General features: G+C 72.8%; 54 protein-coding genes (2 of these 54 cut by a window edge). 23 read left to right on the top strand and 31 right to left on the bottom strand.

Annotation, left to right across the window (positions count from 1 at the left end; genetic code table 11):
* Positions 1 to 934 carry the 3' portion of a protease pro-enzyme activation domain-containing protein gene (locus DEI88_RS15400; protein ID WP_111071905.1) on the top strand. The gene continues 1433 nt to the left of window position 1, outside the view, so the window shows 934 of its 2367 coding nt (coding positions 1434–2367); its start codon lies off the left edge, out of view; its stop codon occupies positions 932 to 934.
* A gap of 18 nt (positions 935 to 952) precedes the next feature.
* Here DEI88_RS15400 and DEI88_RS15395 read toward each other — a convergent pair whose 3' ends face one another.
* Positions 953 to 2185 (bottom strand): ATP-binding protein, encoded by a 1233-nt coding sequence (locus DEI88_RS15395; protein WP_111071904.1) that lies wholly within the window; start codon positions 2183 to 2185, stop codon positions 953 to 955.
* A gap of 252 nt (positions 2186 to 2437) precedes the next feature.
* Here DEI88_RS15395 and DEI88_RS15390 point away from each other — a divergent pair, with 252 nt between their 5' ends.
* Entirely contained in the window at positions 2438 to 2653 is a 216-nt protein-coding gene (locus DEI88_RS15390; protein ID WP_111071903.1) for a hypothetical protein, read from the top strand.
* Between the two features lie 30 nt (positions 2654 to 2683).
* Positions 2684 to 3100, top strand: coding sequence for a hypothetical protein (locus DEI88_RS15385; RefSeq protein ID WP_111071902.1), 417 nt, complete (start codon positions 2684 to 2686; stop codon positions 3098 to 3100).
* A 173-nt stretch (positions 3101 to 3273) separates the two neighbouring features.
* On the opposite strand, the gene DEI88_RS15380 is transcribed toward DEI88_RS15385, so the two are convergent.
* From DEI88_RS15380 to DEI88_RS15360, 5 genes are all read right to left on the bottom strand, one after another.
* Positions 3274 to 4272, bottom strand: coding sequence for an ABC transporter permease (locus DEI88_RS15380; RefSeq protein WP_111012936.1), 999 nt, complete (start codon positions 4270 to 4272; stop codon positions 3274 to 3276).
* The gene (locus DEI88_RS15375) at positions 4269 to 5210 is read right to left on the bottom strand and encodes an ABC transporter permease (RefSeq protein ID WP_111071901.1); all 942 of its coding nucleotides are present in this window, start codon (positions 5208 to 5210) and stop codon (positions 4269 to 4271) included. The genes DEI88_RS15380 and DEI88_RS15375 overlap by 4 nt, the downstream gene beginning before the upstream one ends.
* The gene (locus DEI88_RS15370; protein WP_111071900.1) at positions 5207 to 6943 is read right to left on the bottom strand and encodes a dipeptide ABC transporter ATP-binding protein; all 1737 of its coding nucleotides are present in this window, start codon (positions 6941 to 6943) and stop codon (positions 5207 to 5209) included. Before DEI88_RS15370 ends, DEI88_RS15375 begins: the two co-directional genes overlap by 4 nt.
* Positions 6940 to 8604: an ABC transporter substrate-binding protein gene (locus tag DEI88_RS15365; RefSeq protein ID WP_111071899.1), complete on the bottom strand. Its 1665-nt coding sequence runs from the start codon at positions 8602 to 8604 to the stop codon at positions 6940 to 6942. The genes DEI88_RS15370 and DEI88_RS15365 overlap by 4 nt, the downstream gene beginning before the upstream one ends.
* A gap of 93 nt (positions 8605 to 8697) precedes the next feature.
* Positions 8698 to 10233, bottom strand: coding sequence for an Ig-like domain-containing protein (locus DEI88_RS15360; protein WP_111071898.1), 1536 nt, complete (start codon positions 10231 to 10233; stop codon positions 8698 to 8700).
* A 277-nt stretch (positions 10234 to 10510) separates the two neighbouring features.
* Between DEI88_RS15360 and DEI88_RS15355 the strand changes: the two genes are divergently transcribed.
* The 4 genes from DEI88_RS15355 (at position 10511) to DEI88_RS15340 (ending at position 15947) form a co-directional block, all read left to right on the top strand.
* Positions 10511 to 12214 (top strand): bifunctional 3'-5' exonuclease/DNA polymerase, encoded by a 1704-nt coding sequence (locus tag DEI88_RS15355; protein ID WP_258375014.1) that lies wholly within the window; start codon positions 10511 to 10513, stop codon positions 12212 to 12214.
* 204 nt (positions 12215 to 12418) lie between these two features.
* The gene (locus DEI88_RS15350; protein ID WP_146246059.1) at positions 12419 to 13399 is read left to right on the top strand and encodes an Ig-like domain-containing protein; all 981 of its coding nucleotides are present in this window, start codon (positions 12419 to 12421) and stop codon (positions 13397 to 13399) included.
* A 107-nt stretch (positions 13400 to 13506) separates the two neighbouring features.
* The gene (locus DEI88_RS15345; protein ID WP_111071895.1) at positions 13507 to 14271 is read left to right on the top strand and encodes a hypothetical protein; all 765 of its coding nucleotides are present in this window, start codon (positions 13507 to 13509) and stop codon (positions 14269 to 14271) included.
* Between the two features lie 11 nt (positions 14272 to 14282).
* Positions 14283 to 15947 carry a serine/threonine protein kinase gene (locus DEI88_RS15340; protein ID WP_111071894.1) on the top strand — a complete coding sequence of 555 codons (1665 nt, stop codon included), beginning with the start codon at positions 14283 to 14285 and terminating at the stop codon, positions 15945 to 15947.
* Between the two features lie 69 nt (positions 15948 to 16016).
* Here the strand turns inward: DEI88_RS15340 and DEI88_RS15335 are convergent, their stop codons facing one another.
* The gene (locus tag DEI88_RS15335; protein WP_111071893.1) at positions 16017 to 17609 is read right to left on the bottom strand and encodes a glycosyltransferase family protein; all 1593 of its coding nucleotides are present in this window, start codon (positions 17607 to 17609) and stop codon (positions 16017 to 16019) included.
* A 323-nt stretch (positions 17610 to 17932) separates the two neighbouring features.
* Here DEI88_RS15335 and DEI88_RS15330 point away from each other — a divergent pair, with 323 nt between their 5' ends.
* Positions 17933 to 18229: a winged helix DNA-binding protein gene (locus tag DEI88_RS15330; RefSeq protein ID WP_181441213.1), complete on the top strand. Its 297-nt coding sequence runs from the start codon at positions 17933 to 17935 to the stop codon at positions 18227 to 18229.
* 119 nt (positions 18230 to 18348) lie between these two features.
* Positions 18349 to 18837 carry a universal stress protein gene (locus DEI88_RS15325; protein ID WP_111010571.1) on the top strand — a complete coding sequence of 163 codons (489 nt, stop codon included), beginning with the start codon at positions 18349 to 18351 and terminating at the stop codon, positions 18835 to 18837.
* Positions 18838 to 18868: 31 nt separating this feature from the next.
* Here the strand turns inward: DEI88_RS15325 and DEI88_RS15320 are convergent, their stop codons facing one another.
* Entirely contained in the window at positions 18869 to 19612 is a 744-nt protein-coding gene (locus tag DEI88_RS15320) for an SDR family NAD(P)-dependent oxidoreductase (protein WP_258368620.1), read from the bottom strand.
* A 200-nt stretch (positions 19613 to 19812) separates the two neighbouring features.
* Between DEI88_RS15320 and DEI88_RS15315 the strand changes: the two genes are divergently transcribed.
* The gene (locus tag DEI88_RS15315; protein WP_111010573.1) at positions 19813 to 20052 is read left to right on the top strand and encodes a hypothetical protein; all 240 of its coding nucleotides are present in this window, start codon (positions 19813 to 19815) and stop codon (positions 20050 to 20052) included.
* Between the two features lie 98 nt (positions 20053 to 20150).
* Positions 20151 to 21335, top strand: coding sequence for a cobalamin-independent methionine synthase II family protein (locus tag DEI88_RS15310; protein ID WP_111071950.1), 1185 nt, complete (start codon positions 20151 to 20153; stop codon positions 21333 to 21335).
* A 59-nt stretch (positions 21336 to 21394) separates the two neighbouring features.
* On the opposite strand, the gene DEI88_RS15305 is transcribed toward DEI88_RS15310, so the two are convergent.
* Positions 21395 to 21574: a hypothetical protein gene (locus tag DEI88_RS15305; RefSeq protein WP_146242854.1), complete on the bottom strand. Its 180-nt coding sequence runs from the start codon at positions 21572 to 21574 to the stop codon at positions 21395 to 21397.
* Between the two features lie 113 nt (positions 21575 to 21687).
* Between DEI88_RS15305 and DEI88_RS15300 the strand changes: the two genes are divergently transcribed.
* Positions 21688 to 22551 (top strand): oxidoreductase, encoded by an 864-nt coding sequence (locus DEI88_RS15300; protein ID WP_111071890.1) that lies wholly within the window; start codon positions 21688 to 21690, stop codon positions 22549 to 22551.
* Between the two features lie 93 nt (positions 22552 to 22644).
* Here the strand turns inward: DEI88_RS15300 and DEI88_RS15295 are convergent, their stop codons facing one another.
* The 7 genes from DEI88_RS15295 to DEI88_RS15265 form a co-directional block, all read right to left on the bottom strand.
* A complete protein-coding gene (locus DEI88_RS15295) occupies positions 22645 to 23574 on the bottom strand; it encodes an aldo/keto reductase (protein WP_181441212.1) in 930 nt (309 codons plus the stop codon).
* Positions 23575 to 23638: 64 nt separating this feature from the next.
* Positions 23639 to 26161 carry an ATP-binding protein gene (locus tag DEI88_RS15290; protein ID WP_111071889.1) on the bottom strand — a complete coding sequence of 841 codons (2523 nt, stop codon included), beginning with the start codon at positions 26159 to 26161 and terminating at the stop codon, positions 23639 to 23641.
* Positions 26162 to 26172: 11 nt separating this feature from the next.
* Positions 26173 to 26781: a K(+)-transporting ATPase subunit C gene (gene kdpC / locus DEI88_RS15285; protein ID WP_111071888.1), complete on the bottom strand. Its 609-nt coding sequence runs from the start codon at positions 26779 to 26781 to the stop codon at positions 26173 to 26175.
* A gap of 25 nt (positions 26782 to 26806) precedes the next feature.
* On the bottom strand, positions 26807 to 28948 hold the full coding sequence (gene kdpB / locus DEI88_RS15280) for a potassium-transporting ATPase subunit KdpB (RefSeq protein WP_111071887.1): 2142 nt from the start codon (positions 28946 to 28948) through the stop codon (positions 26807 to 26809).
* Positions 28945 to 30630: a potassium-transporting ATPase subunit KdpA gene (gene kdpA, locus DEI88_RS15275; protein WP_111071886.1), complete on the bottom strand. Its 1686-nt coding sequence runs from the start codon at positions 30628 to 30630 to the stop codon at positions 28945 to 28947. The genes kdpB and kdpA overlap by 4 nt, the downstream gene beginning before the upstream one ends.
* Positions 30630 to 30719, bottom strand: a complete 90-nt coding sequence (locus tag DEI88_RS15270) for a potassium-transporting ATPase subunit F (protein ID WP_111071885.1) — start codon at positions 30717 to 30719, stop codon at positions 30630 to 30632. Before DEI88_RS15270 ends, kdpA begins: the two co-directional genes overlap by 1 nt.
* A gap of 254 nt (positions 30720 to 30973) precedes the next feature.
* Complete coding sequence (locus tag DEI88_RS15265; RefSeq protein WP_258375011.1) at positions 30974 to 31096, bottom strand: hypothetical protein; 123 nt, start codon at positions 31094 to 31096, stop codon at positions 30974 to 30976.
* 481 nt (positions 31097 to 31577) lie between these two features.
* Between DEI88_RS15265 and DEI88_RS15260 the strand changes: the two genes are divergently transcribed.
* Both DEI88_RS15260 and DEI88_RS15255 read left to right on the top strand, forming a co-directional pair.
* A complete protein-coding gene (locus DEI88_RS15260) occupies positions 31578 to 33050 on the top strand; it encodes a sensor histidine kinase (protein WP_111071884.1) in 1473 nt (490 codons plus the stop codon).
* Complete coding sequence (locus DEI88_RS15255) at positions 33047 to 33733, top strand: response regulator (RefSeq protein ID WP_111071883.1); 687 nt, start codon at positions 33047 to 33049, stop codon at positions 33731 to 33733. The genes DEI88_RS15260 and DEI88_RS15255 overlap by 4 nt, the downstream gene beginning before the upstream one ends.
* On the opposite strand, the gene DEI88_RS15250 is transcribed toward DEI88_RS15255, so the two are convergent.
* The gene (locus DEI88_RS15250) at positions 33709 to 34860 is read right to left on the bottom strand and encodes an acyltransferase (protein ID WP_181441211.1); all 1152 of its coding nucleotides are present in this window, start codon (positions 34858 to 34860) and stop codon (positions 33709 to 33711) included. The genes DEI88_RS15255 and DEI88_RS15250 overlap by 25 nt on opposite strands.
* A 168-nt stretch (positions 34861 to 35028) precedes the next feature.
* Positions 35029 to 35382: a hypothetical protein gene (locus DEI88_RS15245; protein WP_111012963.1), complete on the bottom strand. Its 354-nt coding sequence runs from the start codon at positions 35380 to 35382 to the stop codon at positions 35029 to 35031.
* A gap of 112 nt (positions 35383 to 35494) precedes the next feature.
* Between DEI88_RS15245 and DEI88_RS15240 the strand changes: the two genes are divergently transcribed.
* On the top strand, positions 35495 to 35974 hold the full coding sequence (locus DEI88_RS15240; protein ID WP_111071881.1) for a hypothetical protein: 480 nt from the start codon (positions 35495 to 35497) through the stop codon (positions 35972 to 35974).
* Positions 35971 to 36285 carry a transcriptional regulator gene (locus DEI88_RS15235; RefSeq protein WP_258375010.1) on the top strand — a complete coding sequence of 105 codons (315 nt, stop codon included), beginning with the start codon at positions 35971 to 35973 and terminating at the stop codon, positions 36283 to 36285. Before DEI88_RS15240 ends, DEI88_RS15235 begins: the two co-directional genes overlap by 4 nt.
* Here the strand turns inward: DEI88_RS15235 and DEI88_RS15230 are convergent.
* Entirely contained in the window at positions 36282 to 36896 is a 615-nt protein-coding gene (locus DEI88_RS15230) for a TetR/AcrR family transcriptional regulator (protein WP_111012966.1), read from the bottom strand. The genes DEI88_RS15235 and DEI88_RS15230 overlap by 4 nt on opposite strands.
* A 144-nt stretch (positions 36897 to 37040) precedes the next feature.
* Here DEI88_RS15230 and DEI88_RS15225 point away from each other — a divergent pair, with 144 nt between their 5' ends.
* From DEI88_RS15225 to DEI88_RS15215, 3 genes are all read left to right on the top strand, one after another.
* On the top strand, positions 37041 to 38114 hold the full coding sequence (locus DEI88_RS15225; RefSeq protein WP_181434776.1) for an alkene reductase: 1074 nt from the start codon (positions 37041 to 37043) through the stop codon (positions 38112 to 38114).
* A 95-nt stretch (positions 38115 to 38209) separates the two neighbouring features.
* The gene (locus DEI88_RS15220) at positions 38210 to 39037 is read left to right on the top strand and encodes an endonuclease/exonuclease/phosphatase family protein (protein ID WP_111071880.1); all 828 of its coding nucleotides are present in this window, start codon (positions 38210 to 38212) and stop codon (positions 39035 to 39037) included.
* A 94-nt stretch (positions 39038 to 39131) separates the two neighbouring features.
* On the top strand, positions 39132 to 39896 hold the full coding sequence (locus DEI88_RS15215; RefSeq protein ID WP_258375009.1) for an amidohydrolase family protein: 765 nt from the start codon (positions 39132 to 39134) through the stop codon (positions 39894 to 39896).
* Positions 39897 to 39908: 12 nt separating this feature from the next.
* Here the strand turns inward: DEI88_RS15215 and DEI88_RS15210 are convergent, their stop codons facing one another.
* The 9 genes from DEI88_RS15210 to DEI88_RS15170 form a co-directional block, all read right to left on the bottom strand.
* On the bottom strand, positions 39909 to 40676 hold the full coding sequence (locus tag DEI88_RS15210) for a hypothetical protein (RefSeq protein WP_111025856.1): 768 nt from the start codon (positions 40674 to 40676) through the stop codon (positions 39909 to 39911).
* Positions 40677 to 40798: 122 nt separating this feature from the next.
* On the bottom strand, positions 40799 to 41614 hold the full coding sequence (locus DEI88_RS15205) for a phosphatase PAP2 family protein (protein WP_111071877.1): 816 nt from the start codon (positions 41612 to 41614) through the stop codon (positions 40799 to 40801).
* Positions 41611 to 43974, bottom strand: coding sequence for a PEP-utilizing enzyme (locus tag DEI88_RS15200; RefSeq protein ID WP_111071876.1), 2364 nt, complete (start codon positions 43972 to 43974; stop codon positions 41611 to 41613). Before DEI88_RS15200 ends, DEI88_RS15205 begins: the two co-directional genes overlap by 4 nt.
* Before the next feature lie 95 nt (positions 43975 to 44069).
* Positions 44070 to 45179 carry an Rv3169 family protein gene (locus tag DEI88_RS15195; RefSeq protein ID WP_111012973.1) on the bottom strand — a complete coding sequence of 370 codons (1110 nt, stop codon included), beginning with the start codon at positions 45177 to 45179 and terminating at the stop codon, positions 44070 to 44072.
* Positions 45176 to 45481: a hypothetical protein gene (locus DEI88_RS15190; protein WP_220038143.1), complete on the bottom strand. Its 306-nt coding sequence runs from the start codon at positions 45479 to 45481 to the stop codon at positions 45176 to 45178. Before DEI88_RS15190 ends, DEI88_RS15195 begins: the two co-directional genes overlap by 4 nt.
* Before the next feature lie 9 nt (positions 45482 to 45490).
* On the bottom strand, positions 45491 to 46237 hold the full coding sequence (locus tag DEI88_RS15185; RefSeq protein WP_220038142.1) for a phosphotransferase family protein: 747 nt from the start codon (positions 46235 to 46237) through the stop codon (positions 45491 to 45493).
* Entirely contained in the window at positions 46234 to 47304 is a 1071-nt protein-coding gene (locus DEI88_RS15180) for a zinc-binding dehydrogenase (protein ID WP_111071875.1), read from the bottom strand. The genes DEI88_RS15185 and DEI88_RS15180 overlap by 4 nt, the downstream gene beginning before the upstream one ends.
* Positions 47301 to 48836 carry an aldehyde dehydrogenase family protein gene (locus tag DEI88_RS15175; protein ID WP_111071874.1) on the bottom strand — a complete coding sequence of 512 codons (1536 nt, stop codon included), beginning with the start codon at positions 48834 to 48836 and terminating at the stop codon, positions 47301 to 47303. The genes DEI88_RS15180 and DEI88_RS15175 overlap by 4 nt, the downstream gene beginning before the upstream one ends.
* On the bottom strand, positions 48833 to 50047 hold the full coding sequence (locus tag DEI88_RS15170) for a cytochrome P450 (RefSeq protein WP_220038141.1): 1215 nt from the start codon (positions 50045 to 50047) through the stop codon (positions 48833 to 48835). Before DEI88_RS15170 ends, DEI88_RS15175 begins: the two co-directional genes overlap by 4 nt.
* Positions 50048 to 50121: 74 nt before the next feature.
* Between DEI88_RS15170 and DEI88_RS15165 the strand changes: the two genes are divergently transcribed.
* The 3 genes from DEI88_RS15165 to DEI88_RS15155 all read left to right on the top strand — a co-directional run bounded on the left by DEI88_RS15165 (position 50122) and on the right by DEI88_RS15155 (position 53028).
* A complete protein-coding gene (locus DEI88_RS15165; protein WP_111071873.1) occupies positions 50122 to 51786 on the top strand; it encodes a PEP/pyruvate-binding domain-containing protein in 1665 nt (554 codons plus the stop codon).
* A 12-nt stretch (positions 51787 to 51798) separates the two neighbouring features.
* The gene (locus DEI88_RS15160) at positions 51799 to 52005 is read left to right on the top strand and encodes a hypothetical protein (RefSeq protein ID WP_111010600.1); all 207 of its coding nucleotides are present in this window, start codon (positions 51799 to 51801) and stop codon (positions 52003 to 52005) included.
* A gap of 123 nt (positions 52006 to 52128) precedes the next feature.
* Complete coding sequence (locus DEI88_RS15155) at positions 52129 to 53028, top strand: glucose 1-dehydrogenase (RefSeq protein ID WP_111071872.1); 900 nt, start codon at positions 52129 to 52131, stop codon at positions 53026 to 53028.
* A 139-nt stretch (positions 53029 to 53167) separates the two neighbouring features.
* Here DEI88_RS15155 and DEI88_RS15150 read toward each other — a convergent pair whose 3' ends face one another.
* Both DEI88_RS15150 and DEI88_RS15145 read right to left on the bottom strand, forming a co-directional pair.
* Entirely contained in the window at positions 53168 to 53494 is a 327-nt protein-coding gene (locus tag DEI88_RS15150; RefSeq protein ID WP_111071871.1) for a hypothetical protein, read from the bottom strand.
* 128 nt (positions 53495 to 53622) lie between these two features.
* Entirely contained in the window at positions 53623 to 54918 is a 1296-nt protein-coding gene (locus DEI88_RS15145) for an Ig-like domain-containing protein (protein ID WP_111071870.1), read from the bottom strand.
* A 238-nt stretch (positions 54919 to 55156) separates the two neighbouring features.
* Here DEI88_RS15145 and DEI88_RS15140 point away from each other — a divergent pair, with 238 nt between their 5' ends.
* Positions 55157 to 55834 carry a TetR/AcrR family transcriptional regulator gene (locus DEI88_RS15140; protein WP_111036253.1) on the top strand — a complete coding sequence of 226 codons (678 nt, stop codon included), beginning with the start codon at positions 55157 to 55159 and terminating at the stop codon, positions 55832 to 55834.
* A 53-nt stretch (positions 55835 to 55887) separates the two neighbouring features.
* Here the strand turns inward: DEI88_RS15140 and DEI88_RS15135 are convergent, their stop codons facing one another.
* On the bottom strand, positions 55888 to 55953 hold the end of the coding sequence (locus tag DEI88_RS15135; RefSeq protein WP_111071869.1) for a sigma-70 family RNA polymerase sigma factor. Its footprint extends 516 nt past the window's final position; 66 of the gene's 582 nt are visible here — the last part of the coding sequence; the start codon falls outside the window, past its right edge; it ends in the stop codon at positions 55888 to 55890.

Here is a 55953-nt window from a genome sequence, read left to right as displayed (position 1 = left end):
GGGCGGCTGGGTCCTCGGCGGTGGGACGAGCGCGGCGGCGCCGATCATGGCGGGGCAGCTCGCCGCCACGCTGTCGAGCCTCGGCTGCAGCACCGGCGTCGGCGACGTGCACGCGACGCTCTACGGGAACCGCGGGGACTTCCGCGACGTCACGAGCGGCAACAACCTGCTCTACAGCGCGACCACCGGCTACGACATGGCGACCGGTCTCGGTTCCCCGAACTGGGCGGCCCTGGCGACCGCGCTGCCCGGGACGAGCAGCTGCAGCACCTCGCTGGCCGCGCCCGCGACCCTCGCCGTCGGCCACTCGATCACGTCGCCGAACCAGCAGTACACGCTGACGATGCAGGCCGACGGCAACCTCGTGCTGTACGGCAACGGGCGTGCGCTCTGGTCGTCCGGGACGAACGGCCGTGGTGGGACCTCGCTCGCGGTGCAGGCCGACGGCAACGCGGTCATCTACACGGCCGCGCAGAAGGCGGTGTGGCAGTCCCGCACGAGCGGCAAGGGCAGCGGGGCTGTCCTGGCGGTCACGAACACGGGCGACCTCCGCCTGACCAGGGGGAGCACGGTGCTCTGGCACACGGGGTTGTCCGGCCGCGACACCCTCAAGGCGCCCGTGACGCTGACCGGCGGCCAGTTCATCCAGGACGGCTCGGGCACGCGGCAGTTCATCATGCAGGCCGACGGCAACCTCGTCATGTACATCGGCGGCCGAGCGCGCTGGGCGACGAACACGAGCAAGTACCACGGCGCGTACATGAGCCTGCAGGCGGACGGCAACCTGGTGGTCTACGACACCTCGGGCAAGGCGCGGTGGGCGTCGAACACCAGCCGGGCCGGGTCGGGCACGACGCTCGTCGTGCAGGGCAACGGCAACGTCGTGCTCAAGAAGGGCTCGACGGGCATCTGGTCGACGGGCACGAAGGGCTGAGTTGCCAGGAGGGCTGGGTCAGTCGACGCGCGGCCAGTCCGTCGTCAGGTACGCCTCGACGGCACGGTTGCGGAACGAGTAGGGCTTGCCCCGGTCGATGATCCCGCGGACCGTGTCCAGTCGCTGCGAGAACGGCCCCACCTTCGTCGCGGAGGTCATGCCCATCTGGGCGGCGATCTTCGTCAGCGTGCGGTCGGCCGGCGGCAGCGCCGCCATCGCCTCGACGAACTCGTGTTCACGAGCCGGCAGCCGGTTCAGGATGCGCTCGACGTGTGCCGAGGCCTCACCCTGAGCTCCGCGCCACCCGGCCACGACCTCCTCCTGGGAGATGGTCGAGGCGCTCCCTGCATTCCAGGCGCGTTGACCGGCGAGCTGGAACAGGAACGGCTCCCCGCAGCAGAGAGCCACGACGGCTCTCGCAGCCCCGGAACTCATCTGGATGGATTCGAGACCGCCGTTCCCGTCGGGGGTGGCCCAACCGTCGAACACGAATGGCTGCAGCGCCTGCAGGAGATCCGCCTCGTCGAGGGCGGCAAGCGTGATGGTGCGGAATCGCCGGGCGAAGGTGGCGCCCTTCCGAGCGCCGGCCATGTCCTCGAAGTCCGGCAGCCCCGTCAGGTACACGGCGAGGGGCAGGTGTCGCTCGACGAGGACACCGCCCGGAGCCGTGACCTCGACCTGGTGCGACAGCGCGTCACCGAGAGCGATGAGCAACTGCGACAGCGCTGCCTCGTCGGTGATGTTCTGCACCTCGTCGATGTGGATCAACACCACGGCGTTCTGCGCGATGGCGGCCTGCCCGAGTTCGACCAGCAGGTCGAACAGTGCGGTGAACGGCTCTGGTCCTGCTTCTCCGCGCACCGCGACGGAGAACCCCGACACCGCGATCTGTTCGACTCGCGCGAGGACGTCCAGGACCCGTTGCCGACTCGTTGCCAGGAGGCCGGCCTTGTCGGCCAGCCGCAGCACTGCGGACGCGACGATCTTCAACGGATCAGCACCGGCAGGTATGCGCAGTTGGGGGGTGACCCAGTCGCCGCCCTCTGCGGCATCGCGTGCGATCCGGCGTACCAGGCTCGACTTGCCGGTACCAGGTTCACCGAGGATGGTTCGGCCTGTCTCGTACAGGCCCGCATGACGACGCGGGCGAACGACGTCCCGCCAATCGGCCAACTGCTCGACACGACCAGCCCATACATCTGGAACCACGTCGGAACCCGGTTGGAACGGGTTCGTGAGAGGTGAGCGCACTTGATAAATTTAGCACACCCGGCAGATGTCGGTGTTAAATTTAACGAACAACCTGCTCCTCATGGACCGTCGTCCCGGTCTCGTGATGGACGGCGCGGGTCAGCTCGTGCGACATCCCGCCAGCCGAGCCGACAGGGCCGGCGGCCGCCCCGGCTGCACGTCGGCATGCAACTCCACGAGATGGAGCTGGAGCTGGTGGCATCGGTGCTGCTCACGCATCCAATTCGTGTAGCGGCGGGTAGCGTCCCTCGTATGACGGATGCTCGTGATCCCCTCGAGACGACCGACGACGGCGTGGACATGACGTTCGCGGAGCGGCGCCACGACGAGCTCACCCGGGCTTCGGGGTCGACCGAGGCGGATGCGGCCCCGCGGATCACCACCGAGGACCGTGGCGACGGCATGACCCGGATCGATGTCGCCGACACCGCGGCGGTGCGACCGGGTGGCGTCGACACGGAGGACTGAGGGCACGGCCCGGGAGGCGGAGGGTACGGCATGTGGCGACTGCTGTGGACACTGACCCGTTGGGTGGCGCTCCTGGGGCTGGTCATGGCCGTCGGTGCCGCGCTCTGGTTCAACAGGACTCCGTGGGCGATGGTGCTCTTCGACCTGGGGGCTCTGATCTGCGCGGTGGCGGGCATCGGTCAGTCCGTTCTCCGGAGTCGCCGGTGGTTGTCGCGGTACGACGTCCAGCCGGCGGCGCGCTCAGACCGGTCGAACACGCGGGCGCTCGTGCTCCGGGGTGCCGCGATGCTCCTGGCGGTGGTCGGCGTCGTCCTCGTCGTCGGGACCGTTCATGCCGTCGACGCCCGGACGTACGACGGGGGAACGGACGCGCTCGGCTTCTTCTTCGCGGTCGTCGCGTTCGTGACGAGCGCCTGGTTCTGGTCGGGTGCGCGGGTGCGACGATGAGGAGACCGGTGCGGAGCGACACGGTTGGCCGAGGTCACGGCGCACGGCGGACCGGCTGATCTGGTCGCGTTGCCCGTGTCGGCCCTCGGTCACCTGGTTCAGATCGGACCGTGCCTCGGGGAAGTCCGACGGCGGAGGAACCGGGACCCGGGTGACGGGCGCGCCGCTCGACCTCAGCGCCCCGTCCGCACCCGCGGATCCACGACCCCGTACACCAGGTCGACGATGACGTTCGCGGTGACGACCAGGAACGCCGCGAACAGCGTGAACCCGACGACGACCTGGAGGTCCAGCGAGTGCACCGCGTCGATGAGCAGTGCGCCGAGCCCCTGCATCGAGAACACCTTCTCGGTGATCACCGCACCGCCGAGCAGGGTGCCGAGGTCGAGCCCGAACAGGGTCACGACGGGCAGGATCGCGGTGCGGAGCCCGTGCCGGACGACGACCTGCGACTCGCTCAGGCCCTTGGCGCGGGCGGTGCGGATGTGGTCCTGGCCCATCACCTCGAGCATCTCGCCGCGGGTCAGTCGGGCGTAGATGGCGGCGCTGATGAACGCGAGCACGCACCAGGGCAGGAGCAGGTGCAGGAACCACTGCACGGGGTCGTCGGTGAACGCGACGTAGCCGCCAGTGGGCAGGATCCGGAGCACGAACCCGAACAGGAGGATCGCCAACAGTCCCACGAGGTACGCCGGCGCCGAGACCCCACCCACGGCGATCGTCATGACCGCCCGGTCGAGCACCGATCCACGCCGGAGCGCGGACACGGTGCCGCCGGCGACACCCGCGACGAGCCACAGCACGGCGGCGCCGATCGCGATGGAGGCCGTGACCGGCAGGCGGGACAGGATCAGCGTCGTGACACTCTGGTGGAGCTGGAACGAGTACCCGAAGCACGGTGCGCCGCAGACCACGGCGGTCGAGCCGCTGCCGAAGTGCCGCCCGACGAAGATGCCCGACAGGTAGTCGAGGAACTGCTGCCACCAGGGCAGGTCGGTGCCGATGAACGCCTTGACCTGCGCCAGGCGGTCGGGCGTGCAGGGCTTGTCGCACATCGCGCGGGCGGCGTTCGTCGGCAGCAGGGTGAACAGCGCGTAGGTGACCGCGGCCACGACGAACAACACCACGATCGCGCCGAGGACGCGGAACAGCACGAAGCGCCAGGTCCTCATCGCGACACCTCCGTCCGGCGCGGGTCGAGGGCGTCGCGGAGGGCGTCCCCGAGCAGGTTGAACGCGAGCGTGATGACGAACAGGGCGGCTCCCGGGAACACGAGGTACATGGGGTCGGTCTGCACCCACCCCACGGCGTCGCCGATGGTGCGGCCCCAGGACGGCGTCGGGGGCGTCACCCCGACGCTGAGGAACGACAGGGCGGCCTCGGCCCCGATCATGCTCGGGATCGAGATCGTCGCGTAGACGGTGATCGTCGCGGCGAGGTTCGGCAGGAGCTGGCGGATGATGACGTGCCAGGAACCGGCGCCCATCGCGGTCGACGCGACGACGAAGTTCCGCTGCCGCAGGGACAGTGTCTGCCCGCGGATCACCCGGGCGACGGCCGGCCAACCGAAGAACCCGATGACGAGCACGACGAGCACGGGGGCGGGGAACCGGTTCGGCACGATGGCGGTCAGCGCGATCATGAACACGAGCGACGGGAACCCGAACATGACGTCGACGACCCGGCTCATCCCGCGGTCGTACCAGCCGCCGAAGAACCCGGTGGTGACGCCGACGAGCACGCCGAGCACCATCGACAGGATCGTCGCGGCGATCCCGACCCCGAGCGAGGTCCGGGCGCCGTAGGTGACGATCGCGAACAGGTCGCGCCCGGTCAGCGGCTCGACGCCGAACCAGTGCGCGGCACTGATCCCGCCGCCCGTGCCCTTCGGTGCGCCGAACCCGGTGAGCGTCCCGAGGTGGTACCGGTACGGGTCCTGCCCGCTGAGCGCGGCGATGAGCGGTGCGCCGATCGCGACGAGCGCGAACACGACGATGACGATCGCGCTGGCGAGTGCCCAGCGGTCCCGGCCGACGCGGCGGGCGACGGCGCGGAAGCCGGTGGCGGCGGGCGTGGGGGCGACGGGGCGGTCGACGACGTTCGCGGTCATGCGCGGGCCTCCTCGGTCGTGCCACCGGCGGCGACGAGCCGGCGCCAGGTGGACCGCCGCTCGGCCTGGCGGATCGGGTCCGCGACGGGGGCGGCGGCGAGCAGCATGCGTGTGTACGGGTCCTGCGGGTCCTCGAGGACCTCGGCCGCCGTGCCGCGCTCGACGACGTGGCCGCGGCGGAGCACGACGACCTCGTCGGCGAGCTGCCGGACGACGGCCAGGTCGTGGCTGATGAGCAGGCACGCGAACCCGAGTTCCGCCTGCAGCGTCGCGAGCAGGTCGAGCACGGTGCGCTGCACGGTGACGTCGAGCGCGCTCGTCGGTTCGTCGGCGATCAGGAGGACCGGGTGCAGGGCGAGCGCGCGCGCCACCGCCACGCGCTGCCGCTGCCCGCCGGAGAGCTGGTGCGGGAACCGGTCGGCGTACGCGGGGTCGAGCCGCACGGCCTCGAGCAGCTCGCGGACCCGGGCCCGGCGGGCGGTCTCGCCGAGGTCGGTGTGCAGGCGCAGCGGCTCGGCGATGCTCCACCCGACCGTCGCGCGGGGGTTGAGCGAGGACGCAGGGTCCTGGAACACGTACCCGACGCGGCTGCGGACCGCGCGGAGCCGCCGCCGCCGCGCGCGCCGGAGATCCGTGCCGGAGACCTCGACGGTCCCGGACGACACCGGGACGAGGCCGGCGAGCGCCCGCCCGATCGTCGACTTGCCCGAGCCGGACTCGCCGACGAGCCCGAGGACCTCGCCCGCGCGGATCGCGAGGTCGATGTCGGCGACGGCGGGCGTCGCGCGCCGTCCGCCGTACGTGATGGCGACGTCGGTCAGGCGGGCCACGACCTCCCGGTCCGTGGACCCGGCCGTGGATCTCGGTCCGGACGACGACGTGCCGGTGGTGGGCCGCGTCTCCGCGTCCGGCCGGGAGGCCCGGCTCGGCCCGCCGAGGACGGGGACCGCGGCCAGGAGCTCGCGGGTGTAGGCGGCGTGCGGCGCCGCGAACAGGTCGGCGGCCGACTGTGCCTCGACCGCCCGCCCGGCCCGCATGACGAGGACGTCGTCCGCCACGTCGGCGACCACGCCCATGTCGTGGGTGATGAGGAGCACGGCGAGGTCACGCTCGCGACACAGGCGGCGGAGCAGGTCGAGGATCCCGGCCTGCACGGTGACGTCGAGTGCGGTCGTCGGCTCGTCGGCGATGAGCGCGACCGGGTCGGCCGCCAGCGCCATCGCGATCATCGCGCGCTGGAGCTGCCCGCCGGACAGCTCATGGGGGTACGCGCGCCGGACCCGGGCGGGGTCGGCGATGCCGGCGGCGGTGAGCAGCGCCTCCGTCCGGGCGACGACGTCAGCGCCGGACCGGTGCGCACGGACGGCCTCGGCGATCTGCGTGCCGATCGACAGCACGGGTGTGAACGACCCCATGGGCTCCTGGAACACGGTGCCGATACCCGCGCCGCGTACGCTGCGGAGGACGTCCCCGTCCGCCCCGACGAGCTCGACGGGCTCCGCGTCGGGCGTGCGCCGGAAGCGGATGCTCCCCGACACCGCGGCGGTCGACGGCAGGAGCCCGAGGACGCTCATCGCCGAGACGGACTTGCCCGAACCGGACTCGCCGACGAGCGCCAGGACCCGGCCGGGGTGCAGGGCGAACGTGATGTCGTCGACGACGGGGGCACCGCCGCCGAAGGCGACACGGAGCCCCCGGACGTCGAGGACGGGCGCGGTGCGGTCCTCGCTCACTTGGCGAGCGTGACCTTGAGGTAGTTCGGGTACGCGGGGAAGTCCGGCACGAAGAAGTGCTGGACGTCCGAGCCGCGGAGGAACGACTGCTTCGCGTAGGTCAGCGGCACGATCGGCGCGTCCTGCATGATGCGACGGTCGACCTGGGCCCACAGCGCGTTCGCCTTCGAGCGGTTCACCGTCGCCGTCGCCTTCGTGATGAGGGCGTCGACGTCGCTGTTGCTGTAGTGCGACACGTTGTTGCCGCCGTTCCCGATCTGGGACGAGGCGAACAGCGGCTGGATGTTCGCGTTCGCGCTCGGGAAGTCCGGCTGCCAGCCGTACAGGACGAGGTCGTACGACGAGTCGTTCGTGGCGTCGGTGTAGAAGCTGTCGACGTCCTCGGGCTTGAGCGTCACCGCGATGCCCGCGCGCTTGAGCCCCTGCTGGAGCGCCTGCGCCTGGGCGAGGTACGACGGGTCGTTCTGCGTCAGGAGCGTGAAGTGCAGGTCCTTCTGGCCCGCCGCCTTGAGCAGCGCCTTCGCCTTCTTCACGTTCCCGGACGCCGGCGCCTTGTACAGGTCGTACGACTTGCGGCCCGCGATGCCCGGTGTGATGAGCGTCGACGCGTACGTGCCCGCCTGGGCGCCACCGGCGGCGATCCGGAAGGCGCGCTTGTCGGTCGCGTACTCCAGGGCCTTGCGCACCTGGAGGTCCTTCAGTGCGCCACGCTGCGTGTTCATGGCGAGGTACGTGATCGGGCCGGCCTTCGACGTGGCGACGCGCGACGCGGCGGACGGGTTCTGGCGGACCTGGTTGAGCTCGGCGGCCCCGAGGTAGGTGGCGGCGAACGAGTCCTTCGCGTCACCCGAGTCGGCGATGAGGCTCTGCGTCACGGTCGACTCGTCCTGGCTCTCCTCGAACACGATCTTCGCGGGGCCCGCGGTGCGCACCGCGTCCGTCCGGGCGCTCCAGTGCTTGTTCCGCACGAGGGTCAGCTGGGAGCCCTGCTGGTTCGACTGCACCTGGTAGGGGCCCGACGCGACCGGCTTCGCGTCGTACGTGTTTGGGTCGCCCTTGCCCTGTGGCACGGGCGCGAACGCGGGCATCGACGCGATCCACGGCCAGTCGCCGTAGGCCGCATCGAGGTGGAACACGATCGTGCGGTCGTCGGGCGTCGCGATGCTGTCGAGCTGCTTGCCGTCGAACGGACCCTGGTAGCTCGAGCCGCCGACGAGCAGCGACTTGTGGTAGCTCAGGCCACCGGTGAGGGTCGGCGCGAAGGAGCGCTCGACGCCGTACTTGATGTCCTGGCTGGTGATCGGGGTGCCGTCCTGGAACTCGATCCCCTTCTTCAGGTGGTAGGTCCAGGTCTTCCCGCCGTCGCTCGGCGTGCCCGTGGTCGTGGCGAGGTCCGGCACGACCTTCGCCGTCTTCCCCGGCCGGATGTCCCACGTGGTGAGGCGTCGGACGACCAGGCCGAGCGTCGTCGTCGACAGGTTCTGGCTCGTCGCGGGATCGAGGTGCACCGCCGTCGCGGTGGTCAGGATGTGGAGCGTCCCGCCCTTCGTGCTGCTGGCGGCGCTCGCCGGCGCGGTCCCCGTGGCGCCGGAGTACCCGGTGAGTGCGAGTGCGAGTGCCGCGGTGGCGGCGACGACGGTGGCGGTTCTCAGGTGGTGCATGGGGTTCCCTCGGTGCGTTCGCGGACGTTCCTGGAACCCAGCCTGGACCGCGCCCATTCCCGCGCCACTCGAGAATGACGAATTGTGTCCGGTTCAGGCGGACGCCCCGGTCACGGAGAACGCGACGGAGTCGTTCGAGTCGTCGCGCAGTCCCACACCCGGTGCGATCGCCGGGTCCGCACCGGTGAGGACACGCGTGTAGTCGTCGGTTCTGGAGTTGTTCCCGCCGTAGTGCCACCGCCACACCTCGCCGGTCGTCGTGACCCCCACGACCGCGAACCGGTTGTGCGCCTCCGCGTCCGCGGCGAGATGCGTGAAGCGGCCGGTCGCCGCCGGGAAGACGGGCGTACTCGACCAGGTCGAGTACGCCCGGCCGTCCGTCCCGACCCAGACGGGAACGTGGTCGTTGGCGTCGGAGCGGATCCCGACCACCGGTGTGACCGTGGGGTCGGCGCCGGTGGCGACGCGGTCGATGAGGGTCGGCGCGCTGCTGCGGTAGCCGAGGCGCCACACCTCGCCGGTGGACGTCACGGCGACGAACGCGTAGTGGTTGGCCAGCGTGCTGGTCGCCGACGCGCCCACGAATCGCGCCGTCGTCGGGAAGGGAGTCGCGTCTGCAGTACTGCGGGAGTGGAGGACGCCGTCCCGGGTCACGAAGACCTGCGAGGAGTCCTTGCTGACGGATCTGATCGCCGACACCGGCGGGATCGTCGGATCCGCGTCCGACGCGACCTGCGCCACGCTGGAGGACGTGTTGCCGTAGAAGTACCGCCAGACGGCACCGGCAGACGTCACCGCGACGACGCAGTACAGGTTGTCCGCAGTACTCGTCGCGGTCAGGTGCGTGAACGGTCCCGGTACCCCGGGGAACAGCGGTGAGCCATTGTCGTTCAAAGCCACGCCTCCCTTCACGTAGTGGGTGAAGCTGTCGTTCGAGTTCCCCCGGAGGGCGATCGCCGGCGCGATCGACGGATCGACACCGGTGGCGACCCGTCGCACCGTGTTCGTCCCCGAGTAGTAACTCCACACCTCGCCGGCCGAGGTCACGCCAGCGACGCCGTACCGGTTGTTCGACGTGCTGTTCGAGGCGAGTGCGGTGAACGCGCCGGTCGCCGCCGGGAACCGGACCGCGGCCTCCTGGTGGAGCACACCCTGATGGAGGACGCTGATCGTGGCGGTGGCAGTCCCCGCACCGGTCACGGTCGCAGTGAGCGTCACCGTGCCGTTGGTCGTGCCCGCGGTGAGACCGGCGGCAGTCGCCTGGCCTGCGGCGTCGGTGGTGACCGTGATCGTGGTGGTCCCCGGGGGGCCGAAGGAGGCGGGTCCGGAGACCGTGAGGACGACGGTCTCGTTCGGCAACGGAACTCCGCTGCCGGAGCGGACGGTCGCGGTCCCGTCGGCGAGCGAGGAACCCGGTGCGCGAGGCGCGGAATCGGCGAACGAGACCGTGATGGTGGCGCTGTCACTGGCCGCATGTGCAGGGGTCGCGGTGGCGAGGGCGATCGCGGGAACGCTCCACGCCCCTGCGAGGACGATCGAGCGACGGCTGGGACTCCCTAATCGATCCTCCGACGCCGTCGCCGGCGAGAGGGTGCGGGGTTGCTGCTGGTCGGGTCGGTCGTCGCTCATGTGGATCGGTGCTCCAGTTCGGTCGGAGGGGGTCGGGAAGCGTCCGGGCATGGTCACATCCGGTCCTCACCCCGTCCGCGTCGGGCCCGGGGGTCGGGGCATCGGCGGCTGGACCTTCACCCGATGTGTCGCCCGTCGTCGCTCCACCGCCACGCCCTGCACGACCCCGCCGTCGTGCGTACGGTGCTCGCGGACGGCGCCCTCCGGAAGTACCTCGTCGGAACCGAGGAGGGCTGACCGTGCCGGCCGTGCCGGTGGTCCCGGGCATGATCGACGGGTGCACATCGTCCTGAACCGCGTCGACGGCGGCGCGCTCGCGACCGTCGTGTCGGACGCGGGGACCGCCCAGGGCGCGCCGGTGCACGTGGCCGCGGCGGGCCTCCCGGCCTGGATCGCGGCACACGAAGCGCCGGGCGTGCGGTGGGTGTGGGACGACACGGCCCGCTGGTACCCACAGGTGCTCGCCGCGGGCGGCCGCGTCGCGCGCTGCGTCGACCTGCGGCTGTGTCACCGGATCCTGCGCACCGCGGTCGCGACCGCGGGCTCGCCGCTCGCGACGGCGCCGGACGGCCCGTGGGACGACCCGGGGCAGGCCGCCCCCGCACCGCGCGCGGACGCCCTGTTCGATGACTCGATCTTCGCGTCGGGGCCGTCGTCCACCGGACGGATCGCTGCAGATCCGGTGTCCGATGCCGATCCCGTCGCCGAGTTCCGCGTGCAACAGGAGGCCGTGGCGGGGTCCCGAGATCCGCGCGCGCTCCGACTGCTGCTCGCGGCCGAGTCGGCCGGGGCGCTCGTCGCCGCGGAGATGCGCTTCGGGGGCTTGCCGTGGCGGGTCGACGTGCACGAGCGGATCCTCGAGGACGTGCTCGGCCCCCGCGTGCCGTACGGCGTCCGGCCGCAGCGGCTCGAGGACCTCGCCGCCGTGCTGCGGGAACGGCTCGACGACCCCGCGCTCAACCCCGACTCGCCCGCGGACGTCCTCCGCTCCCTCCGCCGGGCCGGGCTCGTCGTCGAGTCCACGCGCAAGTGGGAGCTCGCGCGCCACGACCACCCGGCGATCGAACCGCTGCTCGACTACAAGCGGCGCTCCCGGTTGCTCACCGCGAACGGCTGGACGTGGCTCGACGAGTGGATCGAGGACGGCCGGTTCCACCCGGAGTACGTCGTCGGCGGTGTCGTCTCCGGACGGTGGGCGGCCAGCGGCGGCGGAGCCCTGCAGCTGCCGAAGCAGATCCGGGCCGCGGTCGTCCCCGACCCCGGCTGGAAACTCGTCGTCGCGGACGCGGCGCAGCTCGAACCCCGTGTCCTCGCCGCGCTCGCGCAGGACCGTGCGATGGCGGAGGCCGGGCGGGGCCGCGACCTGTACGACGGCGTGGTCGCCTCGGGTGCGGTCGAGACCCGGCAGCAGGCCAAGGGCGCGATGCTCGGCGCGATGTACGGCGCCACCCAGGGCGAGGGCGGACGGCTCGTGCCCCGGCTGGCGCGGGCGTACCCGAAGGCGCTCGCGCTCGTCGAGGCAGCGGCCCGGGCGGGCGAGCGGGGCGAGGTCGTCACGTCGCGGCTCGGGCGGACCTCGCCGGCGCCGTCCCCCGACCAGCTCGCCGCCCAGGCCCACGCGTTCTCGGCCGAGGGTTCACCGGCACTCGAACGGGCGGCGCGGAGTCGTGCGCGGAGCTGGGGTCGGTTCACCCGGAACTTCGTCGTGCAGGCGAGCGCCGCCGAGTGGGCGCTGTCGTGGCTCGCCGGACTCCGCACGCGCTTGATGGCCGAGTGGCCCGGACCGGTCACCGCCGGCCCGCACCTGGTGTTCTTCCTGCACGACGAGATCATGGTGCACACGCCCGAAGGCGACGCCGACCGTGTCGTCGAGCACGTCCGGGCCGCGGCCGCCGATGCCGGGCGCCTGTTGTTCGGGGACTTCCCCGTCGAGTTCCCGCTGCAGGTCGCGGTGGCCGACGACTACGCGTCGGCCAAGTAGGCGGCGCGACACTCGTCGGGGAGGGTGATGCGCTCCCCGGCGACCACCCGACGTCGGCTGACACGGCGAGTGACCGAGATCCGGTGGATCCCCGTCGACGTGGGGATCCACCGCGGACCCGGTCGTCCTCGGCGCCCTGCGCACCTACCGTTCCGATCACCTCCGGCACGGGCCGGAGTCCGACGACGAGAGGTGGACGACCGGATGAGCGACGACGACGAGCGGCGGGCGGGCCCCGACGGGCGCCCGCAGACGATCGCACGCCGCACGCTGGTGGGTGCAGCGGCATGGAGCATCCCGGCCATCGCGCTGAGCGCGACCACGCCCGCAGCGGCGGCGAGTGCTGGAGCGAGCCTCCACGTGGTGTTCGACGAGCCCGACCAACGGCCGACGGGCGGTGATCTGTCGGACGGCCGCGCGGTGCTCGTCGGCGCGGACGGGAAGCCCGTGGCTGGCGAGACGATCGTCCTCCGGGTCTCCGGGCCCGCCTTCTTCGGCGCGCCCGGGGTGACGCAGCGCACGGTGACGACGGACGCCTCGGGGACCGCACGGGCGACCGACCTGACGGCGGGGACGGCAGCCGGGACCGTGACGCTCACCGCGACCGTGAGCGGCATCGCCCCGGCGAGTGCCACCCGGACGGTGGTCCCGGCCTTCGACATCGCCGTGGTCAGTGCCGGCGGACCGACATGGCCCTTCCTGCAGGGCCCCGGCACGACGATCAGCGGGCAACCCGCGTACCGGGTGAACGGCACCTACACGTTCCGCAGCGTGATCCGGAACGCGGGCAGCGTGCCACTGCCCGCGGGGTCCCTGCTCACGTACACGTTCGGCACGATCTCGATCGGCGGCGCCACCATCGTGTCGGCCATCGAACTGGTCGGCGTCGGCGCGGACGGTGCTGCGATCGGGTTGACGACCGGCAACGTCGTCCCGACGGGTCCTGCGACCTTCCCGGACGGGACGGACGGCATCAAGCGCGAGTACCGCGTCGACGCACCGATCCCCGCGGGGGCGAGCTTCACCCTCGAGCACTCGGCGCACATCCCGAACCGGGCCCTGCCATTGCGGACCACCAACGGGCAGGTGCTCGTCGAGGCCGCTGCGGTCGGGGCGCCGGGCAGCGACCCCGATGCCGGGAACGGCCGGGCGTACGGGCCGCTCTTCGCCACCTACGTCATCTGAGGCCGACGCCCGCGGAGCTGCACGAGGCTGATCCGATCCCGTCACGCCGGAACTGCGTCCCGCTGCCCGCTGTGGGCGCGTGCGGGGAGCGCTGGCATCGTGGGCACATGCACACCGAGGACGCCAGCCGAGTACCGTTCGCCGCCGCCGCGGCCGGCGCGCTCGCCGCAGCGGGCACCGTTGCCGTCCGAGCGGTGCGTCGCGGCCGCCCGGTCCACCCGCACGGGGTCGCACTGCGGGGGCGGATCGACTGGTACCGACGTTCGGAGCCCAGTGGCATCGGGTGGATCGACGACGGCGCTGCCGATGGCCAGGTCGTCGAGGCACGGTTGTCGCGGGGGATCGGCCTGCCGGCGGTGCTGCCCGACATCTGGGGCCTCGCTGTCCGCGCCACCACCCCGGGCGGGCCCGCAGACCTCCTGCTCGCGGCCACCGGGCTCGGGCTGCCGGATCGCTGGATGCTCCGCCCTGCCCGCACCCCCGACGGTCTCCGCTTCACGTCCCTGGTGCCGTACCGCGGCGCACTCGGCCCCGTGCTCGTCGCCGCACGTGCGCTGCCCGGACCGACGCTGCCGTCCGATCCGAGCGCCAGCGCAGCCGTGCTCGACGAGGGCTCGTGGGTCCTCGAGCTCCTGCACGCGGAACCCCTCGGCGTGTGGCACCCCTTCGCGCGACTGGTGCTCGCCCGCGACGCCGGCACGACGGACACGGACACCGGCACGCGGTTCGACCCGATGCTGCGACCGCTCCCGGGGAGTGGGACCTACCCGTGGACCCGCGCCCTCCGTGAACCCTCCTACGCCGTCGCACGCGAGGGCCTGGCCGGCAGTGCTTCCGTCCCGCTCGGAACCACGCGGCCCCTGCCTCGGTAGCGTTGGGCAGCATGAGCGACGACGGACGTGCCCCACGGACCATCGCCGGCCGCTACCAGGTGCTCGGGACGCTCGGCCACGGCGGCATGGCGACCGTTTACCGCGCGGTCGACGAGCAGCTCGGCCGCGAGGTCGCCGTCAAGGTGTTCCGCACCGGGCCCGTCGACCACGGTGAGCGCAGCCGGGCCGAAGCCGAGATCCGCGTCCTCGCGAGCCTCCGGCACCCCTCGCTCGTCACCCTGTACGACGCGGCGATCGCCGACGGCGACGGTGAGTCGTTCCTCGTCATGGAACTGGTGCCGGGCACCGACCTGGCCACCCGCATGCGCGACGGTGCGCTCCCGCGGGGCGTCGTCGCGCACATCGGCGCGCAGGTGGCCGACGCGCTCGCCGCCGTCCACGCGCAGGGCATCGTCCACCGCGACGTCAAGCCCGCGAACGTCCTGATCGAGGACGACGCGACAGCACCGGGCGGCCTCCGGGTGAAGCTCGCGGACTTCGGCATCGCCCTGCTCCGCGACGCCGCCCGGCTGACCGGGACCGGCATGGTCATGGGCACGGCCGCGTACCTGGCTCCCGAGCAGGTGACGAACCAGGAGCTCACCGGCGAGGCGGACGTGTACGCGCTCGGGCTGCTGCTGCTCGAGGCACTCACCGGACGGCAGGCGTTCCCGGGCGGCGTCATGGAGTCCGCCACCGCGCGACTGACCCGGGCCCCCGAGATCGATCCGTCGCTGCCCGTCGCGTGGCGCACCCTGCTCCACACCATGAGCGCGATGGCGCCGGAGGACCGGCCGACCGCCGCCGAGGCCGCCGCCCGACTCCGCGCCCTGGGCCGCGACGTCGACACGGCCGCCGCGCCGACTGCCCTGCTCGATCGACCGGGAGGTCCGGGGCGCGCCGCCGCCGCAGCCGGTGCGGCTGCCGGGGTGGCCGGTGCCGCGGTCGGCGCCGTGGGCGCGGACGCTGCGCACGCGGACCGTCCGACGGCCGCGATGGACGCGCCGACGCGGGCGATGCCCACCGGAGACGCGCCGACGCGCTTGCTCACCGGCACCCAGGGCGGCGGGGCCGACGCCCCGACCGCCGTGCTCGGTGGCGGCGTGGCTGGTGCCGACGGTGGGGGTGGAGGCGGCGCCAGGGCCGGCGGGGCCGGCGGACGCGGCGCAGGATCCGGTGGACGTGGCGCGGGATCCGGCGGTGGTGGTGCCGGGCCGGGCGGACCGGGCCCGTCGGGCTCGGGAGCCGAGCGCGCGCGGCGCCGCCGGACCGCGTGGATCGTCGTCGCGGTCGTCGCCGCGCTCGTCGTCATCGGGGTCCTCGTCGCGCTCGCCGTCCGGTCACGAGGTCCGGCGACCCCGGAGCCGACCGGGACCGCGACGACCATGACGTCCGGGCCGGTGACGTCGCCCCTGCCGTCCCAGGCCCCGAGCAGCGGTCCGAGTGAGCCGACCCAGCCGACCCAGCCGGCCCAGACCGCCGAGCCCGCGCCGCAGCCGTCCGTCACCACGACGACCGTGCCGCAGCCCGAGCCGACCGTGCCCGTGGCGACGCCGACCACTGCCGCCGGCACCGTGAAGCAGCACCCCGGGAAGGGCGTCGGCAACGTCGTGGAGGACGCTGCGGACGGGCATGGGAACGGGCACGGCAACGCGACCGGCAACGGCAAGCGCTGACTGGCGGCCCCGGGGCGCACAGCTGCACGATGCGACGCCCGTCACGCCACCGGTGGCGTCCGGGTCGGATCATCGACCACGAGCAGATGCGTGCTCGTGGTCACGGTGGAACCGCATCACGCTCGTGGCGCCGCCGCGGTCGGGCACGTCGATCCGGTACCCGGCCGACGTCAGGGCCGCGATCATTCGCGATCGCCACGCCCGGTCCTCCCGGGTGGTGACCAGCCAGACCGTCCGGTGCCCTCGGGCGCACCGGAGTACCTGCGACAGGGGCCGCCGACTCGGGAACAGCGTGTCGCGCGTGTCGGCGGAGCGCCCGGCTCTGCAGTCGACCGCGCCGGGGAACGAATCCGGGTAGAGCAGGGGGATGACGTCGAGGGTCGAGTCCGCGTCCCCCTCGACGTCGCCGTACAACGCGGCGGTGGTCGTCGGCGCCGCACGCACCGCGCTCGATTCCCGGGCCACACGCGCCCAGTCGGTGTCCTTGCCCTCCTCGGTGCGCTGTCGCGCGTACGCCGGCGCAGTGAGGACCGCCGCGAGCACGAGGACGACGACGATGCGGGTCGGACGCCAGCCACGGATCGCCACGGCGGCGAGCAGCGCGACGGCCGGGCTGCAGAAGGCCAGGTACCGAGCCTGGTAGACGGGGGTCCAGACCACGGACACGGCGAGCAGCATGATCGTCGGGACCAGGAGCCACGCCACGAGCAGCGGGCCGGTCGTGGACCGCTCCCGCCAGCACCCCGCCAGGCCGAGACCCACCAGGAGCACGCCGAGGACCGCGAACGGCGGATCGGCGGAGAACCACTGTTCGACGACGATCTGCTTGACCGTGCCGAGGTCGGGGCGATGGAGCCAGGAAACCTGGCCCACCTGCGCGGCCGCCATCCGGACGAACGGCACGCACACCACCGCGGCCCCACCCGCGGCGCTCACGAAGCCGACGGCGAGGCGTCGGCTCGCGGTGCGGTCCGGGCAGCGGGTCGTCCACACCGCGACGGCGATCGCGTGCACGACCAGCATGAGCACGTCGTGCAGGAACACGACGACCGCGAGCACCGCCACGATGCCGTACACGGTCCAGAGCAGCGTCGTCCCTGGCCGTCGTCCGAGCGGGTCCTCCCCCTGCTCGCGCAGGAGGCGACCGGCCACCGTCACGAGCACCAGGGTGAGCAGAACCGAGACGAACGCGGAGGCGGCGCCCGACCGTCCGTCGGTGGCGGACAGCGTGACCCGCGGGAGGAGCACGAAGAACGCACCCGTGAGCAGCCCGGCCGATCGATCGAGCAGCATCCGACCGAGCACCGTGACGAGCCCGGCGGTCGCACCGACGCAGAGCACCGACACGGCGCGGAGCGCGAGCGGCGAGTACCCGACGAGGTCGAACCAGCAGTGCATCGTCGCGTACCAGGCCAGATGCACGAGATCGACGGTCCGGGCCAGGGCGAACAGCTCCGACCACGACCGGGTCGCCGCGCTCACCGTCGCACCCTCGTCCCACGTCGCGGACGGCACCCAGCAGCCGGCTCCGGTGACGAGCGTCGCGATGGCGGCCACCACGAGGGCGTCCGACCAGGGGGACCCCGCCCCTGTCCACGCCCGCCGACGCTGGCCCACGACGTCGTCGACCGGCGGGGTCCGCGCCCGCATGGTGCTGCTCATCGCGGAAGGGTCACACGCGGGACGGGCCCACCTCGCGCTCGTCCCGGACCCTGTGGGGGTCACCGGGGGTCGAGGTCACCCCGGATGTCACCCGCTCCGGACGCCTGCACGGGGTGTCCCTCGTCCGGAGCGGCCGGCGGTCAGCGGGCAGTCCGCCACGCTAGGGCTCGTCGACGACGAGCGGCCGCATCCACGACTCGTACACCGCGGCGCAGGACCTCGAGTTCCGCCGTCGCGCCGTCGGTCCCGTCCGACGGCAAGGTCGCACGGACGCTCCCGTCCCCGCGGATGAGCACGGTGGCCGTCTCGGTCGTGAGATCGGCATGACCTCCGGCGCGACGACCGTGCTGCTCAACCGTCTCGAGGCCGCCGGGCACATCGTGGGGTCACGCGAGGGCAGCGACCGTCGACGCGTCACGCTGCGACCCGCCCGGGAGGCCCGGGAACAGGCCCGCGCGTTCCTCGCCTTCTCGGGTGCGCAGATCGCGGGGTCGCTCCGTGAGACGCCGGACCCCGAGCTGGCGACGGTCATCGCGTTCCTGGAACGGATGACCGCTGCGGCCCGGCAGGCCAACGCTCGTCTCGCTCGTGGCGCGCGCGGCGGTCGAAACACGGTGTAGCCGCGGTGATGGACGGCCTGCCTTCGACGGGTTGTACGCGGGCTACCACTGCTGGCGCGGTGATCGATCCGGGACTACGGTCCCTGGTCCGCGCTACGACGGGGCCGGAACCTGGTCACATGAGCGATCACGAACTTCAGCACACGGGTGACATCGTCGTCGGCGTCGACGGGTCGCCGCAGTCCAGGGAGGCGTTCCGCTACGCGGCGGACCTCGCGCGGTCCCTGCACACGAAGCTCGTCGCGGTCGGGACCTGGCAAACCCCCCAGGCCGGCTACGGAGCTGCTGTGCTCACCGATTGGTCACCCGAGGAGGACGTCCGCGCGGTCCTCCATGACGCCTGCGCCGACGTGTTCCCGGACGGCCAGCCGAGCTGGTTCCGGACGAAGGTGGTGAACGGCCCCCCGGCGCGCTCGCTCATCGAGGCGAGCGAGGACGCGGTCATGCTCGTGGTCGGCAGCCGTGGTCACGGGGGCTTCGCCGGACTCCTGCTCGGTTCGGTCAGCTCGGCGTGCGCGGAGTACGCCACCTGCCCGGTGCTCGTCCATCACGACGGACCGCGCGGGCGTGCCCGAGGCGCGCGGACGGCGGACGTCCACCGCGCCTGACGGCGCGGTCCCGTGGGCCCCGCGGCGGCGGTCAGAACACGGTGTAGCCGCCGTCGATCGTCAGCACCGACCCGGTCACGAAGCTCGAGGCGTCGCTCGCCAGGAACACCATCGCCGGCCCCAACTCGTCGGGCTCCCCGGCGCGCTGCTGCGGCGTGTCCTCGATCCAGTGGCGGTGGAACTCGGGGGCGTCGACGGGTGCCATGTCCGTCCGCATGTAGCCGGGGGCGATGGCGTTCACGCGGACGTGCATCGGCGCCCACTCGGCAGCGAGGCTCCGCGTGAGGTGGTGGACGGCCGCCTTCGAGGCGTTGTAGGCGGGCTGCCACTGCGGGCGGTTGACGATCGCGCCCGACATCGATCCGACGTTGACGATCGATCCACCACCCCGCTCGATCATGTGCCGCCCGAAGACCTGGCTCGCGATCCAGAGCCCGTCGACGTTGACGCTCATGACCTCGTGCCACTCCTCGTCGGTCACGTCGAGGGCGGGCTTGTGGATGCAGGCGCCCGCGTTGTTGACGAGGACGTCGACCCGCCCGAACCGGTCGACCGCGGCGGCGAGGAGCCGCTCGACGTCATCGCGGCGGGTCACGTCCGCGAGGACGGTCAGGACGTCGGCACCGAGCGCGCCGAGTTCGGCCTCGACGGTCGCGGCAGCGTCCGCGTCCCGCCCGACGACCACGACGTTCGCCCCGGCCTCCGCGAGGGCCGTGGCGAAGGCCCTGCCGAGCCCGCGGGTCGAACCGGTGACGACGGCGGTCCGTCCGGTCATGTCGAAACGGTCCAGGACGGGCATGGCGTTCCTCTTCCTCGGGGAGTCGCTGGGTGGTGTGCACCCAGCGTGCTCCCTCGGTGGGACGGCGGTGCCGTCGGCCGCGCCTCCCGGACCACTGACCCGAGCTCGAGTGAACAGCGGGTGACGGCCCGCCGCGGCCCGGGCGCGGCGGGCCGTCCGAGGAGCATGCTCGGAACATGTCGATGATGGAACCCCTGACACCCGGCGGTGGCGATCCCGAGGGCGGTCTGCCCGGCGGCGACGGGCCCGAGGGCGGTCTGCCCGAGGGCGTCGACTTCGACGACGCGGACTTCGAGGACGAGGACCCCGCGGCCCCGAGCGTGTTCCGCACGCCGGTCGTGGGCCGCGGCCTCACCGAGGAGGAGCTGCAGGACGACCTCCGCGACGAGGAACGCGACGACCAGCTCGGGGACTGACACCGGTGAACCCGGTCGTCGGGCTGGCGCCGGCCCGCGGTGTTGCCCTCGGTGACGGTCGGTCGTCGGGGGTCCCGGGGGTGCGGCAGGATCGACGCATGACCAACCGCATCCTCACCACGCACACCGGGAGCCTGCCGCGTTCCCCCGAGCTCACCCGGTTGCTCGTGGCACGCGATCAGGGTCACGACATCGACGTCGACGCGCTCCGTGCGGAGACCGACCGCGTGCTCGCACGCACCGTCGAGCAGCAGCTCACCACGGGTCTCGACGTCGTCAACGACGGTGAGGTGCCTCGGGTGGGGTTCTCGACCTACATCCGCGACCGCATCGACGGGTTCGGCGGGGTCGGTCACCGCAAGCCCACGCTGGACTCGATCAAGTTCCCGGAGTACGCCGCCTTCCAGGCGCGGCAGATCGACGAGGGTGCGAAGTTCGCCCGGGTCTGGGACACCCCGCTCGCGCAGGGACTGCTCCACTACGACGAGGAGCGTGCCGGGGTCCGGTCCGACCTCGACGCGTTCGAACGGGAGCTGGCGCGCAACGCCGAGGCCGGGCGACGCCCCGCGGGCACGTTCGTGTCCGCCGCGACCCCGGGCATCGTCGCGACGACCCTGCTCCTCGACGAGGCGAACCCCCACTACGGCGACCACCGCGAGTACGTGTTCGCGCTCGCCGAGGAGCTCCGCGTCGAGTACGAGGAGATCGTGGCACGCGGGCACACGCTGCAGCTCGACGCCCCGGACCTCGCCATGGAGCGGGTCATCCACTTCGGCGACGCGACGCTCGACGAGTTCCTGGCCGCCGTCGACCTGCACGTCGAGGCGATCAACCGGGCCCTCCGGAACATCCCGAAGGACCGCGTGCGACTCCACGTCTGTTGGGGCAACTGGCAGGGCCCGCACCAGGACGACGTCCCCGTCGACGAGCTGCTCGAGCACCTCTACCGGGCCGAGGTCGGGGCGTTCAGCATCCCGTTCGGGAACCCCGCCCACCAGCACGAACTCCCCGCCTTCCGGCAGCACCCGCTGCCCGACGACGCCCTGTTGATCCCGGGCGTCATCGACGTCACGACCAACTACCTCGAGCACCCGCAGGTCGTGGCGAACCGGATCGTCGAGGCCGCCGAGGCCGTGGGCGACCCGGCACGCGTCATCGCGGGGACCGACTGCGGGCTCGCCACCTTCGCGAGCTACGAGTTCGTGGCGACCGACGTCGCGTGGGCCAAGCTCGGCGCACTCGTCGAGGGCGCGGCGATCGCCTCCCGGCGCCTGTTCGGCTGACGCTGCCGACCGGGGCGGTCAGGCCGCGGGCCTGCCGGTGACGCCCTCGGCCGGGGCGGTCAGGCCGCGACGGCGGCGTCGTGTCGGGGCTCGACCCAGACGACGGTGACCCCGACGCCGAGCACGTCGAGCGCACGCCGCACGGCGTCCTCACGGTCGCACGCGCCGAGCACGGCCACCGCGACCTCGGTGCTGCCGGACTCGGTGTAGGCCACGGTCCAGAACGGTGTCGGAGCCACGTCGACCACCTCTTCCCTCTCGCCGATCGCTGCGTTTCGCTGTGCAGGGTGTTCGGAACGGGGGACCGGGGCGGTTGGGTGTCGGCCCAGGCGCCGGGAGTTCCATCGACGGCATGACGACGCTCCCCGGTGGAACCCTGACCCTCGCCGACGACCTCACCGTGACCCGCTTCGGCTACGGCGCGATGCAGCTCGCGGGACCCGGGGTGATGGGTCCGCCCGAGGACCGCCAGGGCGCCGAGGAGGTCCTCCGCGCCGTGATCGAGCTCGGCATCACCCACATCGACACGAGCGACTACTACGGCCCGTTCACGGTCAACGAGCTCATCCGCGAGACCCTGCACCCGTACCCCGAGGGACTGCACATCGTCACGAAGGTCGGCGCGCGGCGGACGGCCGACGGCGACTGGCCCTCGGCGCTCGGCCGCGAGGACCTGCGTGAGGCGATCGACGAGAACCTCGAGCACCTCGGCGTCGAGGCCATGGACGTCGTGAACCTCCGCGTCGGCGGGGCGTTCGGTGCCGAGGAGGGCTCGATCGCCGAGCCGTACGAAGCGCTCGTCGAACTCCAGCAGGAGGGCCGCATCCGGCACCTCGGCATCAGCAACGTGACGATGACGCAGTTCGAGGAGGCCCGGAGCATCGCCCCGTTCGTCACCGTGCAGAACCACTACAACCTCGCGCACCGCGACGACGACGCGCTCGTCGACCGCTGCGCGGAGCTCGGCATCGGGTTCACGCCGTTCTTCCCGCTCGGCGGCTTCAACCCGCTCCAGTCGGACACGCTGGGACGGGTGGCGGCGCGCCTGGGTGCGTCGCCCCTCCAGATCGCGCTCGCCTGGCTGCTGCAGCGCTCGCCGGTGATGCTGCTCATCCCGGGCACGAAGTCGGTGCAGCACCTGCACGAGAACGTCGAGGGCGCGGGCATCGAGTTGCCCGCGGACGCGCTCGAGGAGCTCGACGCCATCGGGCGCTGACGACCTCCGCGGACGTCGCACCGCGCGGTTCCCGTTGCACCACGGGATCGCGCGGTGCAACGGGATGAAGGCGGTGCGACGCCGAGCGCCCCGCTACGGGACCAGGTGCCCCGCGGCGGTGAACAGCCGGTACCAGTCCGGCCGCGACAGCCGGACGTCCGACCCGGCGGCCGAGTCCCGCACACGCTGCGGGTTCGTCGTGCCGAGGACGACCTGCATCTGCGCCGGGTGGCGGGTGATCCAGGCCACGGCGATGCCGGTCGGGGTGCAGTCGTACGCGTCGGCGAGCTCGTCGATGACGTCGTTGAGCTCCCCGTACTGCTCGCGGTCGCCCAGGAACACGCCGTCGAAGAACCCCTTCTGGAACGGCGACCACGCCTGCAGGGTGATGTCGTTGAGGCGCGAGTAGTCGAGGATGCCGTTGTCACGGTCGACCGACTGCTCGAGCCCGGCCATGTTCGCGGCGACGCCCTGCGCGACGAGGTTCGCGTGCGTGATGCTCAGCTGCACCTGGTTGAACGCGAGCGGCTGCCGGACCGAGCGCTTGAGGAGCTCGACCTGACCGGGCGTGTGGTTCGAGACACCGAAGTGCTTGACCTTGCCGGCCGTGTGGAGCTCGTCGAACGCCGCGGCGACCTCGTCGGGCTCGACGAGTGCGTCGGGCCGGTGCAGGAGCAGGACGTCGATGTGATCGGTGTGCAGGGCCTCGAGCGAGCCGTCGACCGACTCGAGGATGTGCTCCTTCGAGAAGTCGAAGTACCCGTCGCGGATCCCGACCTTGGTCTGGATGAGGATCTCGTCCCGCTCGGAGGACGAGAGTCCGAGCGCCTCGCCGAACCGGCGCTCGCAGTGGTGCATCGCGCCGCCGTACACGGCCGCGTGGTCGAACATCGTGATCCCGGCGTCCCGGGCGGTGCCGACGAGGGTGCGGATCTCCTCGTCGGACATGTCGGTGATCCGCATGAGTCCGAGCACGATGTCGGACGCGGTCAGGTCGGTCTGTGGCAACTCCAGTGTCTTCACGCTCCGATCTTCCTCCCTCGGCCCGCTTCGCGCGCCAGCGACCGGGAGGCGCGGTGCGGGCCCGTCACGTGCTCGTCGCCGTGCCGTGCGTGTGGGTGGTGACGGTTCCGACGCCGAGGTGTCCCGCGATGGGGAGCCGCACGACGACGGTCAGGCCGCCGCCCGGGGTGTCGTCCACCTCGACCGATCCGTCCATCGCCTCGATGAACCCGCGGGCGAGCGCCAGTCCGAGGCCGAGCCCCGTGTCGTTGTCCGTGTCCCCGAGTCGCTGGAACGGCATGAACACGTCGTCCCGACGCTCCGGTGGGATGCCCGGGCCCTGGTCCGCGATGCGCAGCTCGACCATGCCGCCGAACGCACTGGCCGCCACGCGGACGCGGGTCCCCGCAGGGGCGTACCGTTCGGCGTTCGCGAGCAGGTTCACGACGACCCGCTGCAGCAGCACCGCGTCGGCACGGACCGGCGGGAGCTCGGCGGGCAGGTCGAGGTCGACGGCGCCCGGGCCGAGCTCGAGCTCGTCGAGCGCCGGTGCGACGACGGTGTCGACGCCGATCGGTGCGGTCGCCACGGCGAGCGCGCCCGCCTGGACCCGCGAGACGTCGAGCAGGTCCGCGAGCAGTGACCCGAGGGTCCGCAGGCTCTCGTCGGCGGTGGTGAGGAGGACCTCCCGGTCGTGGTCCGACAGGGTGACGTCCTGCGCGCGGAGACCTTGGATCGCGGCCGACGCGGCGGCCAGCGGCCGACGCACGTCGTGCCCGACGGCGGCGAGGATGGCGCTGCGCACCCGGTCCGCCGCCGCGATCCGCTCCGCCTCGCCCGCCGTCCGCGCCAGGGTGCGGTGGTCGAGCGCCACGTCGATCTGCCGCTCGACGACGCGGAGCAACCGCTGTCCGCCCGGGTCGGCGGAACCGTGGAACTCGACGGTGCCGCCGGACTGGAGGCGCGTGGTCGCGCTCGGCGCACCATGCACGGCGCCGGCCTCGGCGACGACGTCCTCACCCTGCCGGACGAGCACACCGTCGAACCCGAACGCCTCACGCGCTCGGTCGACGAGTGCCTGCAGGGCGTCGTCCCCGCGCAGGACGCTGCCGGCGATCCCGACCAGGAGCGCGGACTCGGCGGCGGCACGGCGGGCGGCGCGCGATCGTCGCGCGGACCGGTCCACGACCCAGCTCACCGCGACGGCGCTCGCCACGTAGAGGATGAGGGCCGCGAGGTGCCAGGGCCGCTGCACGGTCACCGTGTACAGGGGTTGCACGAAGAAGAAGTCGAGGGACAGCCCCGACAGCACCGCGGCGAACACTGCCGGCCACATTCCGCCGACGAGCGCCACGACGAGCACGAGCATCTGGTAGGCGAGCACCTCGACCGTGATCGCGTCGCGGTCGCCCACGGAGGACAGCACGAACGTCAGGAGCGGCCCGATCGCGAGGGCCAGGAGGAACGCGGCCACGACCCGGGAGCGCGACAGACTGCCGCCCAGCCGGGGGAGTGCGAGGCGGCCCCCGGCGGCGCTGTGCGTCACGATGTGGACGTCGATGTCACCGGACTCGCGCACGATGGTCGTGCCGATGCCCGGACCGGTCAGCGCGGCGAGCACCCGCGACCGACGGCTCACCCCGATCACGATCTGGGTCGCGTCGACGGACCGGGCGAACCGCACGAGCGTGGTCGGGACGTCGTCCCCGACGACCTGGTGGTAGGTGCCGCCGAGCTGCTCGACGAGTGCGCGCTGGCGACCGAGCGCACCCGGATGGCGCTCGCGGAGGCCGTCGCTCGTGGTGACGTGCACGGCGGCGAGCTCGCCGCCGGCGGACCGGGCGGCGATCCGTGCCCCGCGGCGGAGCAGGGTCTCGCCCTCGGGACCGCCGGTGAGTGCGACCAGGACGCGATCCCGGGCCTCCCACTTGTGCTGGATGCCGTGCTCGGCGCGGTACTTCTTCAGGGCGTCGTCGACCTCGTCGGCGAGCCAGAGGAGCGCGAGCTCGCGGAGCGCCGTCAGGTTCCCGAGCCGGAAGTAGTTCGACAGCGCGGCGTCGATCCGAGCCGCGGGGTAGACCAGCCCGTCGGAGAGCCGGTCTCGCAGGGCCTGCGGCGAGAGGTCGACGACCTCGATCTGGTCGGCGGCCCGGACGACCGCGTCGGGGACGGTCTCGCGCTGCACCGTGCCCGTGATCTCCTGCACGACGGTCGACAGCGACTGCATGTGCTGCACGTTCACCGTCGAGATCACGTCGATCCCGGCGGCGAGGATCGCCTCGACGTCCTGCCAGCGCTTGTCGTGCGGACTACCGGGCGCGTTCGTGTGGGCGAGTTCGTCGACGAGCGCGACGTCCGGGCGGCGGGCGAGCACGGCCTCCAGGTCCATGTCGTCGAGCCGGACACCGCGGTGTTCGACCGTGCGCCGCGGGACCAGCTCGAGCCCCGCGACGAGGGCCGCGGTCGCCGCGCGGCCGTGGGTCTCCACCACGGCCACGACGACGTCACGGCCCTCGTCGCGGAGGCGGCGGCCCTCCTCGAGCATGGTGTAGGTCTTGCCGACGCCCGGGGCGGCGCCGAGCAGGACCCGGAGGCGTCCCCGCTGCATGCTCGTCGTCCTCAGCGCAGGTCGGCGAGCGCGAGGTTGAGCTCGAGCACGTCCACCGTCGGGTCACCGAGGAACCCGAGCTGGCGTCCGGCGGTGTGGTCCTCGACGAGCTGCCGGACCCGCGTCGTGGACAGGCCGCGGGCGTGGGCGACGCGGTCGACCTGCTCGAGCGCGGACGCCGGGCTGATGTCGGGGTCGAGGCCCGAACCGGACGCGGTGACGGCGTCGGCCGGCACGGCGGAGACGGGCACGCCGTCGGCCTTCGCGATGGCGGCGCGGCGCTCCCGGACGGCCGTGATGAGGTCGGGGTTGTCCGGGCCGAGGTTCGAGCCGGAGGACGCGTTGGCGTCGTACCCGTCCCCCGCCGCGGAGGGGCGCGACCGGAACCAACGGTCGATCGTGGCGCCCTTCCGCGTCGTGAACGACTGGCCGACGAGCGACGAGCCGACGACGTGGCCGGACGAGTCCTGGACCATCGAGCCGTTCGCCTGGTGCGGGAACGCGACCTGCCCGACGCCCCAGACGGCGAGCGGGTACCCGACGCCGAGGACGATCGTGCTGAGGACGGTGAGACGGAGGGCGACGCCCGCCGTGCGGAGTGTGGTGCGTGTCGATGCCATGGTGTGGAACTCCTCGTTGCCGGGCTCAGAAGCCCGGGATGAGACCGACGATGAGGTCGATGATCTTGATGCCGATGAACGGCACGATGACGCCGCCGAGGCCGTAGACGAGCAGGTTCCGGCCGAGGATGCTCGACGCGGACGCTGCCCGGTACGTGACGCCGCGGAGCGACAGGGGGATGAGCGCGACGATGACGAGCGCGTTGAACACGACCGCGCTGAGGATCGCCGACGCCGGGCTGTGCAGGTGCATGACGTTGAGCACCGCCAGGCCGGGGAACGCCACCTGGAACATCGCGGGGATGATCGCGAAGTACTTCGCGACGTCGTTCGCGATCGAGAACGTGGTGAGCGCCCCGCGGGTGATGAGCAACTGCTTGCCGATCCGCACGACGTCGATGAGCTTCGTCGGGTCCGAGTCGAGGTCGACCATGTTGCCGGCCTCCTTGGCCGCGGTCGTGCCCGTGTTCATCGCGACGCCGACGTCGGCCTGGGCGAGCGCCGGGGCGTCGTTCGTGCCGTCACCGGTCATCGCGACGAGGTTGCCGCCCTCCTGCTCCTGCTTGATGAGCCGCAGCTTGTCCTCGGGCGTCGCCTCGGCGAGGAAGTCGTCGACGCCCGCCTCGGCCGCGATCGCGGCCGCCGTGCGCGGGTTGTCACCCGTGATCATGACGGTGCGGATGCCCATGGCGCGCATGTCCGCGAAGCGCTCGGCGATGCCGTCCTTGACGACGTCCTTGAGGTGCACGACGCCGAGGAGGGCCGTGGTGCCGTCCGCGTCCCGGCGCGCGACGACGAGCGGGGTCCCGCCCTGGTCCGAGATCTCCGCGACGGTGGCGTCGACCTGGGCGACCACGGCGCTGTCGCTCGTCCCGGCCCAGGCGAGCACCGCGGCCGCGGCGCCCTTCCGGACCTGCGTGCCGTCACCGAGGTCGACACCGGACATGCGGGTCTGCGCCGTGAAGGGGACCTCGACCGCGCCCGCGGGGGCACCCGTCGGGGCGCCGGCCTGGGCGGCGAGCTCGACGATCGAGCGGCCCTCCGGCGTGCCGTCGGCGGCCGACGAGAGCGCGGTGGCGGCCATGAGTTCGGCCTCCGTCACCGCGCCGACCGGGACGATCCGGGAGGCCCGGCGGTTGCCGTACGTGATCGTGCCGGTCTTGTCGAGGAGCAGTGTGGTGATGTCGCCGGCGGCCTCGACCGCGCGGCCCGACATCGCGAGCACGTTGTGCTGGACCAGCCGGTCCATGCCGGCGATGCCGATCGCGGAGAGCAGCGCGCCGATCGTGGTCGGGATGAGGCAGACCAGCAGGGCGATGAGCACCGTGACGCTGACGGTCGACCCGACGAGGCCGGCGAGTGGCTGGAGCGTGAGGCAGACGATGACGAAGATGATCGACAGCGACGCGAGCAGGATGTTGAGCGCGATCTCGTTCGGGGTCTTCTGCCGTGCCGCGCCCTCGACGAGCCGGATCATCCGGTCGATGAACGTCTCGCCCGGCGTCGACGTGATCCGCACGACGATCCGGTCGGACAGCACGCGCGTGCCGCCCGTGACGGCCGATCGGTCGCCGCCGGACTCGCGGATGACGGGGGCGGACTCGCCCGTGACGGCCGACTCGTCGACCGAGGCGATGCCGGCGATGACGTCGCCGTCGCCCGGGATCACGTCGTTCGCCTCGACGAGCACGACGTCGCCCTTGGCCAGGTCGACGCTGACGACCTCCTCGGTCTGTGCCCGGTGGGCAGCGGCGTCCCCGGCTTGGTCGTACGCGACGACACGGCGGGCCGTCGTCGTGCTGCGGGTCTTGCGGAGCGCGTCGGCCTGCGCCTTGCCGCGCCCCTCGGCCACGGACTCGGCGAGGTTCGCGAACACGACCGTGAGCCAGAGCCAGATCGCGATCGCCCAGGTGAAGGACGCGGGGACGGCCGCGGCGCCCGCTGCCGGCTCGTGCGAGCGGGGGTCGACGATCGCGGTGACCGTCGTCAGCGCGGCGCCGACCTCGACGATGAACATGACGGGGTTCCCCCACATCATGCGGGGGTCGAGCTTGCGGACGGCGCCCGGGAGGCCGGCGGCGAGCTGCCGGGGGCCGAACGCGGCGTTCCGCCGGGTGGGGTGGTCGGACACGGTCGTGTCCTCGGTGGCGGGAGCGATGGTGCTCATCGGACGAGTCCTTCTGCGAGGGGGCCCAGTGCGAGGACCGGGAAGTAGGTCAGGGCGGTGACGATCACGGCGACACCGGCGAGCAGGACGATGAACAGCGGGCGGTGCGTCGGCAGCGTCCCGGAGGTGGCGGGCACGTGGTCCTGCTGGGCGAGGGACCCGGCGAGCGCGAGCACGAGCACGATCGGGACGAAGCGGCCGAGGGCCATCGCGACCGCGAGGGCCGAGTTCATCCACGTCGTGTTCGCGGTGATGCCGCCGAACGCGGACCCGTTGTTGTTCGCGGCGCTCGTGAACGCGTAGAGCAGCTCGGAGAACCCGTGGTTGCCCGGGTTGGAGATCGAGGTGTGCTCGACCTGCTGCGCGACGCCGGGGATCACCAGGGAGAGTCCCGCGCCGAGCAGGACGATGGCCGGTGTGACGAGCACGTACAGGGACGCGAACGTCATCTCGCGGGCACGGATCTTCTTGCCGAGGTACTCGGGCGTGCGGCCGACGAGCAGGCCGGCGATGAACACCGTGATGACGGCGAGGACGAGCATGCCGTACAGGCCGGACCCGGTCCCACCCGGCGCGATCTCGCCGAGCATCATGTTGATCATCGCCATCATGCCGCCGAGCGGGGTCTGGCTGTCGATCATGCCGTCCACGGCGCCGGTGGACGTGATGGTCGAGGAGGTGTTGAAGATCGTCGTCCCGATGACGCCGAACCGGACCTCCTTGCCCTCCATCGCGGCACCCGCGAGGTGGGTCGCGGTGCCGCCGCCGGCGAGCTCGAGTGACGACATCGCCGAGAGCGAGACGAGGAAGATGACGCCCATCGTGGCGAGGATGGCGTACCCCTGGCGGCGGTCGCCGACCATCGTGCCGAACGTGCGCGGCAGGCTGAACGGGATCGCGAGCAGCAGGAACACCTCGAGGAGGTTCGTCCACGGCTGCGGGTTCTCGAACGGGTGGGCGGAGTTCGCGTTGAAGAACCCGCCGCCGTTCGTGCCGAACTCCTTGATGGCCTCCTGCGACGCCGCGGGGCCACCCGCGATCGTCTGCGTGCCGCCCGCGAGCGTGTGGACGGTGGTCGGGTCGAGGAAGTTCTGCACCGCACCGCCCGCGATGAGGACGATCGCGAACACGAAGGACACCGGCAGCAGCAGACGCCACACCGTGCGGACCGTGTCCACCCAGAAGTTGCCGAGGGTCCCGGTACGTCGCCGGGCGAATCCGCGGACGAGCGCCGCGGCGACCGCCATGCCGACCGCGGCCGACAGGAAGTTCTGCACGGCCAGGCCGGCCATCTGGACCGTGTAGCCCATCGTGAGCTCGGGGGAGTACGACTGCCAGTTCGTGTTCGTCACGAACGAGACCGCCGTGTCGAACGCCAGGCTCGGCGTGACCGCGGGGAGTCCGAGGCTCGCGGGGAGCACGGCCTGCAGGCGCTCGAGCGTGTAGATGGCGAACACGCCGACCACGCTGAACAGCAGGACGCTCCGCAGGTAGGCGGGCCACGACTGCTCCGCGTCGGGGTCGACCCCGATGAGCCGGTAGACGCCGCGCTCGACCCGCATGTGCTTCGTGGGGGTGTAGATGCGGGCCATGTGGTCGCCGAGCGGGCGGTGCACGACGACGAGGAGCAGCACGAGTGCCGCGACGGACGCGATGCCCGCCCAGGTCTCCCCGGCGCTCATCAGAACTGCTCCGGGCGCACGAGCGCCCACACGAGGTAGCCGATGGAGGCGATGCCGAGCACGGCCGCGGCGATGGTGATGACGATCACAGGCGCTCCACCCCCTTGCCGATGAGCGCGATCACGCTGAACAGCGCGACCGTGCCGAGGACGACGAACACGTCGAACACGAGGACCAACTCCTGGTTGTCAGCTGGCCGGGGCCGGAGCCGGGGCCGCACCCGATCCGGATGCCGGAAGTGATCGTGCGCCCGGCGCGGAGTCCGACCGGGCGTCCTCACGGATCCCTAACGCCTCCGGAGCGAAGCCGTACGGACCACTAACGCCCGCCCCCGGTGCGGTGGTCACGGACGCTCGCGCAGGAGGCGCGCGACGTCACTCCGCGCGGCGAGGTCGCGCGCGGCCTCCTCGGACAGCCGGCGCACCTGCCCGACGAGCCGACGGCGGTGGGTCTCCGCGCCCTGCATGATGCACTCGTGATGGGCGACCCGGTTCCGGAACCGCCGGAGGGCGTCGAGTCCAGTGGTCGTCGCCAGCGAGGACCGCGTCGCAGAGCGCGCGGTCGAAGGCGTTCCGGAGACCGACCTCCAGATGCGCGAGGTCGTGGAGGAAGGCAGACGCCAACCGTGCGTTCCATCCGTACAGCGCACGAGCGCGTCGGGCATCGTGGCCGGCGGCTCGGAGGTACGGTTCGAGCCTCGGTTCACTCACCCAGCTTCGGAACCAGGCATCGTCCGTATCACGCATGGAATGTGGTATGTTCCTCTCGAAGCCCTCGATGACCTCTGCCGCATGTCGCCTGGGCCACGGAAGGAAGCTCCGGTATTCCGCCTCGGCGGACCCGGAGCTTCTGCCGTCTCTGGGTCGTCGTCGCCCGTGTCCCTCGCTGATACGTAGTATATCGTCCGGGTGGGCGCGCGGGGCGCGTCCCCACGGCAGGATGAGCGCATGGAGCGTCGACGACCCGAGGCCGATCACGCGGTCCACACCGACTCCTCGGTGCTCCGCCGCACCGTTCGGTTCGCGACCGGACGGACCGGCAGCCTCAGCCGGTCCCGCGTGCTCGGTGCCGTCGCGCTGGTGGTCGTCGTCGGACCGTCGCTCACCGCGTTGCTCGTCGCGATCGGGGCGCGCGGGGACATCACGGTCGAGGCGCTGGCGTACCAGCTCCTCGTGCTCGTCGCCGCACTCGTCGGCGGCGCGTGGCCGGCGGTGCTCGCCGCGGTGCTGTCGGGACTGTCGCTCGACTACTTCTTCGTCGCCCCGGTCCACCGCATCACGGTGCAGCAGCCGTCGCACCTCGTCGCCCTCGTGCTCTACGTCGTCAGCGCGGTGCTCGTGAGCGTGGTCGTCGACCGTTCGGCCCGGCACGCCCGGGCTGCGCGTCGGGCGGCAGCCGAGTCCGCCCTGCTCACGAGCATCGCCGGCGGGGTGCTGCGCGGCGACGACGCCCTCGACGCACTCGTCGACCGCACACGGGAGGCCTTCGGCGTCGCGAGCGTGCGCGTCCTGGCCGACGGGGTCGAGGCCGCGGTGTCCGGTGACGTGCGTGGCGACGCGGACGTGACCCGGCGCCTCCCGGCCGGCGGTCTGCTCGAGATCCGGGGTGGCACCGTCGGACCGGGTGAGCGGCGCCTCCTGGCCGTCGTCGAGCAGCAGATCGACGCCGCGCTCGAGCACCGCGTGCTCGCCCGGGCCGCCGTCGACGCGGAGCGGATCGCGGCCACCGACCGGGTCCGGAGCGCCCTGCTCGCCGCGGTCGGACACGACGTGCGCCGCCCGGTGGCCGCGGCCACGGCCGCGATCGGCGGGCTCCGCGCAGCCGACGTCACGCTGACGGAGTCCGACCGGGAGGAACTGCTCGCGACCGCCGACGAGAGCCTGCGGTCCCTCGCGGCGTTGCTGGCCGACCTGCTCGACGTGAGCCGCGTGCAGGCCGGGGTGCTCGCGGTGACGCCGCAGACGATCGCCCTGGAGGACGTCGTCGCCCCCGCGCTCGACGAGCTCGCACTCGGTCCCACGGACGTCGACCTCGACCTGCCCGCCGATCTCCTGCCCGTCCGCGCCGATCCGGTGCTCCTGCAGCGGGTCGTCGTGAACCTGCTCGCGAACGCGCAGCGCTACTCGCCGGAGCGGGCACGGATCCGCGTGGCCGCGAGTGCCTTCGGCCCCGCCGTCGAGCTGCGCGTCGCGGACACGGGGCCGGGCATCCCGCCCGAGCGTCGCGAGGACGTGTTCCTGCCCTTCCAGCGCCTCGGGGACACGGACAACGAGAGCGGACTCGGACTCGGACTCGCGCTCGCCCGCGGGTTCACCGAGGGCATGGGTGGGACCATCCGGGTCGACGACACCCCGGGTGGCGGGCTCACGGTCGTCGTCCGCCTGCCGGTCGCCGGCGCGGGCCAGGAAGGACAACAGTGAAGATCCTCATCGCCGACGACGACGCCCAGCTCGTCCGAGCCATGTCCGTCACGCTCGGCGCCCGTGGCTACGAGATCGTCACCGCCCGCGATGGCCGGGCTGCGCTCGACGCGGTGATCACGCAGCGGCCGGACCTCGTGCTCCTCGACCTCGGCATGCCGCGGCTCGACGGTCTCGGGGTGCTCGAGGCGCTCCGGGCGTGGACCCAGGTGCCCGTGCTCGTGTTGTCCGGCCGCACGGACTCGGCCGACAAGGTGGACGCGCTCGACGCCGGGGCGGACGACTACGTGACGAAGCCGTTCCAGATGGACGAGCTCCTGGCCCGCCTCCGGGCGCTCGGCCGTCGACGGGCCCCGGCCGAGGAGGCCCCGACCGTCCGGATCGGCGACCTCGTGGTCGACCTCGCCGCCAAGCAGGTGACGTGGGCCGAAGGCAACGGCGCCCCCGTGCGGCTCACCCCGACGGAGTGGCGGCTGCTCGAGGTCCTCCTGGCGCACCCGGATCGACTCATGACCCGTGAGATGCTCCTCACCGAGGTGTGGGGTCCGTCGCACGGGGGTGACAGCGGGTACCTGCGGCTGTACATGGCGCAGCTGCGGAAGAAGCTCGAGCCGGATCCGGCGAGCCCGCGGTACCTCGTCACCGAGGCGGGGATGGGCTACCGGTTCTCACCGACGGGCTGAGCACGGGCCTCCCGGGTGCGACGCACCATCGGTCGCCCCGTCAGCGGCAGGCTGAGCGGCGTCCACCGGAACACCTCGGTCGTGACGACCGCACCGATCACGACGAGGACGTACGCGATCGGCACGCGCAGGGCGGCGGGGTTCGACGGTGCCGTGATGCCGAGCGCGAGCAGGATCGTGATCATCGCCGGATGGTTCAGGAAGATCCCGAACGACCGGTCCGACGCCCACGCGAGCGTCCGGTCGTCCCACGAACCCGGGCGGCGGTGGTCCGCCCACCAGGCGCCGATGCTCAGCAGGGCGAGTGTCGCGACCGTGCTCCACACGAGCTGCACGGGCTGCATCTCGTCCGAGGCGTCGCTGAGGTCGAGGCCGATGTGACGGTTCAGCGCGTAGACGGCGAGGGCGAGCACGGCGGTGGCGGTGAGTGCGACCGCGAGGACGACCCGGTGCCCGCGCACCCACCGCAGCACCGCGTCGGCATGCGCGCCGGCGACGACGCCGCCCACGACGAAGAACAGGTAGCTCGTGAACACACTCGTCAGGGAGCCGTGCGTCCAGGCGACGGTCGCGGGCTCGTACCGCGCGACCCAGAACACCGCGCCCTGGACGAGGAACGCGACCGAGAGGAACAGCAGGTGGGCCTCGGGGAACCGCCGCACGGCCCAGATGAACGCCGGGATCACGAGGTACACCTGCATGGTCACGAGCAGGAAGTACAGCTGCTCCGCCGCGTCGCCCCGCAGGAGCGCCTGCCCCCAGTCGACGAGCCGGGCGATCGGGTCACCGAGCGAGTCCGAGATCGTCGCGTTCAGGAACACGTACACGCCCGACCAGACGACGTACGGCAGCCCGACGAGCAGGAACCGCCGCGGCCAGAACCGGCGGAGCGGCCGCGGCCGACGGAGCTGCCCGTAGGTGAGCACGAACGCGGTCAGCCAGAAGAACGCCCCACGCGTGAAGTGGAGCAGGGTGAGCAGCGCGTCCGTGACGACGCCGAACCCGCCGATGTAGTTGACGGTGTGGACGGCGATGACGCACGCGAACGTGAGGAGCCGGAGCACGTCGATCTCGTACAGGTGCGAGCGCGGCGTGGTCTGCGCTGCGGCGAGTTCGGGCTCCGACACCCAGGGCACGGTAGGCGCGACAGCTTTGCGGGACGTCCATCGAGCGCGACGATGAGCCACCGCACCAGAGGTCCGACCTCGGGGTCAGGCGCCGCGCACACCGCCCCGCAGTAACAGCAGCGCGAGGAGGGACAGCAGGAGCGTCCGCCCGTGCGTGCCACGGTGTGACTACCGCGGGCCGGTCGTGTTGTCGCCGGCGCCGTTGTCCGACGCCTGGAACGGCAGGTGGATGTCACCCGCCTCGGGCTCGACGTCGCCGACGTCGTCCGCGCCGCCGGTCCCCGGCGCCGTCACGACCTTCGACGGGTCGATGCCGTCCTCCGCCAGGTCGGCGTCGTCGCGCTGGAGGTCCTGCGCAGCCTCCGTCTCGGCGTCGCTCGAGGGGCTGTACGCCGTGTCCTTCACGCGGTGGGCGTGGTCGCCGATGCCGTGCTCCTGCCGTCCGGTCGACGCGTCGGCCGCCTTCTGCAGCGGGCCGCGTTCGTCGCCGGCCCCCGTCTCGCGTGGTCCCAGGTCCGTCATGCCCGTCCCTTCCGTCTGGAGGCCCGACGCTAGTCCGCCGCGACGGTGGCGTCCGCAGGCCGCCGCACCCGTGCCTCTTGCTTTCCGTGTTGGAAACAGTATTGTTGCCGACATGGAAAACATCGACGAGAACCGGGCCTTCGGGCCGATCGACCCGCTCGCTGCCCGCGAAGCCGTCCGTGCCGCACGCGCCCGGATGACCGACCGGCTGCGCTCACCGTGGTGGTTCCACGCGCTGCACGGCCTCGGCATCGCCCTCACCGTCTACGGCGTGCGGAGCCGATCCGCGTGGGACCTCCTCCCGCTCGGCATCGGGCTCGTCCTGTCCATCGGCCTGGCCCGACGCCGCACGGGCGTGGTCGGGTTCTCGCGGGCGAACCCGGACCGGTGGCAGTTCCTCCGCGCGGGCGCTCCCTGGTCCGTCATCGCCCTGGTCGTCGCCGTCGCAGCGCTCACGGCCTCGGTCGTCCTGCGCTCCTGGACCGTGCCCGAGGGCATCGTGGCCGCGACGGTCGTCGGGCTCGTGTCCGCCCTGACCGGTCCGCTCGCGGACGCGGCCGCACGACGGCACCTCGCCCGGCTCGACGCGTGACGGTGCCGATGGAGCCGACGTTCGACGCGACGATCCACGCGCCACAGCGCCTCCAGATCTGCGCACTGCTGGCGCGCGGTGGCGAGGTCGAGTTCGCGACGCTGCGGGACGCACTCGACGTCTCGGACGCGACGCTGAGCAAGCACCTCCGGGTGCTCACCGACGCCGGCTACGTGGTGCTCCGCCGGGTCCAACGGGACCGAGGCCACGCCCGCACCTGGGCCGGCCTGACGCGCGACGGTCGCCGTGCGCTCGATGCGCACTTCGCGTACCTCAGCGCACTCGCCCCGGACGCAGGCGACCTGGGCTAGACCACGCGCCAGTCGCGGACCAGCACACCGAGCGCGCGGTCGAACGCCGCCTGCATGTCCATCTGCGGGCGGAGCAGGAACTGCATCCACAGCCCTTCCCAGAGCCCGAGGATGAGCTCGGCGGCGTGGTCCGCCTGCAGGTCGTGGGGCAAGCGCCCCATCGCGATGTCGTGTTCGACCGCGGTCAGGATGGTCTGGTGGAACGCCTCGTAGCGCGTCTGCAGGTAGGGCGCGCTCGGGTGCGTCGGGTCCATCGCCTCCGCGAGCACCATGACGAGCAACCGTGCCATCACCGGGTCGTCGAGGTTCTCCTCGACCAGGCGACGCATGAACTCGAGCACGCCGTGGTCCCGTCCGACGTCCAGGAGGTGCGCGGTCCGCAGGGTCTGCCAGTGGTGCAGGGTGGCCATGACGAGCCCCGGCCACGTGGGGAAGTGCTCGCCGACCTGCTCCAGGGTCATCCCGGCCTCGTCCGCGACGTCCCGCAACGTCGTGCGGCGGTAGGACTGGCGGGACAGCACCCGCAGGGCCGCCTCGACGATGCCGATGCGGACGTCCATGGCCGCGAGCGTCTGGGTGGCCGACTCGGTGGTGTCGGTCGTCGTTTCCATCAGGGTGGTCCTCCTGCGGTGGGCGTCGCGTCATGGGTGGTGCGCGGTCCTTCCATGCAAGCGGTGGCGGGAGCCTGTGGAAAGCGCCCGTTCTGGGGGTCAAGTTGCGGAATGGAACAACCCGGATCGCGGTTCGGGCCTCGCGTGAACCTCTTCGACCCCGCCCAGTTCGGCGACCTCCAGCTCCGCAACCGCATCGTCATGGCCCCGCTCACGCGCACCCGCGCCGGGGTCGACGGCGTCCCGAACGACCTGCTCGTCGAGCACTACGCGCAGCGCGCCGGGCTCGGCATGATCGTCACCGAGGGGACCTGGCCGGTGCAGGAATCCCGCTCGTACCCCGGCCAGCCGGGCATCGAGACGGACGAGCAGGTCGCCGGGTGGGCCCGGGTCGCCGACGCGGTGCACGCCGCCGGGGGCACGATCGTGATGCAGCTCATGCACGGCGGCCGCGTCTCCCACACCGACATCTCGCTGACGCCGCGCATCGTCGGCCCGAGCGCCCTCGCGGCTCCGGGTGAGGCACACACGCCGCTCGGCAAGGCCGAGTACCCGGTGCCGCACGCCCTCACCACCGACGAGGTGCACGAGGTCGTCGAGCAGTTCGTCGCCGCGGCCCGCAACGCGATCCGCGCCGGGTTCGACGGCGTGGAGGTCCACGGCGCGAACGGGTACCTGGTGCACCAGTTCCTGTCGCCCGCGTCGAACGAGCGCACGGACGAGTACGGCGGGACGCCGGAGAACCGGGCGCGCCTCGCGGTCGAGGTGACCGCCGCGGTGGCCGCTGCCGTCGGTGCCGGCCGGACGGGCATCCGCCTCTCGCCGGAGCACAACATCCAGGGTGCGCTCGAGACCGACCGCGACGACCTCGTCGCGACGTACACGGCCGTGGCCGAGGGACTCGCCCCGCTCGGGCTCGCGTTCGTCGACGTGCTCCACGCCGAGCCCGCCGGTGACTTCGTGCAGGGGATCCGACGCACCATCGGCGCGCCGTTCATCGCGAACAGCGGGTTCAGCGCGCCGACCACCCGGACCGAGGCGATCGGCCTCGTCGAGGCTGGTCTCGCCGACGCCGTCGGGGTCGGCCGCGCCGCCATCGCGAACCCCGACCTCGCCACCCGTTGGGAGCGCGACGCCGAGGAGAACACCCCGAACCCGGCGACCTTCTACGGCACGACGGCCGAGGGCTACACGGACTACCCGGCGCTCAGCGCCTGATCGCACGACCCGACGCCCTCCGACCGCGCACGGACGGAGGGCGTCGTCGCGTCCGGAACCGGACGTGACGACGGGCGCACGATAGCGTCGACGGCGTGAGCAGTCCCTCCACGACCGGCGGAGCCGCGACGCTCCGCACCGCCGTGCCCCTCACGGTGATGACCTACAACGTCAAGAACCACCACCACGACCCGGCGCACGACTGGGCGGACCGCCTGCCGCTGCTCGTGGCGATCATCCGGCGGAACGACCCCGACGTGCTCTGCGTGCAGGAGGCGTTCCACGCGCAGATGGAGGACCTCCGAGCAGCGCTGCCCGAGTACGGCGACATCGGCCAGGGACGCGAGGGCGGCGAGCGCGGCGAGTACGCGGCGGTGTTCCACCGACGGGACCGCGTGGCGGTCGAGGAGGACGGCGCGTTCTGGCTGTCGGACACCCCGGACGCCGTCGGGTCGAACACCTGGAACACCTCACACGTCCGGATGGCGACCTGGGGGCGCTTCCACGACCTCGTCACCGACGAGCGCTTCACGCTCCTGACGACCCACACCGACTACGTCCAGACGTCCCGGGGCGCCGAGGTGCGCCGGATGAGCGCGGACCTCATCGCCGCGCGCCTCGCCGATGCCTCCGGGCCGGTCGTCGTCACGGGGGACTTCAACGAGGGCGCGGGGGTCGCCGCGGCGTCGGAACGCTTGGCGGTCGCGGGGTTCGCGGACGCCTGGACGCGCGCCGGTGCCGACGACCCCGTGTCGAGCTTCAACGGCTGGGAGCCGCCCGTGGACGGGGGCGTCCGGATCGACTGGATCCTGACGCGCGGACCCGTGGAGGTCGAGGGCATCCGCATCGACCATGACGACCCGAGCACCTGGTCGGCGAGCGATCACTTCCCGGTGGTGGCGCGGCTCGTCCTGGGCGTCTGACGCCCGCCCGCGAGATCGCACTCGTTGCCCCTCTCGGGAGCTCCAGAGCGGCAGCGGGTGCGATCTCGCGGGGATGGGTGGGCATCATGGCGGCGTGCCGATCCAGGTCTTCGACAGCCACCTCCACGTCATCGATCCGCGGTTCCCGCTCGTGCCGAACGACGGGTACCTCCCACCGCGGTTCACGGTCGACGACTACCGGACCCGCACGGCGGCGGTCGACGTGATCGGCGGCGTCGTGGTGTCCGGCTCGTTCCACGGCGTCGACACGACGTACCTCCTCGACGCGCTGGACCGCCTCGGACCGTCGTTCGTCGGCGTCGTGAACGTGCCGACGGACATCGCCGACGACGGACTCCGGGCGCTCGCCGCGGCCGGGGTCCGGGGGATCCGCTGCAACCTGTACCGCGGCGGATCCACGGCGGTGACCGATCTCGTGGCGCTCGGGCGTCGAGCGTGGGACGTCGTCGGCATGCACGTCGAGCTGTACCTCGACGCGGCGGATCTCGCCGAACTCGAGCCGGTGCTCCGGGCGCTGCCCCGTGCCTCCGTCGACCACCTCGGGATGACGCACGCGCACCGGGACGTCCTGCTGCGTCTCGTCGAGCGCGGGCTCCGTGTCAAGGCGACCGGGTTCGGCCGCGTGGACCTCGACGTGCGCGAGACCCTCGCCGCCGTCCACCGGGTCGACCCGCGCGCGCTCCTGTTCGGGACGGACCTGCCGAGCACGCGAGCGCGGCGACCGTTCCGGGACGAGGACGTCGCCGTGGCCGTCGAGGGGCTCGATCCCGACGACGCCCGGGCCGTGCTCGTCGACAACGCGGTCGCCTTCTACCGGGTCGGGACCCCGCTCGACTGAGACCGGCGCGGACTAGCAGTCGTCGGACGAGTGCACCGGCATGGGCGATCCGATGACGGCGACCTCGGTGCCCTTCGTGATCGCGGAGACGCCGTCGACCTCGGCGTCGGAGGCGTCCGGATCGAGGACCCAGCCCTCCTGCAGCACGATCTGCCAGTTCGCGCGGTCGCCCGAGGCGTAGGACTCCTTGTCGCGGCCCGAGGCCGTGGCGACGCGCTCGCGGATGTCGTCGCCGACCGTGACACCGTTGGGCCCCTGGAGGTGCACGGTGGCCCCCGACCGTCCGGTGATCGACGCCTTGAGCATGCGGATGTCGACGGCGTTCCCGCGGGTGGACGTCTGCGCGAGGTCGACGACCCGGAGGCCTCGGCCCCACGTGTACGACGTGCTCGCCGGGACACAGGTGCCGCCGTCGCCCACCGCCGTGCGGGTGATCCGCGGCTTGCCGAGCAGCCGACGGAGGAGGCCCACGGTGGCGTCGCCGTCGGTCATCGGCGCGACCGCGACGAGGTCGTCGCCGTCGGACAGGCGGAGCTGCTCGGCGTCGAGTTCGATGACGTCGACGGTCCGCAGGCTGGCGGCGCTGATCGTCGTGTCGGTGCTGGGCTCGCCATCGGTCCTCAGGAGGCTGGCGGTCTCGACCACGCGCGGCGTGGCGACGGCAGCGCCTGCCCCGTCGGTGGTGGCCCCGGCGATCGCCGCGGTCCCCGGGGTGCTGCATCCGCCGAGCAACAGCGCGCCCACGACGAGCGTGGGCAGCAGCAGCGGTCGAGCGGTCACCACTCGACCGTAGGGGCCGTGGAGGCTCCCGTGACCGGCATTCATCGAATCGCAACGCCCCCGTGTCCGCATCGTGACCTGCGGACCGGTGTCGGCCCTCCGGGATGCGCGGACCGGGAGGCTCAGCGCCGGCCGTCGATGTCAGTGGCGGCCGGCGTCCTGCCGTGCTCCGTCGTCAGGTGCAGTCGGTGGACGGTGATGACCGTCGCGAGCCACCCGGCACCCGTCGTCCATCCCACCGCGACGTCCGTGAACCAGTGCGCGCCGAGCAGGACCCGGGACAGCCCGACCCCAGCGATCGTGGCGAGGGCCGACCCGGCGACGACCACCTGCGGTGCCTGCCGACGCTGCCGCAGCATGAGGAGGTACGCGACGATCCCGGCGATCGTCGTCGCATTGAGCGTGTGCCCGGACGGGAACGACGGCGACCGCTCGTACGGCGGGATCGCGTCACGACGGCCCGGCCGGTGGCGGTGGATGATCCGCTTGCCGGCGACGGTCACGCCGAGCGAGCCGAGCCCGGCAGCGGCGAGCAGCGTGAACGGCGCGGCCTTCCGTTGCTCGAGCGCGAACGCACCACCCGCTGCCGCCGCGAGCAGGGGCATGCCGACCGGGCCGAACCCGTGCGCGATCGCCGCCGCCGTGCCGTCGAGCGCGGGTGAGCGGAGCCGCTTGGCCAAGGCGAGCGCGGGCTGATCGAGGCTCGCGATGCCGTTGCGGTCGGCCACGTCGTCGTAGATCGTCGCCGCGAGCCAGGTCGCGCCGGCCGCGACCCCGCCCCCGACGGCGAGCAGGCCGATGAGCGCCCGGTGCGCGCCGACCCGGTCGACGAGCCGCTGGTGGCGGTCGGCCAGGCGTCGGCCCGCGGGGCTCCGCCACTCGGTGACGTCTCGCCGGCCCACCGACGTCGGACTGGAGGTGCGGTGGGCGTGGGTCACTCGTCGTCCTCCGTGCGCTCCCGCCCGAGCGTGGCGATGAGGTCCTCGTGCAGCTCCATCCACACGTCGTGGTACGAGCCGGACAGGGGCCGGGCGAGGGCGTCCCGGTCGCCTCCGCGGTAGGCCGTGATCGCCCGCTCGAGCCGCTCGCCGTACCGACCGAAGCGCGGGTCGACCGCCCCGAGCTGAGCGAGCACGGCTCCGATCTGCCCGTGCACGACCTCGAGTTGCTCCGTGACGTCCGCTCCCGACTGCGCGTCCGCGGTGAGCTGCTTGACGTCGCGGTTCGGGAACAGGAACGACTCGTACACGTCCGCCACGGTGCTGCGCTGCGTGGCGCTGAGTCGGTCGCCCGCGAGGAGCACGGCGCGGGCGCGTCCGGCCGGCGTGAGCGTGTGCATGGCCCGACGTCCCCCGGTCGGCTGGGTGTGTCCGCGCTCGTCGGTGGCGGCGAGTGTCGCGTCGATCGCCGCGGCGTCGAGCCCGGTGCTCTCGGCGATCTGCTCGGTCGTGGCGAACCCGCGGACGCGCAGCGCCTGGAGGACGGCGAACTCGGTCTCGTCGGCGACGAGACCGGTCGAGGCGGTCTCGGGGACGGGGTTGCCCCACGACCCCGTGAGGAACAGTCGTGGGATCATCTCGGTCGCGACCCCGCTGACGATCGTGTCGTAGCAGGCGGCGACCGCGGGGTGGATCCCGAGGAAGTCGTGATCGGCGATGAGCTCGTCGAGCAGGCCTGCGGCGCGGGCGAACGGGAGCGCGAAGCCCGCGGTGTACGTGAGGGCGCCCGCCTCGATCTTCTCGCGGCGGTCCATGCTCGCGATCCGTCCGTACAGGGCGGCGGACTGCGCCTCGATCTGCGTGCGCAGGGCGGCCATGTCCTCGAGCGACAGGACGTCGATGTCGGACATCGGCGCGTCCCAGGTCGGTCGGGTGTACGCCGCCACGCCCTGGATGTACGGCACGTAGTTCGCCGGGTTCGTGAACGCGGTCGAGATGTCGATGACCTGGACGTCGAGGCCGGAGTCCGGGCCGAAGAACATCGCGGTCGTGACGGACCAGGGCAGCGGCGAGGCCGGGTCGTTCCAGTGCCAGGCGGGCTCGTTGAGGAAGATGTCGCGGACGAGGACGAACCCGCCGTCATCGGTCGGGTAGGGCCCGTGATCCGACACACCGAGCCGGTTGTCGAAGTGGAGCAGGAACCCCATGAGCTCCGCGGCTCCCTGGAACCGCTGGAACGTCGAGCGGTCGGCGTCCACGCCCAGGGCGATCCGGTCCTGGCCGAAGCGGTCGATCCAGTCGCGGTCGAGGACCTCGGCACGGTACCCCTGCATCGACGTGAGGATCGGGCCGTCGCCCCAGAACCCGTTGTAGAGCCGACGGACGACGCCGAACGCGTCGCGGATCCGATCGGCCTCGTAGTCGGCGTCGTGCAGGCCGAGCTCGAGCGCGATGCCCCGCCCGAACGACGGCGCGGTGGCGAGCGCCCAGATGTGCAGCATGTTGACCTTGGTGCCGATCTCGCGCTTGGCGATCGACGCGATGTCGACGACGCCGTCGATCCCGATCCGGTCCTCGATCGCACGGAGCCACCGCGGGTGCTGGAACCAGCAGTTCATGATCCCCATGGCCTCGTACTCCTGGCGGGGGATGAGTCCGGACTCACCCTCGGTGGCGCGCGAAGCGAGGGCGTCCCACTCGTTCCAGGTGTAGTAGCGGATCGCCTCGTTGACCTCCTCGCGCGTGAGGTCGCGGTGGATCGACTCCGCGTCGGTGTACAGCACCCGGGTGGTCATCTCGGCCTGCATGACGGCATCGCCCTCGGAACCCTTCGGCACGACGCCACCGAACTTCTCGAGCAGGAGCATGATCTGCGCCAACTCCTCCTGGCTCATCGCCGGGGCGGCGCTCTCGGGCGCCGGGGAGTCGTCGACGGGAGCACCGCGCTCGACGCTCACCGTGCCTCCCGGCCGCGACGACACGTCGAGCCGGATCCGCACGCCGTCGGCGGGGACCACCTCGCCGCGCGGCGTGCGGACGCCCTTGTCGAACGTGACCGACATCACCGCCGGGATGCCGTACTCGCGGCAGAGGATGCCGAGGTGGCTCTCCGGTGCGCCCTGCAGCGTGACGACCCCGCGGATGCCCGCGTTGAGCGCCATCGTCAGGAAGGTCGTGGTGCCGCCGCGGGCGATCACGACGACGTCGGACACGTCGTCGAGGTCGGCGAAGGCGATGACGTCCTCGGGTGTCTCGAGCCACTTCGCCACGCCCTCGACGAGGTCGTCGGTCTCGTAGACCGTCAGGCCGGTGCCGACCTGCTCGAAGGTGGTCTCGTCGTCGGTGAGCTGCTGGGCCATGTCGGTCCTCCGTGTCGGTGCGCTGCGCTGCGCGGTTGGTGATCGAGGGGTGTTCGGACCGGACGGCCGGTCCGAGGGGTGCGCTCGTCAGAGCGTCAGCCGGACTGGTCGATGAACGCCCACCCCACGCCGCCGTCGGCGCGGTCGAGCCGGGCGAACTGCAGTGAGCGGTGGTTCTCGGGTGCCGTCGGGTCGAGGTCGGCGATCGTCCAAGACTCGGTGGCGATCACCGGCCGGTCGGGAGGCACGCTGCCGGGGACACGGGTCGGGTGTCCGTAGCCGACGGAACGCGGGAGGACGACGTGGTGCGACGTCACGGACAGCACGTCGTCCGGCGCCTCAGGGTGCCCGCCGCCGAGGGCGAGGCGGGCGGTGGCGACGCGCCGGGTGCCCGGGGAGCGCGCGACGGTGACGCCGCGGACCGGACGCGCCTGCTGGCGGGCACCCGGTCCGACGACGTCCGCCCCGGTGGCGAGCGTCGGGGCGACGGCAGCGTACTCGCCGTACCGCGTGCCGTCGGCCTCGGCGTGGGTGACGGCCTGCACGGCGACGTCATCGAACGCCCCGATCAGCCAGAAGAACGAGGGGCGTGCGCCGGTCTCCCCTGCCGGACCGGCTGCGGGGCGCGCGGCTTCCTGGACGCCCCAGGAGTGGTCACGACCGGCACGCCAGGCGACCGGGTCCAGCGTCCACGCGCCGAGCGGTGACCGGACGCTCCCGGCGACGGAACCGAGCTGCACGTACCGCGTGCGGTCCTGCACGACCGCACCGTCGCGGACGCGGGTGACGCGGTCCTCGGTGATCGCCGGTGTGGTCGCCGTGACCACGACGTCGGCCGCGAACCCGTCCCGGCCGTCGACCCGGATCCGGAGCACGCGCATGGGGTCGACCAGGGTGAGCCGGACGGGGCCGGCGACCAGGTCCTCCCGGCCATGGCGGAGCGCGTCGGTCACGAACAGGGTCTCGGCGCGATCACCGTCGGAGACGCTGAACGCGGCGTCGATCGTCCCGACGACGGGGTGCACCGTCACGACGAGGCCGATCATGGCGGCGCCGTCGGTGCTCGCGGCGGCGAACCAGTACCGCTCGTAGGTGCGCGGCTCGTCCGTGGCGGGGACGGCGAGCGGTGCGGGCGTCTGGTGGACGGGCAGGTCGTCCCAGCGCTCCAGGCCCTGGTGGGCGGGCGCGCCACGACGCCCACTCACACCGCCCCCGTGGGCAGGAGCTCGAGCGCGTCGAGGTCGAGCACCATGCGGGCGCCCTGACGGAGGAGCCGGCGGTACATCGCGTCGGTCCGGGGCGAGGTCTTCACGCTCCCCGTGGGCGGCACGAGCATGAGCAGCACGGCGGGGGCAGCACGGCGGTAGGCCTCCCACGCCGCGGGGAACGACCAGGAGACGCCGGCCGCGCCGAGTTCGTCGACGTGCCGGGCCACCTCGTCGCGTTCGACACGCCGACGCCGCTCCGGGCCGAGGGACGTGCCGAGCAGGTACGCCACGTCGAACATCGGGGCGCCTCAGCCCACGGTCTGCCAGTCGAGCACGACGACCCGCTCGGGGTCGGTGCCGACGAGGAGGTTGTCCATCCGGAAGTCGTGGTGGCTCACCGTGAACGGGCCGTCCAGGGAAGCGGCCCAGGCGTCGGCAGTGCCCACGAACCGGTCGATCGCGGCGAGTTCCTCGGGGGCGAAGCCGCCGGCGATCCGATCGGCGGCGGTCGACCACGAACGCCGCATGCGCTCGTGGATGCCGGGGATGGGGACGCCCTGCCGGCGGTGGAGCCAGTCGAGGGAGGCCGTCGCGGGGTCGTCCCAGAACGGCGCCTGCAGCGCCGCGAGTTGCTGCCGAGCACGCTGGAGCACCGCCAGGGGCGCGTCGTCGAGCTGGTCGCCGGGCGCCAGGGTCGAGCAGTCCTCGAGCAGGAGGCCCACGCGCTCCCCGTCCACGGTGATCGTGCCGAGGTGCGCCGGCGTGTCCACGGTGGCGCGCGGAGCGAGTTCCTCGTAGAACCGGACCTCCCGCGCGTAGGCGCCGATGGACGCTGCGGTCGCGGCGGCCTGCGGATCACGTGACGGCAGCTTGGCGACCAGCGTCGTCGGGCCGGTCCCGCGCCTCCAGGTCGGCGTCAGGAGGAACGTGTCGGCCAACGCGCCGATCCCGATGGGCCGCGCGTGGACCGCGTCGATCACCGCGTCCGGGCCGATGCTGCCGCCGGCGCGGAGGGCGGCGGTGAGGTCCTCCGGGGTGACCGGCGGGGGCGTCACGGTGTCACCACGACGCGGAGGACCTCGCCGGCGCGCTGGAGGGCGGCCGCGGGTCCGAGGTCGTCGAGCGACACGACGTCGGTGAGGAACGCGTCGAGCCGGAGGTCGCCGGCCCGCCAGGCCTCGACCATGCGCGGCACCTGCCGCCACATGTCGCTCGACCCGTAGAAGGAGCCCGTGACGGACTTCTGCTCGTGGAACAGCTCCTGGGCGCTGAACGTGACCGGGTCGTCGGTGCGTCCCGCCCCGACGACCACGACCCGACCACCGCGCCGGGTCGCGTCCCAGGCGGCGCGGATCGTCCCGGAGGACCCCACCGCGTCGATCGCGACGTCGAAGCCCTCGCCGTCCGTCAGCGCGGCACCGTCGAGGTCCCCGGGCGCGGCGGTCGTCGTCGCGCCGAGCTCCGCGGCCAGGCGACGGCGGTCCGCGCTCGGGTCGACCGCCGCGATCGTGGTCGCACCCGCGATCCGGGCGCCCTGCACGGCGTTGAGCCCGACCGCGCCGGCCCCGATCACCAGGACGGTCTCGCCCGGGGCGACGTGCGCGGTGTCGACGGCGGCACCGAACCCGGTCGGGACGGCGCAGCCGAGCAGCGCACCGACGGTGAACGGCACGTCCTCGGGCAGCGGCACGAGCGCGGTCACGGGCAGCACGGTCTCCTCGGCGAGGGTCGCGGTGCCCATCCCGGCGACCACGTCCGCACCGCCGGCCGTCATCGCCGCGCCCTGCGCCGACGATCGGGGGCGGTTCCGGCAGATGTACGGTTCGCCGCGGCGGCACGCGGAGCAGTGGCCGCACCGGGGGACCCACGACACGACGACGCGGTCGCCCACCGCCACGGTGTCCACCGCCGGACCGAGCGCGACGACCTCGCCCGCGCCCTCGTGCCCGAGGACGGCCGGGAGCCGCTGTCCGAACGCGCCCGCGGCCAGGGACAGGTCGGTGTGGCAGAGGCCCGCGGCGCGGATCCGCACGACGACCTCGCCGGGGCCGGGCGCGCGGTGCTCGACGTCGTCGCGGACGACGAACGGACCACCGGCCTCGGTGACGACGGCGGCCCTCACGCGAGCGGGTCCTGCCCCGCGGCCGCTGGTGCGGCGGTGGTCGCGGTCGGATCGAGCACGGGGTCGCCGAGCACGGCCTTCACCTCGAGGTACTCCTCGATCGCGAACGGCCCCATCTCGCGCCCCAGCCCCGACTGTCCGTACCCGCCGAACGGCGAGACCGGGAGGGCCGGGGTGCGGACGCCGTTCACCCGCACCTGACCGGCACGGATGCGTCGGGCGATCGCCGCCGCGCGCGCCTCGTCCGCCGACCAGACCTCGCTCGACAGGCCGTAGGGGGTGTCGTTCGCCATCCGGACCGCGTCGTCCTCGCCCGCGTGACCCTGCACGACGAGGACCGGACCGAACACCTCCTCGCGGACGATCTCGGCGTCCTCGGCGAGGTCGGTGACGATCGTCGGGCGCAGGAAGAACCCCGTGCCGTCGACGGCGGTGCCGCCCGTGGCGACCGTCGCCCCCGCGGCTCGTGCGGTGTCCACGAACCGGAGGACCTTCGCGCGCTGCTCCGCCGACACGACCGGACCCATCGTCGTCCCGGGATCGAGCGGGTCCCCGAGCACGTACGCGTCGGCGGACTCCGCCGCGATCCGGACCGCGTCGTGCAGCCGGTCCGCCGGCACGAGCAACCGTGTCGGCGCGTTGCACTTCTGGCCCGCGTTCGTGAAGCAGTTGCGCACGGTGGTCCGCACCGCCAGGTCGAGGTCGGCGTCGTCGAGCACGACCGCGGGGGACTTGCCGCCGAGTTCGAGCGTCGCGCGCTTGATCCGCGACCCGGCGACGGCGCCGATGTGCCGACCGACGGCGAGCGAGCCGGTGAACGACACCATGTCCCACGTCTCGTCCTGGAGGAGCGCCTCGCCCGTCGTCGCGCCGGTCCCGGTGACGACGTCGAACACCCCGGCGGGCAGCCCCGCTCGGCGCCCGAGCTCGGCGAGGAACAGCGCGTTGAGCGGCGTGAGCTCGGCCGGCTTGAGCACGACCGTGCAGCCCGCGGCGAGTGCGGGCGCGAGCTTCGCCACGATCTGGTGGACGGGGAAGTTCCACGGCGTGATCGCGAGCACCACGCCGACCGGCTCGCGCACGACGGAGCTGCCCGAGGCGTCGCGGCTGTCCCAGGCGAGCTGCCGGGCGATCGCCGCCGTCGAGCGGAGCACCTTGACGGGCAGGTCGACCTGGACCGCGCGGGACTCCCGGATGGGCATGCCGATCTCGTGCGTCGCGAGCTCGGCGAGGGCGTCACCGTGCCGTTCGAGTTCCGCGGCGAGCGCGTCGAGGAGCCCGGCACGTCGGGACGGTGGCAGCGCGGCCCAGGCGGGCCAGGCCTCCCGGGCATCGAGCAGTGCGCGGTGCGCGAGGTCGGCGGAGGCGTCGAGGACGGTGCCGATGATCCGTTCCGTCGCCGGGTCCACGACGTCGAGCGGGGCCTCGTCGTCGGGGGAGACCCAGCCGCCGCCGATGAACACGGAGCGGTCGGGGACGACGACCGCGTCGACGGGAGCGGCGGTGGTGCTGACACCGGTCTCGGGACTCATGCCGCGCCTCCCGTCCGGACCACACGCACCGGCACGCGGTCCCACCCGCGGAACAGGTTCACCCGCAGGCGTTCCGGCTCCCCGTCGAGCTCGAACCGGATCCCGCGGTCGAGCACGGCGCCGAAGAACGACCGGACCTCCGCCCGCGCCAGGTGTGACCCGAGGCAGAAGTGCGCGCCCCACCCGAAGCTCAGGTGGTCGTTCGGCGTGCGGTCGAGGCGGAATTCGTCCGGGTCCTCGAACACGGCGGGGTCACGGTTCGCGGCCGAGAACCACAGGACGACCTTGTCGCCCGCGGCGACGTCGCGCCCGTCGATGGTCAGGTCCTCGAGTGCGGTCCGGCGCATCGCGGCGACCGGGCTGACGTGGCGGAACATCTCCTCGACGGTCGTCGGCAGGAGGCCGCGGTCACGTTCCAGCCGCGCCCACGCGTCGTGCTCGTGGAGCGCCACCGTGCCGCCCGAGACGAGGTGCCGCGTGGTCTCGTTCCCGGCCGCCACGAGCACGATGTAGTACGCCGCCAGCTGGTTCCAGGTGAGCGGCTGCCCGGCCACGCTGCCGTTCGCCATGACGCTGATGAGGTCGTCCCGGGGGTCGGCGCGACGCTCCTCGGTGAGGCGCTGGAAGTACCCCATGACCTCGTCCCGCGCTTCGGCGAGGGCGTCGGCGTCGACCAGGTGGTCCGGGTCGGAGCTCGTCAACCGGTTCGTCCAGTCGACCATGCGGGGCGCGTCCGACGCGGGGACGCCGAGGACGCGGGACAGCACGAGCATCGGCAGGCGGGCGCTGATGCGTTCGACCAGGTCGAAGGTGCCGCGGGCCTCCGCCTCGTCGAGCAGGAGCGTCACGGCCTCGTCGATCATGGCCTGCCACTGCTGGATCTTCACGGCCCGCAGGTGCGGGATCGTGACCCGGCGCAGGGCGACGTGCTCCTGCCCGTCCATGTTGTGGAGGCTCTGCAGCGCGCCCTCCACCTTGCGGTCCAGGATCTGCGTGCCCTCGGCGCTCGTCAGCTGCGGCATCTCGCTCGCCGCGGCCTTGACATCGGCGTACCGAGTGAGCGCCCAGAAGCCCGGCCCGCGGTGCGACGGGGCGTTCCAGTGCACGGGGTCCTGCTCCCGGAGCGCGGCGAACACCGCCATCTCGCGGTCGTCCGCGAACGCGGTGAGGTCCATCAGGTCGACGCCCGCCGTCGGGCTCCCGATCGTCATGGTCGCCAACCGTAGTCGCGTCCGGCGACGAACTGGCTACTGTGGAACACCTTTCCGACCCCAGGAGCGCCGTGATGTCCTCCCCGTCCGAGCCGAGCGTCGAACCGCGGGACCGCGCGCTCGACGACGCCGTGTTCGCGCTCGACCACCACCACGGCGTCCCCGCCCGCGAGCTCACGGAGCTGCTCGGCGGCAAGGGCGCGGGCCTCGCCGAGATGACCGCGCTGGGACTCGCCGTGCCCCCGGGGTTCACGATCGCGCTGCCGGTCTTCCGTCGGTGGCGTCACGGTGGGTGGCCCTCCTCGCTCGACGCCGTCGTCGCGGCACACGTCGCGGCGCTCGGCGAGCGGATGGGCCGCCGGCTCGGCGACCCGGACGATCCGCTGCTGCTGTCCGTTCGGAGCGGCGCCGCCGTCTCGATGCCCGGGATGCTCGACACGGTCCTCGACCTCGGGCTCAACGACGACACCGTGCGGGGGCTCGCCCGGGTCACCGGGGACGACGCCTTCGCCGAGGACAGCCACCGGCGCTTCCTCCGGATGTACGCCACGATCGTCATGGGCGTGTCCGTCGAGGCGCTCGCCGACGCCGAGGACGCCCGCACGCTGCGACGACGGATCACCGAGCTCGCCGGGCGGCCCGTGCCGCACGACCCCGAGCAGCAGCTCCGCGAGGCGATCGCCGCGGTCTTCGCGTCGTGGGACAGCGAGCGTGCCCGCGCCTACCGCGCCCGCGACGGCATCGACGACGACGCCGGCACCGCCGTCACCGTGCAGGCCATGGTGTTCGGCAACCGCGGACCACGCTCCGGGACCGGCGTCGTGTTCACGCGCGACCCGGCCACCGGCGCGCCGGGCCCGTACGGCGACTACCTCGTCCGCGGCCAGGGCGAGGACGTCGTCGACGGCAGTGCGCACCCGGTGCCGGTCCGCGACCTCGCCGACCTCGACCCCCAGGTGTACGTCGACCTCATGGCCGCGCTGCGCCGCCTGGAGGCCCACTACCGCCACGTCTGCGACGTCGAGTTCACCATCGAGGAGGGACGGCTCTGGTTCCTCCAGACCCGCGCCGGCAAGCTCAGCGCGGTCGCCGCCGTGCGCACCGCCGTCGACCTGGTGGACGACCCGGAGGTCGCGCTGACGCCCGAGGAGGCCGTGGCGCGCGTCCCGGAGGAGGTCCGGGAGCGGGCGCGGCGCGACCTCGAGACGGGTGGTGCTGGTTCCGCCACGGAGCACGGTGACGACGCGCACGGTGCTCCCGCTGGCGGGACGCTGCTCGTGACCGGGCTCGGCGCGTCGCCCGGGATCGTCACCGGGGCGGTCGTGTTCTCGTCCGAGGCGGCGCTCGCCGCGGACGGCGACGTCGTGCTCGTGCGTCGTGAGACCAGCCCGAAGGACGTCGTCGGGATGTCCGCCGCGGTCGCGATCGTCACCTGCCGGGGCGGCCTGGCCAGTCACGCGGCCGTGGTCGCGCGGGGGTGGGGCGTCCCGGCCGTGGTCGGCGCCGGTGACCTCGTGCTCACGGGAGCCGGGGACGACGCCACCGCGACGGGCCCCTCCGGGGCGGTCGTCCGCGCTGGTGACCTCGTGACCGTCGACGGTGCCTCCGGTCGGGTCTGGGTCGGCTCGCCCGACGCGCGCGACGGGGCGGGCGGCCCCGTGCCTCCCGACCGGGGCGGCGACCGGGCCGCGGCGCTGCGCGCGCTCGAGCGGCTCGACACCTGGGCCGCCGGACGGTGACAGACTGCACCCATGACGGAGTACGTGGTCGACAACACCGGTGACGACCGCGCGCGGGGCGTGGACCTCGTGGACGGCGACCAGCCGCCGATCCGCCTGATCGTGCGGGGCGAGCTTCCGACGACCATCGAGCACGAGGGACGGACCTGGATCGCCACCGACGACGTCGACGAGGAGCCGGGAGCGCTGCCGATCGCGGTGTTCCGGCCCGCCGACTGACGACGGGGCAGGCGGGGACCGGAGCCCCTCCGCCCGGGGGACAACCGCCGCCGGCTGGCCGTGAGCGCGTCCCGGTCTCCCGCGTACCGTCGGGGTCCTCAGCCAGGAGGAGGAGACCCAGACATGACGGACCAGTACACGTTCCAGGACCCGAGCAAGCTCTACGCCGACAAGGTGCCCGACGAGCAGTACCTCGGCGGATCCGGCACCGATGCCGAGATGGCGGAGAACGTCCCCGCCGACCACGGTGAGGAGACCTACCGCGGCTCCGGTCGACTCGAGGGGCGCAAGGCCCTGATCACGGGCGGTGACTCGGGCATCGGCGCAGCCGTCGCGATCGCCTACGCGCGCGAGGGCGCCGACGTCGCGATCGGGTACCTGCCCGAGGAGGAAGAGGACGCGAAGCGCATCGTCGGCCTCATCGAGGACGCGGGCCGCAAGGCGGTCGCGCTGCCCGGCGACATCACGGACGCCGCGTTCTGCCGCGAGCTCGTGGCGAAGGCCGTCGACGAGCTCGGTGGGCTCGACATCCTCGTCAACAACGCGGGCAAGCAGCAGCACGTCGAGGACCTCACCGACCTGTCGGACGAGGAGTTCGACGCCACCTTCAAGACGAACGTCTACGCGATGTTCTGGATCACGAAGGCCGCGCTGCCGCACCTGCAGCCGGGCTCGACGATCATCAACACGACCTCGATCCAGGCGTACCAGCCGTCGCCGGCGCTCGTGCACTACGCCTCGACCAAGGGTGCGATCAACACGTTCTCCAAGGGGCTCGCGGGCCAGCTCGCGTCGAAGGGCATCCGCGTCAACGCGGTCGCTCCCGGCCCCATCTGGACGCCGTTGCAGCCGGCGGGTGGCCAGGCCCCCGAGAAGCTGCCTGAGGTCGGCGCCGAGACCCCGCTCGGACGCTGGGGTCAGCCGGCCGAGCTCGCGCCGGCCTTCGTGTTCCTGGCGAGTGGTGAGTCCTCATTCGTCATCGGCGAGACGCTCCACGTGAACGGTGGCATGCCCACGCCGTGACGCCCGGCGCGGGCCCGGCCCGGCCGTTCGGTCCGCCGGCCGAGCACCGCGACGAGATCGCAGAACACGCCGCTTCCCACCATCGGGAAGCGGCGTGTTCTGCGATCTGGGCGTTCCAAGTCCGGGCCGTCCGGGGGCGTCAGCGGGTGTCGGGGGCGGGGCGCATCCGCGCCATGCGCTGCAGCAGCTCGCGCGCGGACAGCGCCGCGGCGAGTTCGACCTCGACCGGCTGGATGCCGAAGGCCCGCTCCATCTCGGCCCGGCGCGCCAGGTCGGCGACGGGTACCTCCGGACGCTGCGGCAGCTTCGCGACGGCCTCGGCCGCGGCCTCGAAGGCACCGGCCGGAGCGCCGAGGTGCTCCCACATGAGCCGGACGTCCCGTGCGACCTCGTCCGCGCCGCCACCGAGCTCGAACCCGGTGCTCGCCATCTGCGCGAGGCCCTGTGCCAGATCGTCGGGGGACATGGCGTCCATCCTCGCACCGCGATCCCGGCGCCGCGCCAGCGGTGTCCCGCCGGCCCGGTCCGTGCCGGCCCGGTCCCGACGGCGCGGTGCGCCACCGGGACGTGGGTCAGCGCGGCCGCGACCGGGGGTCAGCGCTGCCGACGGAGGCCGTGACGCGGCGTCGCGGATGCGGACGACTCGGGCGCGTCGACGGTGAGCCGACGGCGACGCGCCAGGGCGAGCACGGCGATCCCCGCCAGGAGCAGGGCCGAACCGAGCGCGATCGCCGGGCGGTCGTCCTGCCCGGTGAACGCGAGGGAGCCCGATGTGTCGGTCGCAGCGGCAGCAGCCGGTACGGCGCTCGCTCCGGCCGGGGACACGCTCGCGGTGCCGCCCGAGGGGGACGGCGTCGGCGTCGCGATCGGCGCGACGGCAACGGCGACGCCCTGCCCCATGCCGCCCGCGCTCGCCTGGATCATCTGTGCACCGGCATCCGTCGTGGCGGTCGTGCCGTCGGTGGCGCGGGTGGTGACGGTCGCCACGTTCTGCTCGGTACGAGCCGGACCGTCACCGTTCGCCGTCTGCTCGGAGGTCGCGACCTCGACGCGGTACTGGTCCGCGACGGCGAGTGTCGGCCAGGACACGGTCAGGCTGGACGTGGAGCAGGTGACCGGGAAGTCCGATCTGGCGAGGTCCGCGATGTGCGTGTAGACGCCGTCGACGTAGGAGCCCTCGGAGAGCTGCACCGTGGCGCAGTCGAACTGCCAGGTCTGTCCGGCGGGAACGGCGTCGGTGGTCGTGGCGGAGGCGAACGGGCCGTTCGGGGTGTCGATGTGCCAGACGACCGCGTCCGTCGGGTTCGTCCGGCCCTGGTCGGGCCGCGCCCACGTGCCGTACTTCGACGCGGCCGCCGGGTCACCCCAGGCCGGGCCGGTCGGCGTGATCGGCGTCGTGAACTGCCGCCCGTCACTCGTCGTCGAGGTGATCGGGGTGGTGACACCGCCCGGGGTCGTCGTGCCGTTGAAGTCCGACTGGACGTACGCCGTGCCGCAGGTGTCGCGGTGCGTGTCCACGTAGTCCGTGAACGTGAACGAGACGATCCACGGAGCGCTCTGGGCGATCGTGGCCGTCGCGACGGGCAAACCGGTGGCGGGGTCGTCCAGGTCGAAGCCCGTCGGCAGGTGACCGAGGTGGTCGCTCAACGTGAGGCCGAACGTGTCGCCGGCGTGGGCGTCGGCGGGCGCGCACCAGTCGATGGACGTGCGGAGCTGACTGCCGAGCACCGGCGTGGTCGGGCTGACGGTGACGTTCGTGATCGCGCCGGAGACCTCGGTGGCGTGGGCTGCGGGGCCGGCGGCCAGGACGAGGGCGCCCGCGACGGCGAGGGTGACACCGCCCACGATCGGGATCCGGACACGGCGGACGAGGGCATGCTTCGGGTACATGGTGCTCCTGGGATACGGGGTCGCGGGTTCGGGGCCCGCGTCGGGTGTGGTCATGCTACGGCGTCGCTCCCGATGCCCCGAGGGCGCCGCCCCCCGGTTGTCCCCTGAAGAGAGGACCCCCGGACCGGGGGGTGCGGAAGAAACCTTCTGGGCGGTTTGATCGTGGGGACGGACACGACGTCCGCCAGACCGGACCAGGGTGCCAACGTCGTCCGCCCTCCCGTCTCCACGAAGGGGCATGATGCTCGACCACACCAACGCGGACACCGCGGCCGCTGCCGCCGCTGCCCAGACGCTCCACCTCCGCGTCATCATCGTCGACGGGGCCGTCGACCTGCTCCACGAGGTGCCCTTCCACGAGGCCCGTCCGGAAGCCGTCGCCGCCCGCATCGGCATCTCGCTCGAAGAGCTCCACCAGCACTTCCCGTCGTGGGACGGCCTCGTGCTCGCCGCCGTCGACCGGTGGAACGGCCAGCGCACCGAAGCCATCGAGCACACCCTCGGCGACGTCAGCACCGTCGAGTTCCTCCGCGCGATGGTGGCGTCGAACGTCCGGCAGCCCGCGCTCATGCGCCTGCTCGTCGCCCTCGCGAGCGTCGCGAGCGACTGCACGCACCCCATGGCCCCCTACCTGCAGTCGCGGTACCAGCTGTTCGTCACGCAGATCCGCCGCGGTCTCGAGCACGACGTCGCCGTCGGTCGTGCACCGCACACCATGGACCCCCGTCGTGGCGCGGAGCAGCTCATCGCCCTCTACGAGGGCCTGCAGCTGCAGGCCCTGCTCCGGCAGGACCTCGACCTGATGTCGGCGTTCGACCGGGCAGCCTCTCGCCTCGAGCGCGGTTGGGAGGAGCGGTACCAGGTGCGCGCCCCGCTCACGCCGTCGACGTGGGTCGACGACGCCTGGTCGCTCTGAGTCGCGGCGACCGCCGCCCGGACCGTCCTGGGTCGTCGCGCTGACGCGCGCCGTCAGACCGTCCCGCTGAGGCAGCGGCGGAGGCTGCGGAGACCGCTCCGGATCCGCGTCTTCGCGGT

Origin of the sequence: Curtobacterium sp. MCBD17_003 (genome assembly GCF_003234885.2) — a bacterium.
GTDB lineage: Bacteria > Actinomycetota > Actinomycetes > Actinomycetales > Microbacteriaceae > Curtobacterium.
This window is presented reverse-complemented; position numbering and strand designations above follow the sequence as displayed.

What these genes read in the sequence shown, in the direction of transcription:
- DEI88_RS15390 (WP_111071903.1), top strand. Translation starts at nt 2,438, where the DNA reads ATGACGGATGCTCGTGATCCCCTCGAGACGACCGACGACGGCGTGGAC.
- DEI88_RS15385 (WP_111071902.1), top strand. Translation starts at nt 2,684, where the DNA reads ATGTGGCGACTGCTGTGGACACTGACCCGTTGGGTGGCGCTCCTGGGG.
- DEI88_RS15380 (WP_111012936.1), bottom strand. Translation starts at nt 4,272, where the DNA reads ATGAGGACCTGGCGCTTCGTGCTGTTCCGCGTCCTCGGCGCGATCGTG.
- DEI88_RS15375 (WP_111071901.1), bottom strand. Translation starts at nt 5,210, where the DNA reads ATGACCGCGAACGTCGTCGACCGCCCCGTCGCCCCCACGCCCGCCGCC.
- DEI88_RS15365 (WP_111071899.1), bottom strand. Translation starts at nt 8,604, where the DNA reads ATGCACCACCTGAGAACCGCCACCGTCGTCGCCGCCACCGCGGCACTC.
- DEI88_RS15360 (WP_111071898.1), bottom strand. Translation starts at nt 10,233, where the DNA reads ATGAGCGACGACCGACCCGACCAGCAGCAACCCCGCACCCTCTCGCCG.
- DEI88_RS15350 (WP_146246059.1), top strand. Translation starts at nt 12,419, where the DNA reads ATGAGCGACGACGACGAGCGGCGGGCGGGCCCCGACGGGCGCCCGCAG.
- DEI88_RS15345 (WP_111071895.1), top strand. Translation starts at nt 13,507, where the DNA reads ATGCACACCGAGGACGCCAGCCGAGTACCGTTCGCCGCCGCCGCGGCC.
- DEI88_RS15340 (WP_111071894.1), top strand. Translation starts at nt 14,283, where the DNA reads ATGAGCGACGACGGACGTGCCCCACGGACCATCGCCGGCCGCTACCAG.
- DEI88_RS15335 (WP_111071893.1), bottom strand. Translation starts at nt 17,609, where the DNA reads ATGAGCAGCACCATGCGGGCGCGGACCCCGCCGGTCGACGACGTCGTG.
- DEI88_RS15330 (WP_181441213.1), top strand. Translation starts at nt 17,933, where the DNA reads ATGACCTCCGGCGCGACGACCGTGCTGCTCAACCGTCTCGAGGCCGCC.
- DEI88_RS15325 (WP_111010571.1), top strand. Translation starts at nt 18,349, where the DNA reads ATGAGCGATCACGAACTTCAGCACACGGGTGACATCGTCGTCGGCGTC.
- DEI88_RS15320 (WP_258368620.1), bottom strand. Translation starts at nt 19,612, where the DNA reads ATGACCGGACGGACCGCCGTCGTCACCGGTTCGACCCGCGGGCTCGGC.
- DEI88_RS15315 (WP_111010573.1), top strand. Translation starts at nt 19,813, where the DNA reads ATGTCGATGATGGAACCCCTGACACCCGGCGGTGGCGATCCCGAGGGC.
- DEI88_RS15310 (WP_111071950.1), top strand. Translation starts at nt 20,151, where the DNA reads ATGACCAACCGCATCCTCACCACGCACACCGGGAGCCTGCCGCGTTCC.
- DEI88_RS15300 (WP_111071890.1), top strand. Translation starts at nt 21,688, where the DNA reads ATGACGACGCTCCCCGGTGGAACCCTGACCCTCGCCGACGACCTCACC.
- DEI88_RS15290 (WP_111071889.1), bottom strand. Translation starts at nt 26,161, where the DNA reads ATGCAGCGGGGACGCCTCCGGGTCCTGCTCGGCGCCGCCCCGGGCGTC.
- kdpC (WP_111071888.1), bottom strand. Translation starts at nt 26,781, where the DNA reads ATGGCATCGACACGCACCACACTCCGCACGGCGGGCGTCGCCCTCCGT.
- kdpB (WP_111071887.1), bottom strand. Translation starts at nt 28,948, where the DNA reads ATGAGCACCATCGCTCCCGCCACCGAGGACACGACCGTGTCCGACCAC.
- kdpA (WP_111071886.1), bottom strand. Translation starts at nt 30,630, where the DNA reads ATGAGCGCCGGGGAGACCTGGGCGGGCATCGCGTCCGTCGCGGCACTC.
- DEI88_RS15265 (WP_258375011.1), bottom strand. Translation starts at nt 31,096, where the DNA reads ATGCAGGGCGCGGAGACCCACCGCCGTCGGCTCGTCGGGCAGGTGCGC.
- DEI88_RS15260 (WP_111071884.1), top strand. Translation starts at nt 31,578, where the DNA reads ATGGAGCGTCGACGACCCGAGGCCGATCACGCGGTCCACACCGACTCC.
- DEI88_RS15245 (WP_111012963.1), bottom strand. Translation starts at nt 35,382, where the DNA reads ATGACGGACCTGGGACCACGCGAGACGGGGGCCGGCGACGAACGCGGC.
- DEI88_RS15240 (WP_111071881.1), top strand. Translation starts at nt 35,495, where the DNA reads ATGGAAAACATCGACGAGAACCGGGCCTTCGGGCCGATCGACCCGCTC.
- DEI88_RS15230 (WP_111012966.1), bottom strand. Translation starts at nt 36,896, where the DNA reads ATGGAAACGACGACCGACACCACCGAGTCGGCCACCCAGACGCTCGCG.
- DEI88_RS15200 (WP_111071876.1), bottom strand. Translation starts at nt 43,974, where the DNA reads ATGGCCCAGCAGCTCACCGACGACGAGACCACCTTCGAGCAGGTCGGC.
- DEI88_RS15190 (WP_220038143.1), bottom strand. Translation starts at nt 45,481, where the DNA reads ATGTTCGACGTGGCGTACCTGCTCGGCACGTCCCTCGGCCCGGAGCGG.
- DEI88_RS15175 (WP_111071874.1), bottom strand. Translation starts at nt 48,836, where the DNA reads ATGAGTCCCGAGACCGGTGTCAGCACCACCGCCGCTCCCGTCGACGCG.
- DEI88_RS15170 (WP_220038141.1), bottom strand. Translation starts at nt 50,047, where the DNA reads ATGACGATCGGGAGCCCGACGGCGGGCGTCGACCTGATGGACCTCACC.
- DEI88_RS15165 (WP_111071873.1), top strand. Translation starts at nt 50,122, where the DNA reads ATGTCCTCCCCGTCCGAGCCGAGCGTCGAACCGCGGGACCGCGCGCTC.
- DEI88_RS15160 (WP_111010600.1), top strand. Translation starts at nt 51,799, where the DNA reads ATGACGGAGTACGTGGTCGACAACACCGGTGACGACCGCGCGCGGGGC.
- DEI88_RS15155 (WP_111071872.1), top strand. Translation starts at nt 52,129, where the DNA reads ATGACGGACCAGTACACGTTCCAGGACCCGAGCAAGCTCTACGCCGAC.
- DEI88_RS15150 (WP_111071871.1), bottom strand. Translation starts at nt 53,494, where the DNA reads ATGTCCCCCGACGATCTGGCACAGGGCCTCGCGCAGATGGCGAGCACC.
- DEI88_RS15145 (WP_111071870.1), bottom strand. Translation starts at nt 54,918, where the DNA reads ATGTACCCGAAGCATGCCCTCGTCCGCCGTGTCCGGATCCCGATCGTG.
- DEI88_RS15140 (WP_111036253.1), top strand. Translation starts at nt 55,157, where the DNA reads ATGATGCTCGACCACACCAACGCGGACACCGCGGCCGCTGCCGCCGCT.